This window comes from Corynebacterium sp. ACRPH (assembly GCF_022347285.1).
GTDB lineage: Bacteria > Actinomycetota > Actinomycetes > Mycobacteriales > Mycobacteriaceae > Corynebacterium.
Genome location: NZ_JAKRND010000002.1, coordinates 172,723 through 214,845, shown reverse-complemented (window position 1 = coordinate 214,845; position 42,123 = coordinate 172,723). Strand labels below are relative to the sequence as shown.

General features: G+C 62.9%; 40 protein-coding genes and 1 tRNA gene (1 of these 41 only partly in view). 28 read left to right on the top strand and 13 right to left on the bottom strand.

The features are described from left to right. On the bottom strand, window positions 1–418 hold a 418-nt coding region (locus MHX66_RS01980; RefSeq protein ID WP_239199080.1), incomplete at its 3' end, for an IS110 family transposase. Between the two features lie 279 nt (window positions 419–697). Continuing rightward, the gene (locus MHX66_RS01975) at window positions 698–2,953 is read right to left on the bottom strand and encodes a transglycosylase domain-containing protein (protein WP_255717078.1); all 2,256 of its coding nucleotides are present in this window, start codon (window positions 2,951–2,953) and stop codon (window positions 698–700) included. A gap of 448 nt (window positions 2,954–3,401) precedes the next feature. Here MHX66_RS01975 and MHX66_RS01970 point away from each other — a divergent pair, with 448 nt between their 5' ends. From MHX66_RS01970 to MHX66_RS01955, 4 genes are read left to right on the top strand one after another with little or no spacing between them, the layout of a single operon-like run. Beyond that, complete coding sequence (locus MHX66_RS01970; protein WP_239199074.1) at window positions 3,402–3,776, top strand: WhiB family transcriptional regulator; 375 nt, start codon at window positions 3,402–3,404, stop codon at window positions 3,774–3,776. A 17-nt stretch (window positions 3,777–3,793) separates the two neighbouring features. Further along, window positions 3,794–3,952, top strand: coding sequence for a DUF4177 domain-containing protein (locus tag MHX66_RS01965; RefSeq protein WP_011274258.1), 159 nt, complete (start codon window positions 3,794–3,796; stop codon window positions 3,950–3,952). Window positions 3,953–3,981: 29 nt separating this feature from the next. After that, window positions 3,982–4,449, top strand: a complete 468-nt coding sequence (locus MHX66_RS01960) for a RidA family protein (RefSeq protein ID WP_034984519.1) — start codon at window positions 3,982–3,984, stop codon at window positions 4,447–4,449. Window positions 4,450–4,477: 28 nt separating this feature from the next. Further along, on the top strand, window positions 4,478–5,308 hold the full coding sequence (locus MHX66_RS01955) for an MBL fold metallo-hydrolase (protein ID WP_239199071.1): 831 nt from the start codon (window positions 4,478–4,480) through the stop codon (window positions 5,306–5,308). Window positions 5,309–5,378: 70 nt separating this feature from the next. On the opposite strand, the gene glxR is transcribed toward MHX66_RS01955, so the two are convergent. Further along, entirely contained in the window at window positions 5,379–6,062 is a 684-nt protein-coding gene (glxR, locus tag MHX66_RS01950; protein WP_239199068.1) for a CRP-like cAMP-activated global transcriptional regulator GlxR, read from the bottom strand. Window positions 6,063–6,275: 213 nt separating this feature from the next. On the opposite strand from glxR, the gene nth reads away from it, so the two are divergent. The 4 genes from nth to MHX66_RS01930 are packed head-to-tail and all read left to right on the top strand — an operon-like array spanning window position 6,276 to window position 9,936. Then, on the top strand, window positions 6,276–7,109 hold the full coding sequence (gene nth / locus MHX66_RS01945; RefSeq protein WP_239199065.1) for an endonuclease III: 834 nt from the start codon (window positions 6,276–6,278) through the stop codon (window positions 7,107–7,109). A 9-nt stretch (window positions 7,110–7,118) separates the two neighbouring features. Next, entirely contained in the window at window positions 7,119–7,835 is a 717-nt protein-coding gene (locus MHX66_RS01940) for a TlpA disulfide reductase family protein (RefSeq protein WP_239199062.1), read from the top strand. Further along, window positions 7,832–8,722, top strand: a complete 891-nt coding sequence (locus MHX66_RS01935; protein WP_239199059.1) for a CoA pyrophosphatase — start codon at window positions 7,832–7,834, stop codon at window positions 8,720–8,722. The genes MHX66_RS01940 and MHX66_RS01935 overlap by 4 nt, the downstream gene beginning before the upstream one ends. Further along, window positions 8,719–9,936, top strand: coding sequence for a MarP family serine protease (locus tag MHX66_RS01930; protein ID WP_239199056.1), 1,218 nt, complete (start codon window positions 8,719–8,721; stop codon window positions 9,934–9,936). The genes MHX66_RS01935 and MHX66_RS01930 overlap by 4 nt, the downstream gene beginning before the upstream one ends. Window positions 9,937–9,948: 12 nt before the next feature. On the opposite strand, the gene MHX66_RS01925 is transcribed toward MHX66_RS01930, so the two are convergent. Further along, window positions 9,949–10,869: an alpha/beta fold hydrolase gene (locus MHX66_RS01925; protein WP_239199053.1), complete on the bottom strand. Its 921-nt coding sequence runs from the start codon at window positions 10,867–10,869 to the stop codon at window positions 9,949–9,951. Between the two features lie 18 nt (window positions 10,870–10,887). Then, on the bottom strand, window positions 10,888–11,373 hold the full coding sequence (locus tag MHX66_RS01920) for a phage holin family protein (RefSeq protein ID WP_239199097.1): 486 nt from the start codon (window positions 11,371–11,373) through the stop codon (window positions 10,888–10,890). A gap of 120 nt (window positions 11,374–11,493) precedes the next feature. Here MHX66_RS01920 and MHX66_RS01915 point away from each other — a divergent pair, with 120 nt between their 5' ends. Beyond that, window positions 11,494–12,279, top strand: coding sequence for a hypothetical protein (locus tag MHX66_RS01915; protein ID WP_034984533.1), 786 nt, complete (start codon window positions 11,494–11,496; stop codon window positions 12,277–12,279). Between the two features lie 9 nt (window positions 12,280–12,288). Here MHX66_RS01915 and MHX66_RS01910 read toward each other — a convergent pair whose 3' ends face one another. Further along, window positions 12,289–13,125 carry an HAD family phosphatase gene (locus MHX66_RS01910; RefSeq protein WP_239199050.1) on the bottom strand — a complete coding sequence of 279 codons (837 nt, stop codon included), beginning with the start codon at window positions 13,123–13,125 and terminating at the stop codon, window positions 12,289–12,291. A 154-nt stretch (window positions 13,126–13,279) separates the two neighbouring features. Between MHX66_RS01910 and MHX66_RS01905 the strand changes: the two genes are divergently transcribed. The 6 genes from MHX66_RS01905 (at window position 13,280) to MHX66_RS01880 (ending at window position 18,174) form a co-directional block, all read left to right on the top strand. Beyond that, window positions 13,280–14,485, top strand: coding sequence for a hypothetical protein (locus MHX66_RS01905; RefSeq protein WP_239199047.1), 1,206 nt, complete (start codon window positions 13,280–13,282; stop codon window positions 14,483–14,485). A gap of 27 nt (window positions 14,486–14,512) precedes the next feature. Next, on the top strand, window positions 14,513–15,688 hold the full coding sequence (locus MHX66_RS01900) for a TadA family conjugal transfer-associated ATPase (protein ID WP_239199044.1): 1,176 nt from the start codon (window positions 14,513–14,515) through the stop codon (window positions 15,686–15,688). 15 nt (window positions 15,689–15,703) lie between these two features. After that, on the top strand, window positions 15,704–16,855 hold the full coding sequence (locus MHX66_RS01895; protein ID WP_239199041.1) for a type II secretion system F family protein: 1,152 nt from the start codon (window positions 15,704–15,706) through the stop codon (window positions 16,853–16,855). A 142-nt stretch (window positions 16,856–16,997) separates the two neighbouring features. Beyond that, window positions 16,998–17,357, top strand: a complete 360-nt coding sequence (locus MHX66_RS10530) for a DUF4244 domain-containing protein (RefSeq protein ID WP_255717077.1) — start codon at window positions 16,998–17,000, stop codon at window positions 17,355–17,357. Window positions 17,358–17,509: 152 nt separating this feature from the next. Next, window positions 17,510–17,818 carry a hypothetical protein gene (locus MHX66_RS01885; protein WP_239199038.1) on the top strand — a complete coding sequence of 103 codons (309 nt, stop codon included), beginning with the start codon at window positions 17,510–17,512 and terminating at the stop codon, window positions 17,816–17,818. A 32-nt stretch (window positions 17,819–17,850) separates the two neighbouring features. After that, complete coding sequence (locus MHX66_RS01880; protein ID WP_239199035.1) at window positions 17,851–18,174, top strand: Rv3654c family TadE-like protein; 324 nt, start codon at window positions 17,851–17,853, stop codon at window positions 18,172–18,174. 56 nt (window positions 18,175–18,230) lie between these two features. Here the strand turns inward: MHX66_RS01880 and MHX66_RS01875 are convergent, their stop codons facing one another. After that, window positions 18,231–19,394 carry a lipase family protein gene (locus MHX66_RS01875; protein WP_239199032.1) on the bottom strand — a complete coding sequence of 388 codons (1,164 nt, stop codon included), beginning with the start codon at window positions 19,392–19,394 and terminating at the stop codon, window positions 18,231–18,233. Here MHX66_RS01875 and MHX66_RS01870 point away from each other — a divergent pair. Beyond that, the gene (locus tag MHX66_RS01870) at window positions 19,387–19,608 is read left to right on the top strand and encodes a hypothetical protein (protein WP_239199029.1); all 222 of its coding nucleotides are present in this window, start codon (window positions 19,387–19,389) and stop codon (window positions 19,606–19,608) included. The two genes, MHX66_RS01875 and MHX66_RS01870, sit on opposite strands and share 8 nt — an antisense overlap. A gap of 82 nt (window positions 19,609–19,690) precedes the next feature. On the opposite strand, the gene MHX66_RS01865 is transcribed toward MHX66_RS01870, so the two are convergent. Continuing rightward, on the bottom strand, window positions 19,691–22,081 hold the full coding sequence (locus tag MHX66_RS01865; RefSeq protein ID WP_239199026.1) for a DEAD/DEAH box helicase: 2,391 nt from the start codon (window positions 22,079–22,081) through the stop codon (window positions 19,691–19,693). A gap of 264 nt (window positions 22,082–22,345) precedes the next feature. Between MHX66_RS01865 and MHX66_RS01860 the strand changes: the two genes are divergently transcribed. From MHX66_RS01860 to MHX66_RS01850, 3 genes are all read left to right on the top strand, one after another. Continuing rightward, window positions 22,346–22,549: a cold-shock protein gene (locus MHX66_RS01860; RefSeq protein WP_005292238.1), complete on the top strand. Its 204-nt coding sequence runs from the start codon at window positions 22,346–22,348 to the stop codon at window positions 22,547–22,549. 224 nt (window positions 22,550–22,773) lie between these two features. Next, window positions 22,774–25,776 carry a type I DNA topoisomerase gene (gene topA / locus MHX66_RS01855; protein WP_239199024.1) on the top strand — a complete coding sequence of 1,001 codons (3,003 nt, stop codon included), beginning with the start codon at window positions 22,774–22,776 and terminating at the stop codon, window positions 25,774–25,776. A 41-nt stretch (window positions 25,777–25,817) separates the two neighbouring features. Then, window positions 25,818–26,720 (top strand): CoA transferase, encoded by a 903-nt coding sequence (locus MHX66_RS01850; RefSeq protein ID WP_239199021.1) that lies wholly within the window; start codon window positions 25,818–25,820, stop codon window positions 26,718–26,720. On the opposite strand, the gene MHX66_RS01845 is transcribed toward MHX66_RS01850, so the two are convergent. Then, window positions 26,717–28,249, bottom strand: a complete 1,533-nt coding sequence (locus MHX66_RS01845; protein ID WP_005292231.1) for an adenylate/guanylate cyclase domain-containing protein — start codon at window positions 28,247–28,249, stop codon at window positions 26,717–26,719. The two genes, MHX66_RS01850 and MHX66_RS01845, sit on opposite strands and share 4 nt — an antisense overlap. Before the next feature lie 76 nt (window positions 28,250–28,325). Between MHX66_RS01845 and MHX66_RS01840 the strand changes: the two genes are divergently transcribed. From MHX66_RS01840 to MHX66_RS01830, 3 genes are all read left to right on the top strand, one after another. Next, window positions 28,326–29,576, top strand: coding sequence for a DNA polymerase III subunit delta' (locus MHX66_RS01840; RefSeq protein WP_239199018.1), 1,251 nt, complete (start codon window positions 28,326–28,328; stop codon window positions 29,574–29,576). A gap of 83 nt (window positions 29,577–29,659) precedes the next feature. After that, window positions 29,660–29,735: transfer RNA gene (locus MHX66_RS01835), tRNA-Thr, on the top strand. Window positions 29,736–29,944: 209 nt separating this feature from the next. Continuing rightward, window positions 29,945–30,232 (top strand): hypothetical protein, encoded by a 288-nt coding sequence (locus MHX66_RS01830; protein ID WP_239199015.1) that lies wholly within the window; start codon window positions 29,945–29,947, stop codon window positions 30,230–30,232. 58 nt (window positions 30,233–30,290) lie between these two features. Here the strand turns inward: MHX66_RS01830 and MHX66_RS01825 are convergent, their stop codons facing one another. From MHX66_RS01825 to MHX66_RS01810, 4 genes are all read right to left on the bottom strand, one after another. After that, entirely contained in the window at window positions 30,291–31,271 is a 981-nt protein-coding gene (locus MHX66_RS01825) for a diaminopimelate dehydrogenase (protein ID WP_239199012.1), read from the bottom strand. 164 nt (window positions 31,272–31,435) lie between these two features. Continuing rightward, window positions 31,436–32,785 (bottom strand): amino acid permease, encoded by a 1,350-nt coding sequence (locus tag MHX66_RS01820; RefSeq protein ID WP_239199094.1) that lies wholly within the window; start codon window positions 32,783–32,785, stop codon window positions 31,436–31,438. Between the two features lie 249 nt (window positions 32,786–33,034). After that, complete coding sequence (locus MHX66_RS01815; protein ID WP_239199009.1) at window positions 33,035–33,745, bottom strand: response regulator transcription factor; 711 nt, start codon at window positions 33,743–33,745, stop codon at window positions 33,035–33,037. A 347-nt stretch (window positions 33,746–34,092) separates the two neighbouring features. After that, the gene (locus MHX66_RS01810; RefSeq protein WP_239199006.1) at window positions 34,093–35,187 is read right to left on the bottom strand and encodes a histidine kinase dimerization/phosphoacceptor domain-containing protein; all 1,095 of its coding nucleotides are present in this window, start codon (window positions 35,185–35,187) and stop codon (window positions 34,093–34,095) included. 569 nt (window positions 35,188–35,756) lie between these two features. Here MHX66_RS01810 and MHX66_RS01805 point away from each other — a divergent pair. The 6 genes from MHX66_RS01805 to MHX66_RS01780 all read left to right on the top strand — a co-directional run. Then, window positions 35,757–35,942: a lichenicidin alpha family lanthipeptide gene (locus MHX66_RS01805; RefSeq protein WP_239199003.1), complete on the top strand. Its 186-nt coding sequence runs from the start codon at window positions 35,757–35,759 to the stop codon at window positions 35,940–35,942. 116 nt (window positions 35,943–36,058) lie between these two features. Then, window positions 36,059–36,217, top strand: a complete 159-nt coding sequence (locus MHX66_RS01800) for a class II lanthipeptide, LchA2/BrtA2 family (protein WP_239199000.1) — start codon at window positions 36,059–36,061, stop codon at window positions 36,215–36,217. A gap of 82 nt (window positions 36,218–36,299) precedes the next feature. Then, entirely contained in the window at window positions 36,300–36,461 is a 162-nt protein-coding gene (locus tag MHX66_RS01795) for a hypothetical protein (RefSeq protein WP_153245959.1), read from the top strand. 168 nt (window positions 36,462–36,629) lie between these two features. Continuing rightward, on the top strand, window positions 36,630–39,557 hold the full coding sequence (locus tag MHX66_RS01790) for a DUF4135 domain-containing protein (protein ID WP_239198997.1): 2,928 nt from the start codon (window positions 36,630–36,632) through the stop codon (window positions 39,555–39,557). After that, complete coding sequence (locus tag MHX66_RS01785; RefSeq protein WP_255717075.1) at window positions 39,554–41,692, top strand: peptidase domain-containing ABC transporter; 2,139 nt, start codon at window positions 39,554–39,556, stop codon at window positions 41,690–41,692. Before MHX66_RS01790 ends, MHX66_RS01785 begins: the two co-directional genes overlap by 4 nt. Continuing rightward, on the top strand, window positions 41,689–42,123 hold the 5' portion of the coding sequence (locus tag MHX66_RS01780) for an ATP-binding cassette domain-containing protein (RefSeq protein ID WP_239198991.1). The gene runs 561 nt beyond the window's last position; only the first 435 of its 996 coding nucleotides appear in the window; the start codon lies at window positions 41,689–41,691; the stop codon falls past the right edge of the window. Before MHX66_RS01785 ends, MHX66_RS01780 begins: the two co-directional genes overlap by 4 nt.

Genomic DNA, 42,123 nt, shown 5'->3' with positions numbered 1-42,123 from the left:
CAGACAGCATCTTTAGAGCGGAAAGTACCTCATCATTGCGGTCGACGGCACGTAGCGTGTGGGGCATTGTGCGGGCGGTGTCGGCGATGATGAATGCGTCGCGTTTGTCTGTTTTTGCACGCCCCGGATAGAGATCTGCAGCTTTGCGCATCGCAAGACCTGGCAGGTATCCGACTTCGCAACCGCAGTCCCGGGCTACAGCAATCGGTAGTGCGCCGATGGTGTTGGGTTGGTCGACGATCACGAGCACGGTGCCAAGCTCCTGAAGCTGGTGAAAAACGCCTGCTAGTTCGGATTCGAGTTGGGGCAACGGTTTGTCGAAGACCTTGTTGCCATCACGGTCTAGGGCGCAGGCGTGGTGTTCAGATTTGCCGACGTCTAGGCCAAGGAATATGTCGATGGAATGCTCCGGAGACATGATGAGCTCCTAGAAAACGAGATGGGTATGGCGTTGATCCAGTCGCTGGCGTCATGACCTTCGTTGCAAGCACCCACGTTACAAAGAGACCTAGTTTGAAACTGGCCGTGTCCCTATCAGCTGTCATCGAAAGTCCTGGCACCCGGCGGCAACACCCCCCGGATTATGGAAACTACAGGGCAAGTAAGCCATACCGGGACCAGCGACTATCCCCATTATCAGGGACACTCACAAGGTAACGGGCACGCAACGCGGTCAGCGCGCGGTAGAGCCCGCGGGTTAGCGGAGCTGGCTTAGGAAGTCATCGAGGTCGGCGAGGCCGCGGCGGATCTCCGGCGGGAGATCGAGCTCCCCCTGGGCCTGCGGCTCCTGCGGGGCGGGCACGGAGTTGCCGCCACTCGGGGCACCACCTCCCGATCCGCCGGTGGACGCGGGTGCGCCCCACTTGCCGGGGTTCGTGCCAGCGTCGTACTTCTTGTCGTAGGAGGGCAGCTTGCCGCCACCGTACTTCTTAATCATTGGCTTCGAGGCCTCGAAGAAGATCTGCGCGGGCTCGTTACCGCCGTAGAGGTTGCCGTTGCCGCATTGGCGCACGGGCGCGGTGCACAGGTTCTTGGCGGTGCCACCGTCGTTAAAGATGTAGGAGGATCCGGCCCAGCCCGAGGTGAAGCCCAGGAACGCGGCGGAGAAGCTGGTTTCCGTCGTACCGGTCTTGGCGGACAGCGGGCCACTCCAGCCGGTCGCGCGGGCGGCGGCGGAGGCGGTGCCCTGTTGCACGTCGCTGCCCAGGCCGTTAGCCAGTGCATCGGCAATCTTCTTGTCGATGGCCTGCTCGCAGTCCACCTTCTCCATCTCCACGTCCTCGCCGTTGCGGTCCTTCACGGACAGCACAGGCGTGGGCTCGCACCAGCGGCCGTGGTCGGCCAGGCTGGCGGCCACGTTGGAAAGCTCTAGCGGGTCGACGGCCGTGGGGCCCAGCACGAAGGAGCCAAGGTTGTTGTCCTTGATGTATTCCTCCACGGAGTGCTCACCGTCGAAGCTGCCCTCGTTCTTGTAGGAACGCAGGCCCAGCTTGATGGCAATGTCTGTGATGCGTTCCATGCCCAGCTTCTTCGCCATCTCGATGAAGGGAGTATTCGGGCTGGTCGCCAGCGCTTCCTTCAACGTCATGTTGGGCTTGTAGGAGCCGGCGTTTTCCACGCAGTACTTGTTTGGCGGGCAGCCGGGTGCGCCGCCTGCACCCATGCCTTCCACCTCGGCGCGGGTGGGCACGGCGAGGTTGGTGTTGAGCCCCATGCCGTCCTCCAGCGCCGCCGCAGCTGCAAAGATCTTGAACACGGAGCCGGCGCCGTGCCCCTGCAGCGAGTGGGGCAGCGGCAGCACGGATTCCCGCTCGTCCTGGCTCAGGCCGTACTTGCGCGAGGAGGCCATGGCCAACACCTGGTGCTTGCCACCCTTGGGCGTGATGTAGTTCGTCGCGGCGGATACGCCCTCCTGGTCCGGGGAGACCTTGCTGCGGGCGGCCGTCTCCGCATGCTTCTGCGCCTGCGCATCCAGCGTGGTGCGGATGGTGTAGCCGCCCTTGGCTACCTTGTCCTTGGAGATCCCCTTGTCGTCCAGGTACTCCAGCACGTAATCGCAGAAGAATCCGGAGCCACCGGCGCCGATACAACCGTTGGTGGGCACCTTCGGCTCCTCCAGCACGCCCAGCGGCTTGCTCGCCAGCTCATCCGCCTTGGCCTGCGAAAGACTATCCGCGTTCACGCGCGCCTGCAGCACGGCATCGCGCCGCTGCTTCGCACCCTCCGGGTTGGTGTACGGGTTCAGCGCACTGGTGGATTGCACGATTCCGGCCAGGAAGGCCGCCTGATTGTCGTTCAGATCCGCCGCGTTCACACCGAAGTAGGTCTGCGCCGCGGCTTGCACGCCGAAGGCGCTGTTGCCGAAGGAGACCAGGTTCAGGTAGCGCGTCAGGATCTCGTCCTTAGTCAGCTTATCGTCCAGGTCGCCGGCCATCTTCATCTCGCGCAGCTTGCGGGGCAGTGAAGTTTCGATGGCCTGGGCGGCCTCGTCCTCGTTCTCCGCTTCGATCAGCCATAGGTAGTTCTTCACGTACTGCTGGTTGATCGTCGACGCGCCCTCCGAGACCCCACCGCTAGAGACGTTCGCCGCCGCCGCGCGCAGGGTGCCGCGGATATCCACGCCTTTGTGCTGGTAGAAGCGCCGGTCCTCGATGGCAACGATGCTGTCCTTCATTGCCTGGGAGATCTTGTCCGAGGGCACTTCAGTGCGGTTCTGGTTGTACACCCAGGCGATTGTCTTGCCGTCCCGGTCGGTGATCCGCGAGCGCAGTGGCACCGAGTTGTTCTCGGAAATGTCCTGCACATTGGAGTTCATCGCGTCCGTGCTGGCGTTTACCACCCAGCCGCCCGCGCCCGCGAAAGGCAGGATGGCGGCGGCCAGCAGCACGCCACCGGCCAGGATGGCGAGGAACAGTTTCAGAAATGGCTTCGGTGCGTCCACGGCTATCACCATAACCCACGCCCCGGACAACCCTTTAGCCTTTTTGCCCTTTCTTTCTGACGCCCACGCGCCAGCCACCGGGGGTGATCACCCCCTTTGCAGATCTGTGCACCTTTAGTGGAAAAAATTTGCCGCGGCGCTGGTTTGGGAAAAGTCTCGAATGTGATGCGCGACACGATTTACTGATGGGCTGACCAGCGCGATCGTGAGGGCGTCAAAAAGAAAAGGTCGTGGGGTGGGTAGCAGATCTACAGTTTTCGCTGGTCAGTTGAATCTATACTTAATAAATGTCGCGTGGCTATCAGTTACCCCCAAAATGTGACCTATTCGACACTTCTAAAAACGTGTGAATAAAATTACTACTACAGCAAGCCTCTACGGCAGTTGGCGGTACCAAACGACAACCGACGCACAACGCGCGAGGGCCGCCCCTGCTGGAGGCACGTTTCGGAGGAAGACAATGACTGCATCGCTTGCCCGCACGAAGGTGACCAGCGGCTCCAAGCCGACCTGCCAGCCTGCTGAACAGATCACGACCCGCGAGTCCTTTAACAATCGCGGCGAGTGGATCACTCAGGCACACTGCCGCAACGTGGATCCGGACGAGCTCTTTGTAAAGGGTGCCGCCCAGCGCAAGGCCGTGGCCATCTGCCGCCACTGCCCCGTCGTGCTGCAGTGCCGCGCCGACGCGTTGGATAACAAGGTGGAGTTCGGCGTGTGGGGTGGCATGACCGAGCGCCAGCGCCGCGCGCTGCTGCGCAAGCACCCCGAGATCACCAGCTGGGCGGACTTCTTCGCTGGCCAGCTCGAGGCTGCCAGCGCGGCAAAGAAGTAACCATTACAGTAGTTCCCATGACTAACTGGGAATACGTAACCGTACCGCTGCTCACCCACGCCACTAAGCAGATCCTGGATAACTGGGGTCAGGATGGCTGGGAGCTCGTCTCCGTCCTGCCTGGCCCGACCGGTGAGCAGCACGTTGCCTACATGAAGCGCCCGCTGGAGCAGTAGGGCGAACAGAGGCAATAGGGGCAATAAAAATGGCACAGCAGAACTTTCGCCAGAAACTAGAAGAACTCGGCCTGCAGCTACCGCCGGTAGCAGCACCCGTCGCCGCCTACGTGCCGGCCGTGCGCAGTGGCAACATCGTCTACACCTCCGGTCAGCTGCCCTTCGTGGACGGCAAGCTGCCCGTCACGGGGCTGGTCGGCGCTGAGGTGACTGAAGAGCAGGCTTATGACGCCGCCCGTACCGCCGCGCTGAACGCCATTGCCGCGATCGACGACCTGGTGGGGATCGATAACATCGAGCGGATCGTGAAGGTCAATGGATTCGTTGCCTCCACCGCAGACTTCGGCGGGCAGCCAGGCGTGATCAACGGCGCCTCCGAACTATTGGGAGAAATCTTCGGCGAAGCCGGAGTGCATGCCCGCGCCGCAGTCGGTGTGGCCGCGCTGCCGTTGAATGCCCCCGTAGAGGTAGAGATCGTCGCGCAGATCAGCGCATAAATTCGCGGTTCGATCTACACTGGGAGGCATGAAGCACCCCGCTTATAGTCAACTACGTCCAGTAACCCCGAACATCGGTGTCGTTCTCGCGCCGAACCCCAGCTACGCTGCCCTGGAGGGCACGAACTCCTGGGTGATTAGGGGAGAGAACGACACAGTATCCGTTGTGGTGGATCCGGGTCCGCAGGACGAGGGCCACCTGAATGTGCTGAACACCAAGGCCACCGAGGGTGGTGCGGAGATCGGCGTTGTGCTGCTGACCCACCGCCACGCTGACCACGCGAACGGTGCTCAGCGTTTCCGCCAGATCTCTGGTGCGCCGGTTCGCGCTTTCGACAAGCAGTACTGCATCGCAGCCGACGAGCTGGAGGACGGGGAGATCATCTCCTTCGAGGGGCTCACCCCCACCATCGAGGTCGTCCACTGCCCGGGCCACACCTCCGACTGTGTGTCCTTCTTTATCCACTCCAACGGCGGCACCGACGATTCCGACGTGGAGGGCATCATCACCGGCGATACTCTCGCCGGCCGCCACACCACCATGATCTCCGAGACCGATGGTGATCTGGGGGCTTACCTGGAGACCCTCACCAAGCTGCGCGAGCGCGGGCAGGACAAGCCGCTGCTGCCCGGCCACGGCCCGGACCAGCCGAACCTGGCGGAGGTTGCACAGAAGTACATCGATCGCCGCGAGCAGCGCCTGGAGCAGGTTAAGGAAGCCCTGAAGAAGCTGGGCGATGACGCTTCGGTGAACGAGATCGTCGATGAGATCTACACGGATGTGGATCCGGTGCTGCGTAACGCCGCGGCACAGTCCACCCGCGTGACGCTGCGCTTCCTGCGCGGCGACGAGGACTAGTGCAGACTAGCGGAGGCTAGCGACCAGCTGTGAAAGCCCGCACCCGGGATCCGGGGTGCGGGCTTCCTGTCTAGCGGGCGCGCTTGGCCAGGCGCTCAGTATCGGAGATAAGCACGGACTTACCCTCCAGGCGGATCCAGCCGCGGTGGGCAAACTCTGCCAACGCCTTGTTCACGGTCTCGCGGGAGGCGCCAACCAGCTGGGCGATCTCCTCCTGAGTCAGGTCGTGGTGCACGCGCAAAGCGGTGCCTTCCTGGGTGCCGAAACGGTTTGCCAGCTGCAGCAGGGCCTTGGCAACGCGGCCGGGAACGTCCGTGAAAATCAGGTCTGCCAGGGAGTTATTCGTGCGGCGCAGGCGGCGCGCCAGCACGCGCAGCAGCTGCTCGGCGATCTCCGGGTGCTCGCTGATCCAGTTGTGCAGCATCGTGGAGTCCATCGTCGCCGCGTGCAGCTCCGTCACGCAGATGGCGGATGAGGTGCGCGGACCCGGGTCGAAAATGGACAGCTCGCCGAACATGTCGGAGGGGCCCATGACGGTCAGCAGGTTCTCGCGCCCATCCACCGAGTGGCGGGCGAGCTTTACCTTGCCGCTGATGATGATGTACAGCCGGTCGCCCGGCTCGCCCTCGTCGAAGATAGTGGTGCCGCGAGGAAATTTGACGGTATCCAGTTGCTCGATGAGGGTGCGGACTGCGGTGGGATCAACACCCTGGAAGATGCCTGCCCTCGATAGTATTTCGGATACTTCTGCCATCCTTAGTTTCACTTCCGTTTCTGGCATCGCGGTGGCGCGGGTGACCACCTCACCTGTGTAGCGTGCATCACGCCAAATATGTATGGTTCGTCTCTTTTGTTAGATCATACCCAACTATGTCACAGCGCAATTCGGGGTGAAGGTACATTTGAGAATATTATTAGCTGCCGCTTTTGCTCGCAGAACTTCTTTTTCGTCGAAGTGGAAGGTTCTATGACTCGCCACACCGCCCCGTCCGGCCAGCCAGCCCAGCCCGGCCAACCCACCCTGCCCCGCATCGGCGCGCACATCGCCGCGAAGGGCAAGGAAACCCCGCTGGGCCGCAAGCGCCGCGCCCGCAAGATCAACCGCATGCTCGCCGAGGCCTACCCAGACGCACACTGCGAGCTGGATTTTAACAATCCCCTCGAGCTGCTGGTGGCTACCGTCCTGTCCGCACAGTGCACCGATAAGCGCGTCAACGCCGTAACCCCGGCACTGTTTCGCCGCTATCCCACCGCCGCCGACTACGCGGAGGCGAACCTCGAGGACGTCGAACAGCTCATCAAGTCCACCGGCTTCTACCGCTCGAAAGCCAAGAGCATCGTGGGCCTCGGCCAGGCCATCGTGGAGAAGCACGGTGGCGAGGTCCCCGGCACGCTCGAGGAGCTGGTGAAGCTCCCCGGCGCGGGGCGCAAGACCGCAAACGTGGTGCTGGGAAACGCTTTCGGCGTGCCGGGCATCACCGTGGATACGCACTTGGGCCGCTTGGCCCGCCGTTGGAAGCTCACGGAGCACGAAGACCCAGTACAGGTCGAGCGCGACCTCATGGAGCTAATCGAGCGCAAGGAATGGACCCTCTATTCCCACCGGGCGATCTTCCACGGCCGCCGAATCTGCCACTCGCGCCGGGCGGCCTGCGGAGCCTGCTTTCTGGCGCGGCAGTGCCCTAGCTTCGGGATGGCGGGGCCGGCTGACCCTGAGGTGGCGTCAACAATGATTAAGTCCGACGACCGCGACAACCTGCTAGAAATGGCGGGGTTTGGGGTAGGCGGCCAGGTAGACTGATTCTTCGTTATGTCTGCACCTGTCGAACACTCTGCCCGCACGCGCGCGATCATCATCGCGGTCACGCTGGTTGTTGGCATTGCGATTCTTTGCGTGCCGCTGATTGCCGCGCTGCGCGATGATTCTGCGGACGACGTAGGTGCGCCTACTTCTTCTGTGGAGGATGACGCCGCCTCGACCCCAGCGGACGACGGTCCTGTCGAGGTGGCGCACGAGGTCCGCTGCCCGGAAGGTGCAGGCTCGGGCGCGGGCGAGGGGGAAGGCGCAGCCGGAGCCACCGTGAGCCCCGAGGCAGAACTGAAGGACGTGCACCTTCCGTGCCTGACAGAAGGCGGCTCTGACAGCGCAGGTGAGTCCCAGACCTCCCTGGCCGAACGCCTGGCGGGCAAGCCTGCGGTTGTAAACGTCTGGGCGTGGTGGTGCGCCCCATGCCGCGAGGAGCTACCTGTGATGCAAGAGCTCGCCGAACAACACCCCGAGTGGAATGTCGTGGGAGTCCACCTGGATGCCAAGGGTCAGGCCGGGGCGGACATGCTGCGCGACCTGGATGTGGATAAGCTACCCAGCTTTCAGGATTCCAACCACACCTTCGACTCCGCGGCGAACCTGCCGAAGGTGGTGCCGCTGACCGTGGTCTACAACCCGGACGGAACCCGCGCGCATCTGTACGCGCAGACGTTCCGCAGTGCCGAGGAAATGGAAAAGGCGGTGCAGGAGGTTCTATGACCAACTCGAGTTCGCAGCGGAACACCCACCTAGACCGGTGGCTCGCACGCATGCAAAAGCAGCCCAAACTGCCTTCCAACCTGCCCGAATGGCTACGCGACTTCGCCCGCGACTGCCGCGAGGTGGACATCCACCAGTACCTCAACGACTCCGCCCGGATCGTGCCGGAGGTCGACGAGCATGGCCGCCCGCCCCGCTACTCGGCGGTGCTGATTCTTCTTTCTGGTGACGCCACCTTCTCCCGCCCCGCCGGAACCACAGGCAGGCAAGCCATCCCCGCCGACGCAACAATGCTTTTGACTCACCGCGCGCCGACCATGCGCAACCACAGCGGACAGGTGGCCTTTCCCGGCGGGCGTTTGGAGGAGGCCGACGCCGGGCCGGTGGAGACCGCCCTGCGGGAGGCCGAGGAGGAAACGGGGCTGAACCCGGACACGGTGGAGCCGTTTGCAGTGCTGCAGCCGATCTACATTGATCGTTCAAATTTCGCAGTGGTGCCGGTGGTGGCGTGGTGGCGTCAACCTCATGCGGTAAGCTGCCCTACAACCGAAAACGACTGGGTTGAGCCCTACCCCCTGGGCGAGCTAGTGAACCCGGGGCGCCGCTTCGAGGTGGGCTTCGCCGGCTGGCGTGGGCCGGCCTGGAACCTGCACATCGGTGAGGAAAACCCGCTGGTTCTGTGGGGTTTCACCGGTGGGGTGATCAGCGCTCTGCTGCGCCGTGCGGGCTGGGAGGAACCGTGGTCCAGCGGCGGCGATAGCGGTGCCGAGGGGCCGTGGAGCCTCTTCGAGACGCTGGCCGGTTCCGCCAATGGCGAGGCGCTCGGCGAGATGCGGGAAGGGTTCGACAGGGCCAACGAGATGGGCAGAAACGGAGGCGCACCATGAGCGGAGCGACGGGGTCGATGATCCTCGACATTGTGCTGGTGTTCGTTTGCCTCGGTGCGGCGATCTCCGGGTACCGGCAGGGCGGGTTTAGCGCCACGCTGAGCTTCGTCGGGGTGGCCCTGGGCGGCTACTTGGGTCTGAAGCTGATTCCGCTCGCCGTGCACTTTGCTGAGGACAAGGTGCCCGATAGCGCCAGTGCACGCTTCTTCGCGGCACTGCTCACCGTGACTGTCGTGGTGGTGGTCTGCTACGCCATCGGCTCTGGCATGGGCGCGAAACTGCGGGATAATATCCGCACGCGGGAGGCCTTAAGGGCGGATTCCGCCGTCGGTTCCATCGTGCAGGTTTTTACAACACTGCTGATCGTGTGGTTGATCCTCGTGCTGATCGCCACCGGGAACGTCGGCGGCTTCGGGAAGACGATCAAGGGAAGCAAGATCCTCGGCGCGGTGGGCAACGCCGCCCCGGTGTGGTTCAAGCAGCTGCCCGCGCAGACCTCGCAGCTGATTAACGACTCGGGTTTCCCAATGATCGCCGACCCGATGGAGAACCTGCCCACCGCGGAGGTCGACCCGCCGGACAACGCGCTGATGCGATCCCCGGCGGTGCAGAACACCCGCGACAGCGTGCTGCGCGTGGTTGGCCAGGCGGAACAGTGCAGCCGGATGCTGCAGGGCACTGGCTGGGTGGTTGCCGAGGATACGGTGATGACCAACGCGCACGTGGTGGCCGGAACTAACGAGGTCACGCTGATGACGAAGGACGGCCCGCGTGAGGCACGGGTGGTGTACTACAACCCGCAGGTGGATATCGCCCTGCTCCGCAGCGAGAACCTTCCCTTTGTGCCGATGAAGTGGGCAGAAGGCGAGGGGCAGCAGGGCCAGGACGCGATCGTCATGGGATACCCCAACGGCGGGCCGTTTAAGGCCACCCCTGCGCGCATCCGCGAGAAGTTCGTGGTCAGCGGACCGAACATCTATGCAGATGAGCGGGTGGAGCGCGAGGCGTATTCGCTGCGCGGCTCCGTGGTGCAGGGCAACTCCGGCGGTCCGCTGATCGACAAGGACGGCCACGTGCTGGGAGTCGTGTTCGGGGCCGATATTAACGAGAAGGACACAGGCTACGCCCTGACGCGGGAAGAGGTAATGAAGCACGTTGGGGACGTGACCTCGCACCAGGGCAGCCCGGCGACGGGTGCTTGCGTGGCGGAGTAGCGACTAGCGCCCCTAGGCGCGCAGGTGCTCGCGGAGTAGCTCCGCGACGCACGGCGGATCCTCCACGTGCGGGTAGTGGCCCACGCCGTAAAGCACCTTGTGCTCGGCGGTATCGGCCTTCCGAGCGGATTTTTGCGCCAGGGATTCGTCGTAGATCGGATCCATGCTGCCATCCACCGCCAGCAGCGGCACAGGTGTGGTCGCCGGGAAGGTCCGCTCGAAGCGTATCGCCTCGGGGCGGAAGCGGCTGCGGAAAGGCCAGCGCAGGTACTCGCAGGAAAGGTGGGCCACCTTATCCACCTGCATTGCTTCGCGGCGGAGTGCGGCGCTGCGGAAGTAGGCGTCCGTATCCCTAAAACCCGGGGCCACACCCGCCCTAAAGATCTTCTCGGTGGCCGCGGCGTTATCGGCCAACAGCTTGCGCTCCGGAAGTCGCGGCAGTTGGGCGGACAGCAGACGGCGAGCGAAGTGCGGCTGCGAGAACGGCTGGGCCAGGATCCTGCGAAAACGCAGCAGCGGATTGATGGCGGAAAGGGTGACGAAGCTGCGGACGCGCTCCGGGTTGTGAGCCACCAAAGTCCAGGCGACCATGCCGCCGTAGCCGTGGCCGACGACGGTGGCGGTGGTGTGGCCCAGGCCGCGGATCACCCCGGCCATGTCGCTGGCGGCGGTGGTGAGGTCGTAGCCGTGCGGGGTCTTATCCGAGCGGCCATAGCCGCGCAGATCCACTGCGGCTAGGCGCAGATCCTCGCCCGCGAGTTGCCGCATCAGCGGGTGCCAGTCGAAAGCGCCACCGCCGAAACCGTGAATCAGCAGCACCAATGGTGCGTTACGGGGGCCTTGGATGTCGACGCGAAGACGCACACCCCGCGAATGCACGAAGGTGGCATGCGGGGTGTGCGGATCTACAGCGTGAGAATCTTCGGAAGTCATCTCAGGCGCGCGGGGGATTTAGGTGTACATTCCCGGGCGGCGCGCGGAGGAAGAGCCCTTGCCCTTCTGCGGGATCACGGTCTTCAGCTCGCCGACGGACTCGATGGTCTTCTCCGGCTTCTTCACGCCCTTGACCTGCTTCAGGCCAACCAGAGCCAGGATGGCGACCAGTACCAGCATGAACAGGAAGACGACCAGGAAGGCCGCCCAACGCCACATGAAGGTATCCAGTGCCTCGGCGATGGTGAAGAAGAGGAAGAAGGAGCTGTAGGCCAGGATGATGGCGGCAGCGCCGAACAGGCCCACGCCGATGCCGGCCTTCTTGGCGGAAGTAGCGATCTCGGTCTTTGCCAGCTCGACCTCGGAACGAACCAGGGAGGAAACCTGCGCGGAGGCATCCTTCACCAGGTCACTGATGCTGGCTTGACCCTTGGCATGGGTATCCACATCCGACAGCGGAATAGCGTTAACCTTCGGGTTAAAGCTATCGCGGTCGGTGAACATGCCATCGTGATCGTTGTTGCTCACTGTTAAAACTCCTGGGGGGTTACACCTAATTGACTCCCCCCTAGTTTGCCAGACCACGGGGAAGATTGCGCGCGCGGGTGCATTATTGTCTTAAATATGTCTGACAATTCTGCGCAAGACCCACTCGCTGGACTGGCTGAACTGCCCGGAGTGCCGGAGGCTGTGGCCCAGGCCAACGACCACCTGGCGCGCCTGCACCGCCACCCCGCCAACCTGCGTGGCTGGGATGTCACGGGCGCGGAATCGGTGCTGCGCGGCGCGCGTGCCTCGGCGCAGCTGGACGGTGGCTCCCCGCGCTTGCCGGAGGACGGCCAGGTGGAGGATCCGATCCTGGCCGGCGCCCTGCGCGCCGCGGAGCTGCTGGCTCCGGACGGTGTGACGGAGACGGTGACTACCTGGCGGCGCGCCCCGCTGCAGATCATCGCGCGCATCAACGCGGTTGCTAGCCCGCAGATGTCCGACCCGGCATTTCGCCAGAAGGCCGCGGGGGATGCGGAGTTCCTGGTGCCGGGCCGCCCGCGCCGCTCCACGGATGCGCGCCTGCAACTGCTGGGCAAGTTCATCACCGGCGGCACCAAGGTGAACGCGACGGTGCTGTCCGCGGTGATCCACGGCGAGCTGCTGACGTTGCAGCCTTTTGCGGACGCCACCGGCGTGACCGCCCGCGCTTGCTCCCGCCTGGCGACTATCGCCACTGGCCTGGATCCGCGCGGCCTGGGCGTGCCGGAGGTCTGGTGGAACCGTCGGCGCGACGAGTACCAGGCGAAAGCCGAGGGGTTTGCCAGCGGCACCCCGGAGGGTGTGGCCGAGTGGATTGTTTTCCACGCCACGGGCCTGTCCGAGGGCTCGCTGGAGGGCAAGTCGATCGCGGACGCGAAGTAGAAGTAGCCGCTAGGCCTCGTCTGAACCTTCCTCGCGCCCGCGCCACCACATCGCCAGGCCGGTTGCGGCAATGCCGAGCAGAGCCAGGGTGGCGCCCGCCCCGGCGATCACCGCTGCCTGCGGAAATAGCGGTTCCGGGCGGACGAACTGGCGGATCGGCCATTCGGCCTCCGTCGCCTGCTTCTTCAGGGGGCGGTCCGGGTTCACGGCAACCGGGTTGCCCACCAGCTTCAGCATGGGGATGTCTGTGGCGGCGTCAGAATAAGCGTAGCTTTTCCCCAGGTCGTAGCCGTGTTTGCGGGCGAGCTCTAGGATGCGCTCGACCTTGGCGTGCCCCTTGTTGAAGTGCGTGACGGCGCCGGTGAAGCGCCCATCCTTTTCCTCCAGTTCGGTGGCGAACAGGTGATCCACGCCGAGTTCCTTGGCGATGGGCTGCACCATGACGGAGGCCGAGGCGGTCACGATGGCGATGCGGTGCCCCATCTTCCGGTGCCATTCGATCAGTTCGCGCGCCTCGGCGTAGATAAACGGGGTGATGACTTCCTGCAGGGCATCCTGGGCGACCTGGCGCAGGGGCTCGGATTCGCGATCCTTGATGATCCTGGTCAGGGCTTCTTTTGTGGATTCCAGCCCCTCCTCGGAGTGGGTGGAGAGCATGTAGTTGCCCAGCATCGCCATCATCTTCAGCACCTCGCCGGTATTGAGCAGGCCGCGTTCGGCCATCGGGCGGCGGTAGGCCAGGGATGCCGACGTGTCGATGATGGTCTTATCGAGGTCGAAAATGGCCAAAACTCGCTCTGCGCCCTTTGCGCGCGGTGGGTCTTGGTGCTGATTCACATGCGTCATTCTAGTAACATTGCACCACTTATGCCACTTTAATCTTTTTGCGTTTCGGGTTATTCACAGGGTCTAGGCCCGTTTTTATGACGCCACCCCGATTTTTCCACAGCCAAAAAATCAGGGGTACTTTTGCAAGCCCGCAACTGGGAGCCTTTGGTTCATGGGCACAGGGAAGTCAGCAAAGCAGAGCAAGGCAGCAGCCAAGAAGGCAAAAACAGCAGCAAGGAAGAAGGGGTGGGAGCAAACCGCACAGCTCCGGCCGGTGATCGTGGACATCGCGGACCCGCTGTGGAACAACGAGGCGCGCATGGTCGTAGCGGTGACCCGCCGGCCGATGATTATCCACGATGGTACGGAGGAGTTTGAGGCGAACCTGCTGCGCGAGCTAGATCGGAAAGAGGGGTTTACCTGCCAAAACTCGGCGATCGTGTTGAGCGATAGGGAAAGCGAGTTGACCCGCCACCGACTGGTGCGAGCGATTCGCGTGGATCAGCTGGAGCCCTCCCTGGACGCCGGTGGGGCGATGGTGTTGGCGGAGATGATTGGATCGAACGACGCGGTGCGCATCGCGGTGAGTTCGGCGGTAGGCGGTGCGGGGTCCAGCCTGTTTGCGGCCCAACTGGCCTACTACATGTCCTGCGAGGGAAGGCCTGCGGTGTTGCTGGACGCTGACCCGCACTCCTGTGGCCTGGATCTAGTGTTGGGCAAGGAACGGCGGCCGGGGCTGACCCGCAACCAAATCCCTGCCGACTGCGACTTCGACCAGCTGCGCAGCCACTTGCTGATGCTCGGCTTCGATAGCGCGGGCGGAAAGAAGATCAGCGCCGAAGGCGGGGCCGTTCCCGTAATCTACGCCGACCGTTACCCGACTTTCGGCGCACACAGTGGCGGCAGGGGACTGGACGTGGGCCAGCTGGCCGGGTTGATGCATGCAGATGATCTGGTGGTGGACTGCGGGCGCAGTCTGCCAGTGGCCGATAGCGCGAGCGCCGGATGGCAGGAGCAGTGGGGCGAAGGGGAACCCGACGTGCACATACTGGTGGCACCCCTGACCATCCAGGGAGTGACCGCCGCCAGCGCACTGCGAAACCGAATGCTGGAAAACGACCGAACCAAGCCGCTGATCGTGCTGCGGGAAGTCCCCGGCGCCTCCACCTCCGTGGCCGTTGCCGCGATGATGATGGACGAGGTTCCCGTAGCGGTGATTCGCCACGATGACCAGTGCACTCCCGCTCTGGATCGAGGCGAGGCCGAGTATTGGATTGAAAGCTCGCTGAAGCACGACCGCGCCCGCGGGCCGGTGCGCGAGGTGTGGGAGAAAATCCAGCACATCGTCGGCAACTGCGCGCTGCCAATCGCGGGCTAGGGGATAACAGGGACGGGGGAGACGCAGGTGGCGTCACTAAGGAAGAAGAACAAGAACAACCAGCCGGAAGCGGAGCGCGGGCTGCTGGCGATCGTGCGCGACGACCTGGCTGAACAGGGGATTAGTAGGCCGGACGAGCACGACCTTTCGCGCAGCCTGCACCTGATCGGGAAGGCGAGCGTGGAGAACGTGCGCACCCTGCAGAGGGAGTTCAGTGGGCTGGGGCCGCTGGCGGGACCGCTACAGGATGCGCAGGTGACGGACGTGGTGCTCAACGGCGATGGCAGCGTATGGGCGGATCGGGGCGAGGGCATGCAGCCGATAGACGGGGTGCAGATCGGCGTGGAGGCGGCGCGCGACCTGGCGGTGCGGATGGCGACGCTGTGCGGGGAGCGGCTGGACGAGGCCCGGCCCTTTGCCGACGGGGTGCTGCGCGAGCTGCCTCCGGACGTACCGGCGCAGGCGATCCGCGTGCATACGCTGCTGGCTCCACCGGCGGCGGGCGGCAGTTGCATTAGCTTGCGCGCGATTAAGGGGCAAAAGAACTCCTTGGATGCGCTGGTGCAAGGCGGTCTGGCCAGCGAGGAGATGGCGGGCGTGCTGCGGCGGATCGTGCGGGCGCGGCGGAACATCCTGATTAGTGGCGGGACGGGCGCGGGGAAGACCACCCTGCTGGCCGCGCTGTTGGCGGAGGTGGCCTACGACCAGCGGCTGCTCGTGGTGGAGGACACCCCGGAGCTGCTGATAGACCATCCGCACGTCGTGGCGCTGGCCACCCGCGAAGGCAATGCGGAGGGGGCGGGTGCGATCTCCATGACGGCGCTGGTGAAGCAGAGCCTGCGCATGCGCCCGGACCGCATCGTGGTGGGCGAGATCCGCGGCCCCGAAGTGGCGGACCTGTTGGTTGCCCTGAACACCGGGCATGCGGGCAGTGCGGGGACTATCCACGCGAACGACCCGGCCAGCGTGCCGGGGCGGCTCGAGGCGCTGGGTGCGATGGCCGGGCTGGATCGGATAGCACTGACCCGCCAGGTAATCGACGGAATAGACGTGGTGCTGCACGTTTCCCGCACGGAGCAGGGGCGACGGCTGACGCACATCGGGCGGCTGGTCGGCGACGAGCGGGCGCGCATTGAGGTGCTGTGGCACTGGCGCGACGGCGCCCGTGCGGGATTCGAGGAGTTCAGCGATGAGCTGGGCTGATGGGAGGGCAGAGATATGATTCCGGTACTTGCGGTGGTGGCGGGCGCATTGATGGTGGCTTTCACCCTGAAGGTCGTGGCGGGGCGGATGCTGCGGACCCGCAGGCAGATGAAAACCCTGGCCGGGGTGCGCGATGTGGTGGATGCCATCGCCCGCGAAGTGGCCGCGGGTGCCCGACCATTGGAGGCCGTCGAGCACGCGGCTGAGGGGTTGAAATCCGAGGCGCTGCGCCACGAGGTGGACGTTGCCTGCGTGAAGGTGCGCCTGGGCGCCGCGCCGGGTGCCGGATCTGGTGGCGCCGCACCGGGTGAGGGGACTGGTGGAACCGCGCCGGGCAGTGACGCCCCGAGCTCCCTTGCCCACCTATTCCACATCTGGGGCATCTCCCACCGCCACGGCGTGGGGTTGGCAGCGCTGGCCCGGGCGCACGTGACGGACATTGATGCGCAGCTGGCGCACATCTCGAAGTCCACCTCCGCGACGGCGGGCGCGCGGCTGACAGTCACGGTGCTGCTGGCGCTGCCGATCGGCGCAGTGGCGCTGGGGCAGAGCAGCGGGCTCGGCACGCTGACCTTTCTGCTGACGAATGTGCTGGGAGTACTGCTTTTCTTGACCGGGGTGGGACTGGTGTGCGCCGGCACCCTGTGGACGGAGCATCTGAGCGAATCGCTGACCGCATCCCCACTGGGCGGGGTGGGTGTGCGGGCCGGACCTGCCGGCTCCACACTCGTGGGTCCGCTGGACGCGGCCCGTGCCCTCGACGTTTCCGCGGCTGCGCTGCGTGCCGGAAAGGCATTGTTGCCAGCCTGGGACGTGGGGGTGGGGCAGTTAGTCCACGATGGTGAACACGATGGGGAAGGGGATCTCGGCCGCGCCATAGCGCTGCTGAACCTCGGTGGGGGGAAGGATGCCTGGCTAACGCTGGCCGAGCATTCCCTCTTTGGTCCCATCGCCCGCCAAGCGGCGCAGCAAACCCGCGCCGGAACATCGCTTGCCGATGGAATGCATCAACAGGCCGAACACCTCCGCCGCGTTGCCGCCGACAAGGCAACCGCCGGAGCCGAGAAGGTCTTGATCGCCTTGGCTGCACCACTGACCCTCTGCTTCCTCCCGGCCTTCGTCTTCGTCGGCTTGATACCGCTGGCCATCGGAATGGCCTCGCTCTAGGAGCTATGGGCACCGACGCGAGGTGAGGGCCACTCCTGGAGAAGCAACTCACAGTGGTTCACACGGACATCTGACATCTATCGAACTCAACTCACTCAACACGGCGGCGCGCCTTTCGTGCCGCCGGGGAAGGACACTGACCATGACCACTCCAACCATCACCGCTCCAACCACTCTCACTCCAACTACACCCACGTCGACCGCTTGCACACCGATTGCGGTTCCGGAGCAGTTCAAGGCCGCGCCGGTCAAGACGGACCCGAGCACTGGAATTGCGGAAGAAACATATTCTGACCTGCACCCAATCACTCGTTGGTGGAACCACATTATCGGCGCTATCTATAGTCGATACGCCGATGAAAGGGGTATGTCCACGGTGGAATACGCCTTGGGCTGCGTGGCGGCAGCTGCCCTCGGAGCGCTGCTGTACACCGTCGTGACCTCGGACACCGTGGAGCAGGCACTCAGCGGAATTTTCGATAGGGCACTGAACACAAAGTAGCCCGGAAAGCTCCTGGTTAGCCGCCGGGGCCACACCACGCCCCGCGCTCCTGAGCTCTTCAAGGCTCGGGCGCGTGGGGGGCGTCACTAAAAACACACACCACGAACCACACACCACGAACTACGCACAAGAATCTTTAACCAGGAACGAACATGAACACAGTCGAAGGCGCCATCGTCCTGTCCGCCATAACGCTCGTCGCCGGTGGATCCGCCGCGGGATTGGTCACTATGTCGCAGGCAGCCTCGGCGCAATCGCTGGCGCGGACCGTCGCCCGGGCCGAAGCGCGTGGCGGCGATGGGGTTGCGCTCGCCAGGCAGATTGACGCCACCGCGGCCGTCTCCACAACCCGCGAAGGTAGTGCGGAATCGCCGCTTGTGCGGGTGAAGGTTACCAAGGACGGGGCTTTGTTCGACGTCCACGGCGAGGCCGTCACGTTGGTGGAGCCGGACGGCGAATAGAGGGGATCGAGTTAGATGACGGGGAGTGAAAGATGAGCACTGTCTATGGGGCGATGGTCACGCTCGGCGTCCTGTCGGTGGTTTCCCTGTTGGCTATCGGCAGCGCCATGCTGGGTCACAAGGAGCAGGCCAGCACGGCCGCGGACCTGGCCGCGCTATCGGCGGCGATGGTGGTGCAGACGGGCGAGGGCGAGCCGTGCGATACTGCGCGCAGCATCGCCGGTGCGAATGGTGCCGACGTGGAAAACTGCGAGGTCAAAGGCGAGTTCGTGACGGTGGACGTCACCACCCGCATTGGCTCGAACTCGCGTATCCTCCCGCAGAAGGCGCAGGCCATCGCCGGGCCAGCGGAGTAGCCGGGCGCACTGCTAAGGGGGTGCGAAGCGTGGGCGCGAAGGCGTGCTTGCGCGGGCTAAGCGTTGCGGAACAGGTTCGCCAGGAACGGGGTGGAGTGTACCTGCGAAGCGGGTACGGTTCCGCCGTGGTCGGTGGGATACCAGTGAACCTCCACCCGCTGGTTACGGCTGCGCATATCCCCGATGAACTGATTGATCCACATGTCCGTATTTAAGATGATGCCGATAGGAGTGGGCACATCCATATCCTTCAGGCCGTGGCCCAGGAAAACCGGCTTATCGTAGCCAGTCGCAGGAGTTTGCATGAACTCGCGCAGTGCGGGCTCCAGACCCGGCACCTCGCGGAGCGGCTTGGAGAACGCCCGTGCGACATTGGTGCCCTTTAGGGCTTCGGAAAGCTCCGGATAACAAGAATCCTCGGAGGCCTTCACCATGCGCTTGCCCTCGTCAGTCAGGGCGGAATCGACATCCACGTTTGGGTTGGCCTCTCGGAACGCCGCGACAATATACATCGCGTAAGTGTTCAACCCGGCTGGTAGGGGAACCGGCGGGAAGGTCGGGCTGCCCGCCAGCACGATCTCCTCAACATAAGCCGGGGCGCCCGTGGCCACCGTGCCCAGGAAGTTGAGGTTCGCTTGCTTGCTCCGCTCCGTTGCCCGCAGCGCGACGTGCAGGGCCGCGCCGCCGCCCTGGGACTGGCCAATGACCGCCCAGTTGCGGGAAAGCTTCTGGCCACCCTGCTTCACCGCAGGTAGATCCTGCGCGGCGATCACGGAATCCACCACGTTAGCGGCGGTGGACTTGCCGTTGAGGTAGCTCATCAGCCCCTCGGTGCCCATGCCCGCATAGTCACTGGCGACGATCGCATAGCCCTGGTTGAGCCAATGGTTCAGGTAGTCGTGATCCCGCTGGGAGCGCGGGTTCATCGACGGAGTGCACTGATCCGCTAAGCCCACCGTTCCGTGCGCCCACGCCAACACCGGCCAGCCACCAGCCGGAGCCTTGCCCTTCGGGAAGAACACCGCACCGGTGGAAGGCGAGACCGTCCCGTGCTGGTTGGTCGTCGAGTAGCTGAAGCGGAACTGCTGGCCAGCCGCAGACAAACCGACCGCCGGATCAAGCGGAACAGTGTTCATCAGCGCCCCCGCCTTAGCTGGAACCGCGCCGATCTTCAGCCCACTATCCACCGGGCTGCCCGCGAAAGGAGCCGGGGTGCGCATCGGCTCGCCCTTGTTGACCAGTGCGGAAGCGCTCGACTGCGGTCCGGACGGCGTCGGTGCCGAGGAGGCCACCCCTGCCGGCGCTGACCCTGCTGGCGCCGACCCAGAGGGCGCTACGGACTGCGCGGTGGCCACCCCGCCCATCCCGGACAACGCAACTAAGGACATCGTGGCGGCGATGCTCGCCTTAAAACCCCGCCGGAACTCAGTATGATTTTTCCCAAAAAAAGGCTTCATGGGGGAAAGTATATTCTCAGGCGAGCTGGGATGTGGGCGTCCCAAAGAAAAACAGTGAACTAACCCGCCGCCCCGGCTAGCGCCCGCAACAACAACACCGCACCCGCCTTGAACAGCGGATCATTGCCGTTGCCACACTTCGGCGACTGCACACAAGATGGGCAGCCGGACTCGCACTCGCAGGTCTCCACGGTCTCGGCGGTGGCGGCCATCCACTCGGCAAAGCGCGCAAAGCCCTGTTCGGCGAAGCCTGCGCCGCCCGCATAACCGTCGTACACAAACACCGTCGGCAGGCCCGTATCCGCATGCAAAGCGGTAGAAACGCCACCAATATCCCAGCGGTCGCACGTTGCGATCAGCGGCAACAGGCCTATCGCCGCATGCTCCGCGGCATGCAACGTCCCTGGCCACGTCGGCTCCGGCAGCCCCAGATCCAGCAGCACGTCCGGATCCACGGTGTAAGCCACCGCGCGGGTGCGCAGCGATTCCGGCGGCACGTCCAACGGAACGGTCTCCAGGATCTCGCCGCCCGGCAGGCGCTTCCGATAACCGCTGACGGTATGGGAAACCTCCACGTCCACATCCGCCAGCCACACCCCGTCGCAGACCTTGCGTGTCCCCCGCGTGCGCCGCACCGCAATGTCGGTCTCGCGGATCACCTGGGTGGTGTACTCCGGGAACTCGGGCCGCACCCACGCCACGGATTCCTCCAGGTCCAGCAGCTGCACTACAAACGTCTCGCCCTGGTGCATGTACACCGCCCCGGTGTGCACGTCCGACGTTGCGCGCGACTGGTCCACCGTGCCCAGCAGTCGGCCGGAATCGGCCTCCACGATCGCCACCTGGGCTGCCGCCCCGCCGCGGATCGAGACCCGCGAATGCACCTGCTCCGCCACCTTCAGATCCGCGAAAATGCCCCGCGGCCTGCGCTTTAGCGCGCCCTGGCGCAGCAGGTGCTCCACCACCCGCTCCGCACCCCAGTGCGCCACCTCCGCCTCGGACAGGGGTTTTTCCGCCGCCGCGCACACCACATGGTCGGCCAGCACGTAGGGGTTCGTCGGGTCGAACACCGTGTTCTCCACCGGCCGGTCCAGCAAAGCCTCCGGGTGGTGCAGCAGATACGTATCCATCGGGTCGTCCGCGCCGACCAGCACCACCAGTGCGCCCTGCCCGCGCCTGCCCGCGCGCCCGGCTTGCTGCCGGAAGCTGGCGATCGTGCCGGGGAAGCCGCTGGTCACCACTACATCTAGCCCGCCGACGTCGATGCCCAGCTCCAGCGCGTTCGTCGAGGCGATGCCCAGCAGCTCGCCGTTGTCGAAGCGACGCTCCAGCTCGCGGCGATCCTCCGGGGTGTAGCCCGCGCGATAGGCCGCCACCCGCACCGCATCCGCGCTGCGCCCCAGCGCCGACAGTTTCTCCGCGGCGGCGACGGACACCACCTCCGCGCCGCGCCGGGAGCGCACGAAAGTCAGCGTCCGCGCGCCTTGGGCGATCGCCAGCCCCATCACGTCCGCGGCCTCGGAGTTCGCCGCCCGCCGTACTGGCGCGCCATTCTCGCCCTCCACGTCCGGCAGGAACCCGGGCTCCCACAGCGCGACGGTCCGCTCGCCCGCGGGCGCCCCGTCGTGGGTCACCGCTACCACCTCCGGCCGCCCCGTCAGCCGGCGTGCGTGCGCGGCCGGATCCACGCTGGTCGCGGACGCCAACACGACCGTCGGAGCCGTCTCGCACAGCCGTAGCAGCCGCCGCAGCACCATCGCCACGTGTGCGCCGAACACCCCGCGGTACACGTGGCACTCGTCGATCACCACATAGCGCAGCGTGCACAGCAGCCGGCTCCAGGACCGCGGGTTCCCCAGTATCGAGGCGTGCAGCATGTCCGGATTCGTCACAATCACCCGCGCCTGGTCGCGGATCACCCGTCGCGTCTCGGGCGGGGTGTCGCCGTCGTAAGTGGCCACCATGATGTCGTTCAGGTTCGCTGCGCCCGCGCACATCCGCGCCAGTGCCGCCCGCTGGTCCTGCGCCAGTGCCTTCGTCGGTGCAATATAAAGAGCCGTCGCGGTGCTCGCCGTAGCCAGGTCGCTCAAGGCCGCGAGTTGGTAGCCGAGGCTCTTTCCGGACGCCGTGCCGGTGGCAACCACCACATCCCGGCCCGCATGTGCGTGGCTCGCAGTCTCCACCTGATGCGACCAGGGCACAGAAATTCCCTGCTCATGCAGGTATTCCACCAGGGTCTCGTCGGCCCATTCCGGCCACTGCGCCGTTTGTGATTGGCGGGCGGGGATGGTGCGCGTATGGGTGACGGTGGAGCGCGGAAACTCGGGCGTCAGATCGGCCAGAAGTTCCTCGCCGAACGACGGGGCTGTGCCGCTCGCTGGGCTGCCTGCCGTGCTGCCCGCAGGACCGTCGGGCGCGGAGTCTGGGGTAAGGGGCGTGGGGTCAGACATTAAAGTCAGTTCTAGACCCATTAGGGGGTGGATACAAGTTATTGTCCTGCGGAATCCAAACTCGCCCGAATGTTTAACCCGCAACGTGGCAGACTGTCGTGTGGTTATTAAAATCCTCGGAACTTTTCCGCTCGCCTCGGCGTGAGGTGGGGTCTCGTTGGGTTTTGGGCCGATTGGGTTGGAAACGAAGTATCTTCCGACCTCGGCGTTTGGTGGTCGCAGAAGACTTGCGCCGGACAGATTCAACAAGATAGGTAGAAATTCATGGCACAGGGAACCGTCAAGTGGTTCAACGCGGAGAAGGGCTTTGGCTTCATCGCCCCGGACGACGGATCTTCCGACGTCTTCGTCCACTACTCTGAGATCCAGGGCAGCGGCTTCCGCACCCTCGAGGAGAACCAGAAGGTCGAGTTCGAGATCGGCGAGGGCGCCAAGGGCCCGCAGGCCCAGAACGTCACGGCTCTTTAAACCCACAGGGTTTCAGCAAGCCCCCGCCCGCGGTGCATATCGCGCCCAGGCGGGGGCTTCGCCGGTTAAGGCCGCGCCTACCCCGGTTGCAAATAAATTGCGTAAACCGCGTAGTGTCGCTTAGAAATGCGTAAGTGGCCCCCGGAAAGAACCATTGCAATAAACCTGTATAAACAATGGCACCCGGCAAACTTAAGATTTTGAAGGATGTGTGAAATCAACCGATGGCAAACGATGACGTCAAACGTCTAGTGATCGTTGAGTCGGCGACGAAGGCCAAGAAGATCGCCCCGATCCTGGGGCCGAACTACATCGTTGAGGCTTCCGTCGGGCACATCCGTGACCTCCCCCGGGGCGCGGCAGACGTACCGGCCAAGTATAAGAAGGAGCCGTGGGCGCGTCTGGGCGTCAACGTCGATAAAGATTTCGAGGCGCTCTACGTCATCAGCCCGGACAAGAAAAAGAAGGTCTCCGACCTGAAGGCAAAGCTCAAGCAGGTCGATGAGCTGTACCTGGCGACGGACCCCGACCGTGAGGGTGAGGCCATCGCGTGGCACCTGCTCGAGGTGCTGAAGCCGAAGGTGCCGGTGCGCCGCATGGTGTTCCATGAGATCACGAAGAACGCCATCCTCGAGGCCGCGCAGAACACTCGCGAGCTCGATTACGACCTGGTCGATGCGCAGGAATCCCGCCGCGTGCTGGATCGCCTGTACGGCTACGAGGTCTCCCCGGTGCTGTGGAAGAAGGTCATGCCGCGCCTGTCCGCCGGCCGCGTGCAGTCCGTCGCCACCCGCGTGATCGTCGAGCGCGAGCGCGAGCGCATGAAGTTCGTCGCCGCGGAGTACTGGGACTTGAGCGCCACGTTCGGCGTGGTAGATGCTGTTTCTTCTCTTGATGACGCCGCCCCGGACTCCTTTGAGGCACGGCTGGCAACGGTCGCTGGCAAGCGCGTGGCCCAGGGCCGTGATTTTGGCGATGACGGCAAGCTGAAGGCCAGTGCAAAGGAGACCTTTGTGCTGGACGGGGCGAAGGCGAAGTCCCTGGCCGACGGGCTGCAGGGCCAGGAGTTCGCCGTGACGGCGGTGGAGGAAAAGCCCTACACCCGCCGCCCGTACCCGCCGTTTATGACCTCCACCCTGCAGCAGGAGGCTGGCCGCAAGCTCCGCTTCACCTCGGAGCGCACGATGCGCATTGCGCAGCGCCTGTACGAAAATGGCCACATTACTTATATGCGTACCGACTCGACCACCCTGTCGACCGCCGGTATTGAGGCCGCCCGCAAGCAGGCCAAGGAGCTCTACGGTGCGAAGTTCGTGGCCGATGGTCCGCGCCAGTACTCCCGCAAGGTGAAGAACTCGCAGGAGGCTCACGAGGCGATCCGCCCGGCGGGCGAGACCTTCCAGACTCCCGGCCAGCTGAGCAACCAGCTGGATGCCGAGGAGTTCAAGCTCTACGAGCTGATCTGGCAGCGCACCGTGGCCTCCCAGATGGCCGACGCGAAGGGCCAGTCGATGAAGGTCACCGTCGCCGGCGACGCGAAGTCGGGCGAGACCTGCGAGTTCACCGCAACCGGCCGCACCCTGACCTTCCCGGGCTTCCTGAAGGCCTACGTGGAGGTCAGCCGCACCGCCGATGGCCGCGACGTGGCCGATAACGCGGAGAAGCGACTGCCGCAGCTGACCAAGGGCGACGAGCTGAACGCGCGCGACGTGGCCGCCGACGGCCACTCGACGAACCCACCTGCCCGCTACACCGAGGCCTCGCTGGTGAAGAAGATGGAGGAGATGGGCATTGGCCGCCCGTCGACCTACGCATCCATCATCCGCACCATCCAGGACCGCGGCTACGTGCTGCCGCGCGGCAACGCGCTGGTGCCCTCGTGGGTGGCCTTCGCCGTCGTCGGCCTGCTGGAGCAGAACTTCGGCGCGCTGGTGGACTACGACTTCACCTCCGCGATGGAGGACGAGCTGGATGCCATCGCTGCGGGCGATCAGGACCGCGTGAACTGGCTGAAGGGCTTCTACTTTGGTGATAGCTCCCGCCCGGAAGCCCCGGGCGCGGTCGTTCCCCGCCTCGGTGGACTGAAGCACATCGTGGGCGACAACCTGGAGCAGATCGACGCCCGCCGGGTGAACTCCTTGCACATCTTCGATGATGAAAACGGCGTGCCGATCGTCGTCCGCGTGGGCCGCTACGGCCCCTACCTGGAGCGCATCAAGCCGGTACCGGAAGGGGCACCGGAGGGCGCCGAGCCGGAGGTACAGCGCGCCAACCTGCCGGAATCCATGACCCCGGACGGGCTGACCCTGGAGGTGGCCGAGAAGCTCTTCGCCACCCCGCAGGGCGGCCGAGAGCTGGGCACCAACCCGGCCAACGGGCGCACCATCGTCGCCCGCGAGGGACGCTACGGCCCCTACGTCACCGAGGTACTCGGCGAGGACGAGGAATCCCGCGTGGCCGAGGAGGCCGTGAAGGTCTGGGAGGCCGAGCGCGACGAGCAGGATCGCGAGCGCGAGGCCGAGGGCAAGAAGCCGCTGAGCCGCGAGACCAAGACCGCGCAGGCGCAGAAGGAAAAGCGCGTCAAGCAGATCGTCGAGGAGACGCTGAAGCCCAAGACCGCCAGCTTGTTCAGCGACATGGAGCCAGCCAGTGTGACGCTGGAGGAGGCCCTGAAGCTCATGAGCCTGCCGCGCGAGGTGGGCGTCGACCCGAGCGACAACGAGGTGATCACCGCCCAGAACGGCCGCTACGGCCCCTATCTCAAGAAGGGCAAGGACTCCCGTTCGCTGGCCAACGAGGAGCAGATCTTCACGATCACCCTCGACGAAGCCCGGCGCATCTACGCCGAGCCGAAGCGCCGCGGTCGTGCCGCCGCGCAGCCACCGCTGAAGCAGCTGGGTGATAACGACGTCTCCGGCAAGCCGATGTCCGTCAAGGACGGCCGCTTCGGTGCGTATGTCACGGATGGCACCACTAACGCCTCCCTGCGCAAGGGGGATACCCCGGAGACGATGACGGACGCCCGCGCGAATGAGCTGCTGTCGGAGCGGCGCGCCAAGCAGGCAGCCGAGGGCTCGGCACCTGCGAAGTCGAGCCGCAAGGCCGCAAAGAAGTCGGCCAAGAAAACGACGAAGAAGACGACCAAGAAGGCCGCGAAGAAGACGACGAAGAAGACCGCCAAGAAGCCGCCGACGCTGACCAAGCGCACGGTGAAGAAGTCTCGCTAATTCGCCCTTACTTTTGGGTGGGAACTGATACGTTTATAAGCATGAATCAGCTCCCGAACTTCACCGTCGTCACCCTGGCCCCGAACCTGCCCGGTCCCGTCGCCGCCAAGCGCCTGCATGAGCTCGGAGGCACCGTCATCAAGGTCGAAGGCCCCGGCAAGGCCGCCGACCCCATGCGCCTGTACTGCGAGCCCTACTACCAGCACCTGGTGGAGGGTCAGGAGGTGCGCAGCATCGACCTGAAGCAGGAATCTGGCCTGCAGGAACTACACGAACTGCTGGCAGAGGCGGACCTGCTGCTCACCAGCTCCCGCCCGGCTTCGCTGCAGCGCCTGGGGCTCGGCTGGGAAGACCTCCACGCACGCTACCCGTCCTTGGCACAGGTGGCGATCGTCGGCCACTCCGGCGAGCACGTCGACGTCGCCGGCCACGACCTGACCTATGAGGCACACGCGGGCACCCTTTCCTTCAACGGCGATGAGCCCGTCATGCCCGTAGTTCCCATCGCCGACCTGGCGGGCGCGGAACGTGCCGTCTCGCAGGCGCTGGCAGCCCTGTGGCAGGCAAGCGCCACCGGCCAGGGCAGCTACCACGAGGTCGCCCTGGCGGACATGGCCACGGAATTCGCCACGCCAGCCCGCTTCCGCCTGACCGGCCCGGACACTCTGCTGGGTGGCCTGCTGCCGGGTTACGGCCTCTACCAGGCCGAGTGTGGGGGCTGGGTGGCTATCGCCGCGCTGGAACCGCACTTCTTCGTCGGCCTCATCGAGGCGCTGCACGCCGAAGGTCTGCTGCCGGAAGGCACCACGGCCGAGCAGCTGCAATCCAAGGGGATCACCACCGAGCAGCTGGCCGCGGCAGTGGGGCAGAAGACGGCGGCGTGGTGGGACGAGGTGGCGTCGAAAAGAAACCTCCCCATCGCCGCAGTACGGCGCGGAGCCTAAGCCTCCGAGCGATCGGCTAAGGTCGCGCGGATGGGGCGGGCGATCTGCGTCATCTCGCGGCGGCCGCGCAGCTCCACGGACTTCATCATGGTCCAGCGGGCCTGCTCGGCCTCGTTGGCCGCACGCAGAGTTGCAGCGCTGGTCAGCACCTGACCGGGGGTCTTCTTCGCCAGATCCGTCAGGCGGGCGGCCTGGTTTACAGCGTCGCCGATCACGGTGTATTCGAAGCGATCCTTCGCGCCGATGTGGCCCGCGACGACGGACCCGGCGGCCACGCCGACTCCCGCGGCGAACTCCAGCCCCTGCAGCTTTGCCTTCAGCTCGCGGGCGGCGGCCAGGGCGTGGCCGGCCACATCATCCAGCGGCAAAGGTGCACCGAACACGGCCAGCGCAGCATCGCCCTCGAACTTGTTGATGATGCCCTTGTTGGCGTGCACGACCTCCACCACGCGGTCGAAGAACTCGTTGAGGGCCTTCACCACGTGCTGCGGTTCCTTCTCCGTGGCAAACCCGGTGGAGCCGATCACGTCCACGAAGAGCACGGCTACGTGCCGGGTTTCGCCGCCCAGCTCCGGCTTTTCCTCCAGCGCGCGGCGGGCAACCTCGGTGCCGACGTAGCGGCCGAAGAGGTCCGAGACCCGCTGGCGCTCCTGCAACCCGCGCATCATCTCGTTGAAGCCGGCCTGCAGCACGCCGATCTCCGAGGAGTCGTAGATCCGCACGTCCGTGTTCACTTTGCCGCGGCGCACGCGGTTGATGGCGTACTGCAGCTCGCGGATCGGATCGGCCACGGCCATGGAGAACAACATGGTGCCCATAAAGCCGGTCAGCAGAGTGGTCAGTGCCAGCGCAAGCATCGCCGGGATGATGCCGCCGGAGTCTTCTGGGTAGAACTCGGTGGCCGCAGCGAAGAGCAGTAGCACCATGCCCAGCACCGGCACGGCGGAGGTCAGCGCCCACGTCGTCATCAGGCGGTGCGAAAGAGGGGACAGCCGCGAGTGGTCCGGCGCGCCCTTGGCCAGCGCCTTCGCGGCGACTGGGCGCACCAGGCGCTCGGCCTCCATGTACGTCATCAGGCTCACCATCATGCCGCCGAGCGTGGCCGTCACGCCGACAGTTATGCCCCACTCGGTGCTATGCCTCCAGGCCACGACGGTGAACAGCACCACCCCGATGCCCCACAGCACAATGCCCGTGACGGTCTGCAGCAACGGAATGCGCAGCACCAGGTCGCGCACCATGTTCGGGTCGTAGGCCTGCGGTGTGCGCTGCCAGCGCAGCACGGGAGCGAAGAAGTACAAAGTCATCGCGATGCCGGCGACCACGGCCACTCCGAAATAGATCAAGTACAGCGAGGCGATGGTGGTATCCGGGCTCGTCAGCTCACGCGCGGCGGGCAGCGGAATGAAGAAGCGCAGGAACGTCGCCACAGCGGTAGCGCCGATAACGTTCGTGGCCAGAACGGTTGCTGCGTACAAGGGCCAGGAGGTTCCCCAGGCCCACGAGAGGTAGCGCAGCAGTTGTTTCATGCCCTTCAGATTAACGCACGTCGTCCCGCGCCGGGTGCGTCTGCCCTGTCCTTGTCGGTAGCTACACTAAGTAACCATGACGGAAACCACGCCGGCCACTACTGCGGCCACTACCCGGGCCACCGCCGCCGAAGACGCGCCGGGGGTTTTCGGGCGCATCACCGCGGAGTCCGTCCGCCGCCCGCTGCAAAGGGCTGTGGAGGATCCGCAGGCGATGACCCACTCGTGGCTGTTTACAGGCCCGCCCGGCTCGGGGCGGTCCATCGCGGCGAAGGTCTTCGCCACCGCGTTGGTGTGCCCGCACGGTGGCTGCGGCGAGTGCGACCAGTGCCGGAGCGCGGCCGCGGGCACGCACCCGGACATCCTGTGGGTCTCCACCACGGGCGTGGTGCTGACGGTCGACGAGATCCGCGGCGCCATCCACGAGGCCGCAAACATGCCTACCGTCGCCCGCTGGCGCGTGGTGGTTGTGGAAGATGCCGACCGTCTGAACGATGCCGCCGCCAACGCTTTGCTGAAGTCCGTTGAGGAGCCGCCCGCCCGCACCGTCTTCCTGCTCTGCGCGCCCTCGACCGACCCTTCGGATATTGCGATCACCCTACGGTCGCGCTGCCGCCACGTTTATGTGCCCACTCCCTCGCCGGCGGCGGTTAAGGGTGTTTTGCTTAGTGACGCCACCTTGGGGCTCAATGAGACGCAAGCCCAATGGGCCGCCGACGTGTCGGCCGGACACATTGGAAGGGCTCGCCACCTAGCCAGCGACGAGGCCGCCCGCACCAAACGTGCCACCGCGCTGAAGCTGCCGCAGCTGGTGTACGAGCCCAATGCGCTGTACCGCTTCACCTCCGAGCTGGTGAAGAAGGCCGAGGAAGAGGCCGCCAGTGAGCTGGAGAAGCTGGATCAGCGGGAGCGTGAGGAACTGGAGAGCAGCCTCGGCGTGGGCGCGAAAGGCAAGGGTACTGCAAAGTCTCAGCGGGGGGCGTCCGGAAGAATGAAAGAGCTAGAAAAAGAGCAGAAGAACCGGCGCACCAGAAGAACCCGCGACTCGCTTGACCTGGCGCTGATCGACATTGCCGGGCTGTACCGCGATGCGATGCTGCAGGCCGCGGGCGCGGTGGATGGCGATGGCGTGCCGGTGGGCGGCCACCAGCACCCGGACATGGCGGCGACGTCGAAGGAACTGGCGCGGCGTAATAGTGCGTCGGCGCTGGTGAGCTGCATCGATGCGGTGATGGAGTGCCGCGAGGTGCTGGGGTACAACGTGCGGCCGGAGGTGGCGCTGGATGCGATGGCCGGGCGCCTGCAGCAGTGCTGCGGGGTGGCCTAGCGGGTATCCGGGCTAACCCCAGATGGCGTTTTGGTGCTCAGGGTTTGCGTCGGCTAGGATAACGCTTCGTACTTAATGTACGCGCCGCTTTAGCTCAGTCGGCAGAGCGTTTCACTCGTAATGAAAAGGTCGCGAGTTCGATTCTCGCAAGCGGCTCCATGTGATGTCCCACAGCATTCTTGACAGTTTGCTGTGGGACATTCTGATTTCTAGCGACTGCTAACGTTTCGCCACTTATAAGCGTTTGGCTAAGCAAAGCACTTCCGAGCTCACGAGTCTGCGTCCAATAGTTCATGGAACCGCACCTGGGGGCAAAGAAGGTTTTTGCACATCTCTACCCGAACTCCTTCAGAAAGGATTCTTCCCCAATGAAGATTCACAAGTCGCTCATCGCCGGCGTTACCGCCGTAACTGTCACCGCAGGTCTCGCCGCACCTGCCCAGGCTGAAAACCACACCCCCACCACCCAAGTACAGGCTGCAGAAACTCCGAACACCAAGTCCCCGCTTGGCTCACTGGACACAATCTTCGAAAACACCCCGGCTTGGCTGAGCGTCCCCCTCTTTGCACCGCTGGGAATCATCTGGGCCGTTATTTACAACCTAGTTGGCGCTCAGAACTCCAAAGCGCCATATTGGGCCGGCAGTCTTTCTTAACCTGGTGACCGGCCAACCTGCGGGAATGCCGGCAGGTTGGCCGGGTTTTGCGTGGGTGCTACAGCTTCTTGGCTACAAGGTAGTCGAGGGGCTCCGCAGACAGCAGGTACGGAGCTACTTCGAAGACCGTGCGGGCGCCCGTCTCGCCAGCCTGTCGCACGCGCCACGCGGCGCGGCCGTAGGCCACCTGCACCGCGGCGGTGAAGTCGGGGTTGCGCTCCAGCTCTAGGCCGAACTCAATCACGTGACCGGAAGTGCCCGCCTGGCCGCGGGTAATCACCTGCCCGCCGTGTGGCATGCCCTGGTGGTCGCGCTCGAACTCAGCTTCGGAGATGAACTCCACGATCGTCTCGTAGGGCGCGAAGTAGTCCGGCATCGTCACGATTGCCTCGCGGATTTGATCCTTCAACTTCTCATCCGCCGCCGCATCGCCGGTTTCCTCAGCCACCACAAAGCAGTGGCGGAGGTGGCACTCCCTGGCCTTCAGGTCCGCGCCCTCACCTCGCTTCACAGCCTCGATAGCTTCCGGATTAGGCTTGGTGTACTGCACGCCCTTGGCTACGCCAGGCACGCGACGCACTGCATCGGAATGCCCCTGCGAGAGTCCCGGGCCCCAGAACGTCATCTGGTCGGCTCCCGGCAGTACCGCGCCGCCGAGCACACGGTTAAAAGAGAAGATGCCCGGATCCCAACCGGTGGAAATCATCGCAATGTTGCCGCCCTCGTGCGCGGACTTATCCATGGTGGCCCGGTAGTTCGGGATTTCGCCGTGGTTGTCGTAGGTATCGACGGTGGTGAAGTGCTTGGCCAATTCAGGAGCCTGCGCTGGCACATCGGTGGCACTGCCGAGGCAAACGAAGAGCACGTCCACTTCGTCCTTGTGCTTTTCAACGTCCGCAGCGGGCAGCACACGAGCCTGCGTGTCTAGGGAGTCGCGGCGCGAGAACACGCCAACGAGTTCCATGTCGGGCTGGTCGGCAATAACCTTCTCAACGCTGCGACCCAGGTTGCCGTAGCCAATGATGGCGGTGCGAATCATGCGGGGGAAGTCCTTTCTAGATGTCCTCATGCGGGTGCGACACCCGCCCGACAGGAAGACGAGGAACCGTAATTGGATACCGTGTTTAGATTGTTTAGATACAGACTATCCTCCTTTCGCTACCTGCCCCTTTAGCCGTGCTGTTGGTGCATCCGCGGTGAGCTCTATTGGAGGGAGGAGGGCAGGGGCAGCTTCTCGAAGGGGCTCAACCCACGGATGGCGGAGTTGGCGAAGCTGGCCACGACCAAGATCACGAACATCGTCGCTGCAGAGAACAGCTGCACCCGGGAACCCGGATCCGTCAGCATCAGCAACGCCAGCCCCGCCAGCACAACCAGCGTGGCGATGGTCAGCCAGGGGTAGCCCCACATGCGAATCGGCAACGCGCCGCCCGCCTGCTGCTCCAGGTGGGGGCGCAGGCGCAGCTGGGAGACCACGATGAACGTCCAAACGATCAGCAGCGATGCACCCGCGGAGTTCAGCATGAACGTCAGCAGCCAGCCGGTATCCAGGTAGTTCAGCACCACCATCACCACCGCCAGAGTGACGGAGAACAAGATCGCCGCCACCGGTACGCCCCGGCTGTCCACGCGGGCGAAAATCTTCGGCGCCTCGTGGCGCTTGGCCAGGGAAAACACCATGCGGCTGGAGGCGTAGATCTGCGCGTTGAAAGCGGAGAGCAGCGCCAGCACAATGATGGCCTCCATGAAGCCGACCACACCCGGAATGCCCGCCAGGTTCAGCACCTGGGTGAAGGGGCTATCGGCCGCGTTCTCTGCCTGCCCCAGCGAAGAATGCGGCAGCAGGAAGGTAATCACCAGCACGGATCCCAGGTAGAACACGGAAATGCGGGTGATGGTGGTGCGCACCGCGTTGACCAGGGAACGCTCCGGGTTTTCGGATTCCGCCGCCGCGATGGCCACGATCTCGATGCCGCCGAAGGCGAAGGCCACGGCCAGAATCGCCGTGGCCACGCCGCCCACGCCGTTGGGCATGAAGCCATCGGCCGTGAACACCTCCGTGCCAATGAACGTGTGCCCCGGCAGCAAGCCGAATATCAGCAGGAAGCCGATGACCAGGAAGGCCACCAGCACGGCCACCTTGATGAAGGCGAACCAGAACTCGAACTCGCCGAAAGCGCTGATCTGCAGCAGGTTCACCACTCCGAAGAAGAGCACGCATACGGCGGCGGGGATCCAGGCGTCAATACCGAACCAAGCCCCCATAAAACTCGCCGCACCAGTAATTTCGGCGCCGAGCACCGCGACGGTGGCGAGCCAGTACATCCAACCCTGCGTGAAACCGGCCCAGCGCCCGATGCCGTGCTCGGCGTATTCGGAGAAAGAGCCGGAGGCGGGGATGACAGTGCCCATCTCGCCCAGCATCTCCATCACCAGGATGGCGATGAGGCCCGCCACGATATAGGCCAGCAGAACGGCCGGGCCGGCGGCCTCGATGCCCACGCCGGTGCCCAGGAACAGCCCGGCGCCGATGGTGGAGCCCAAGCCCATCATCGTGAGATGGCGGACCTTCAGCCCATTGCTTAGCTTGTCATCGCCTAGCTTGTCACTGCCGGTGCGCGAGTTCGCGTGTGAACTGGCGCTATCTGGGGAGGTGGAGGGGGTAGAGCTCATTCCCTAAGAATACGACCTGGCCAAATGCGGCTCTGCCTTGGACTAGCCTTGGACCGGCCTTGAACCAGTCTCGGATCAGACTCGGCGCCACAGAACGCCGGTGTTCGTCCCCCGCGTAAGAGTTTTCGGCTAGTACCCCGCGCGGATTGCGCTGATGGCGAGCCGCAGGCGGGAGTCCACCCCAAAGCGCTTCATTAGCGAGGACACGTGCTTCTTCACGGTCGATTCCGCGTAGAGCGCCTCCTTCGCGATCTCCGCGTTTGAGTGCCCCTGGACCAGCAGTTGGAGGGTGGTACGCTCGCCTTCCGGAATGCTTTTCGGGTCTGGCGCCGCGCCGGGTTGCTCTTGTTTATTTGGTGACGCCGACTTCCGTGCCTGCACAGCTGCCCCACCAACAGAGCGTTCGGGGATAAAGTCCACGAGACGTGAAAGGCATTCGGGGGAGACTGCGGTGCCGCCGTTCATCGCGTCCCGGACGGCTTGAATGAACTGCACTGGGCGGGCACTCTTGACGATGTACCCCGCGCCGCCGCTGGTGAGGATCTCCAGCATCGTTTCGTCGGTGTCCATGGAAGTCATGGCGACGAACACAGGAGGATTGTCCTGGGATTGCAGGGTGCGGAGTAGTTCGATTCCGCCGACCTCGGGCATGTGGATGTCCGCCAACACGAGGTCGAGGTCTCCCCCTAGTCGCTCGATCTGTTCGAGGGCGACGGCGCCGTTCTCGGCTTCGGCTACGATCTCGATGTCTTTGGCGACAGAGAAGTAGTGTTTCAATGCCGTGAGTACGCATGCGTCGTCATCGACTACGAGGATTTGTGTGGGGGAGCTACTTTCCATAATGGGTTACTTGCACCAAACCATTTCTGGGTTTTTGTCGCAGTTGAGGATGTCATACAGCGCGTAAGGGGTAGTCACAGGGGTTTCGATCCTTGGTGCGGGGATGCTCGCAGTGGCATTTGCAGAGGGGGCAAGGGCTGCGACACTTCCACTTACGGCAGTAACGAGAGCGAGTTTAAGGGCCTTCTTCTTACGCATATCTCTTCCAGTTGTGTTTTGTGGTTGATTGTGGTGGTCAGTGCGTCGCGCGTGTTGCGTGACTGCTTTCGACTCTAGGAAAAAAACTCACCGGGTGCGTTGAGGACGGCCGGGTGGTCAGAGAAAGTAGACTTTCGTACCTCCTTTGCTTAGCGAAAACTAGCGCTTAGGCACCATACGCTATGGGGACCGCACTTCTTGTGCCTTATTTCGATCGTGCCCCGAGCTCTAGACGCCCAACGGCGAAGACTGACAAGGCCGAGTTTTGAGGACATCAGGGATGATTGATTTTCGGATTCTCCGGCTCCTTCCTTGGCGAGGTTCCAAATTCCAACAGTGTGCGGTTTTGTCTCCTTATCGATGGAGACAATGATTGGGGAACCTGGCTCAGCGTATTTGATGATGTTGGTTGCCCCCTCCAGGAGTAGCCGGTGGATGAGCGTGCGCTGGCGCATTCCCTGGGGGAGGTTTCTTGCATATTCCTTCTGGCTGATGCCGTTGGGAAAGGCATCAGTGTCTGCTGGTGAAAGTGTCGACGGAGGTGAGGTAGAGGGGGTATGCAGGTGGGGCAGCATTGCATCCGGGGGGACGCCCAGAGTAAAGAACACCCGAAAGCCGTGCTGACTGATTCTTTCGCGGAACTCCTCCAAGGAATCGGCAACAGCGGGTGCCTCACCGCTGGAGAGGGCCCAGTCTGTCGATTGGAGCAGATCGAGTAGCTTTCGGCTTTGCACCATGGCTTCTCGGCTGCTGTCCGCAATCGTTTCGAGGTTATTGCGCAGGGATTCTTTGTCCAGGAGTTCGTTGCTTGTACCCTCGTCCGCTTCTGTATCGAGCTGGAGACGCATGGTTTCGGAGCGCAGTACAACGGAAGTTAGGGGGCCGGTCACAGAATCGTGGAGAGTGGTAGCGAGCTCCTGGCGGCGTTGCTTTAGCTCTCTCTGCCAGTCTGCGGCCAATTGGTGCCGCCTGCGTTCCTGGAATCCGAATGCCCAACCAGAAAAGGAGCCAATGAGTAGGAGGATGGACCACATCAGAAGCGCAGAGGGGTCGATACTGGTGACCAAACCCTCAGGTGATTCGACGTCTGGATCGAGTAGCCCCAGAGCCAATGTGCCAAGAGTCACTGCAATGGTGGGCAGGAGTTCACCAGCAAAGGCGATGACGCCACAGAATACGGGTGCCAAAAAGATAAAGGCGGGAAATTCCTCCACTCCAGAGAAGATCGCCAGAGTAAAGGTCACTAGGAAGAGCAGGGTTGCTAGACGTGGAAATCGCAGCCCGAGGGCAACGAATACACAGAGGCTAAGCGAAATCAGAATTAACTCGGTGGAGTAAGCATCAGGGGCGAGAGCAAGGTTCAGCCCGATAGCTACTGCGCATAAGAGAAACACCAGCAAGGGAGCTCTGACGTCGCGGTTGCGGGGCCCGAGTCGAGTAGAAGAAGTCACGGGACCAGTAGCCACGCGGCTAAGAAAAGGGGTTCTTCCAGGTGTTTTTCCGTTTTTAAGCACAGGTACCTTCGGCTGCCAAGAACTGAACTTTGCAATCTACTTTGGACTACATCAAGTCTACTTTCGTACCGGAACACTTGTTTGGTCTTTCCTGGAATTGCCTGTGATGCAACCATGGGAATCGAGGAACAACGGCATGAAAAACATGACGTTAGCGAGAATTCGAAGCTTGTTAAGTACGTCGAAAACCGCGGATACTTCGGCTTTCTTGAGGAGACAGAAAACTCGCATCCTCAGCATCACCGAAGCGTGACCAGCCGGTCATGTAAGAACACAACACTCTCGAAGGAGAAACACCAATGGCTCTTGGAACGCATGAGCGCACCACTGCAATTGTCGAAGACCGAGCCCTGCTGGAGCTGGATCTGGAGCTCGATGCGCAGATCTTGACTGATCGCTCCCTGCAGATGGGCATCAGCGATGCTCTGGGCAATGACGGCAAGTACTGCACCCTGTCTGTCGAGTGCATGCCTACTTGCAGCTAGGGCTGCCTTCCTAACCTCACCCTACATCCACGGTTCAGTGCTACAGCGTCAACACAACTATTGAAAGAACACCACCTTGCTGTAGCTACACCAATCTCAGTAAAGGAGAAAACACCATGTCCAACTTTGTCAACCACTACAACAACGACGAGATCCGCAACATGATCAACGACGAGCAGGATGTCGACGGCGGCGTTGCCCCGGCGATCGTTACGGCGACGATCGGCGCTTCCGTTGCACTGTGCCCCACCACTAAGTGCTCCAGTGCTTGCTAAAGCTCACTAAACCGACGAGAAACGCTAGCTGGCCTTGGATCGGATAAGCACCCTTCTTGAGGCTAGTGGAAAGGATTAAAGAATGTCTAAATACACTACTGAAGAATGGGCTTACCCGTTTGTCGGGATGGTGTTCGGCATCGCTGCCGGAGTCACTATGGACAACATGCTCGTTGGAGCTGCGCTTGCCATAATCTTCTCCTTCGTTGGCTATGCGATCGCCCACCGTTCTAAGGACGATTAGCAAAAATCTCTGGACATCGTGGTTGTTAGCGAATCATAGCTTCAGCCATGGTGTCTTTTTTAATACTCATTAGTTTTATTTATTCGCCTTCTGCTGACGCCATAATTCACCACTTTTACTGAACTTTCATATTCATCACATTTACTGCACCGCAAAGGTAGGGGACTAATGTCTGAATCTCCATGTTCGCAATCTGACTTTTCTACTTATCTGACCCCCTTTATAGAAAACTTCCGTACCCAGCTCTTAGAAGACACCGTCGGAGGTGATGCACCCCTTTTTAAGAGCTATGCGGACGCAGCCTCGGTCGTTGATTCCGCCTGCGAGTGGTTGGACAAACGAGTGCGCTGGGCAAGCCAGCGCTGTCTTATCGCGGCGTTTCATATGTGGCGCGAGGGCACTGATTATGTTGCGACCCCAGACTCTTCCGAAGCGCTGGAGAAGTTCTGCAGCCTTCTGCGCGCCCCCCGGCATCGTAAGGCACTAGTGGATGCTCAGTTTCCACTGCTCGCAAAGCGGCTGGAGCATATTGTCCGTTCCGCACTGCGCTCGATCCTAGAATGCCTGCGCCGCTTTGAGCAAGATCGCAACCACATTCCAGAGTATTTGAATCTGGAAGTGGATACGCCGGTAGTGGGCATAGAACTGCACGATGAAGAGACCCATAACGAAGGGCGTTCGGTTACTTTCCTCACTCTGGCGGGAAGAAACTCGTCCGAAGGCGCAGGTACCAGAAAGCTCGTATACAAGCCTCGCAGTGGACAGGGTGAACTAGTCATCGACCGTGTGTGCCAGATGCTTGGTGCAGGCCGATTCGAACATGTCCCGGCCACCTGGGACCGAGGTGATTACTGCTGGCAGGATTTTGTAGATGAGTGCGAAGCCGACCAGTTCGACTCGCAGCACTTCTTTAAGAGCGCTGGGAGGTTGGTGGTTGCCACTCACGTCCTGGGAACGACGGATTTACACAATGACAACGTGCGGTGCAGCGCCAGCAGCACGCCAGTGATCATCGACGGGGAAACCGCAGTGCAGTTGCGTGCCCCGGAGGGCGTGGAGGTTGATGCAACCGACATCCTTTCTTCCGGACTGATCCCGAGCGCACAACAAGCACTAACGGGGTGGAGGAACTTCGCCGGGCTGGGTTTGACCACAGATGAGAAGCCGACCCATATCGTTTTCGAGACTGTCAATGCTGGAACAGATGCAATTGCCTTCGAACGTAGTGAAGAGCTCTTGCCGGAGTCGACGGTTCTGCCACGCAAGATCGTCACCGCTGACGAAAAGGCGCAAGCATTCCAGCTCCTCATTGCCGAAGTGGAAAGCACACGAGATCGGTTGCTGCGCCTAGAGGGGCGCGAAGCCGAGGAGCTGTGTCAGGCACTAGAGGAGATTCAGACATCCTTGAGGTGGCGTCAGGTCATTCGTGCGACCAGTGGGTACCAGGCGATACTAGACGCCACGCTGATGCCCGAGGCGACTACCGGCAAGGATGATCCGGCGGCGATGCTCAGCTCGGGTCCTAGCCGGTTTAACAGCCCGCGCTTGATTGGAGGCGTGGAGGTTCAGCAGATTGCTGATCTAGACATTCCATATTTCCAAGCAGACATCGAAGGGCGACTTTGGGCGCGCAGATCCAGTGTCAACTCCGCTGACAATGCCGACGACACGGTGGCAACGGAGGACCCATGGGTTCACATTGCCGACCAAGGTTTTTCGGAGAGGCTTTCCCGCCCGACCGAGAGGCTCGCCGACTTCCTGTCGGCGGACGGAGAAAGACAGATTGGCGTGCTTCGCACCAACGCGGAGATGATCGTCGGAAAGGCGTGGAGCGGGCACGAAACTCTCGCCATCAGTCGGTCTGCCACGTTGTCTACGGCAAACTCTACGACAAACGCCTGGGGAGCCCCGAAAGAAAGAACATGCCGACCCGAGCAAAAACTCTTCGCGTACCTGCAGAGTCAGGAAACCGGGATGCTGGAAACACGGCGCTGGCTATGCCACACCATTGCCGATAACGGTGTGCGGTACATGCTGGAAAGCCCTTCCATGTTCTACTCTGACGGAACCGCATGGGCGCTTGGCCTTGAACGACGCTGCGGACAGCCTCTAGAGCACACCCTGCTGGAGATGCTTACGAAGCATGAGGCTAACCCTCACGTGTGGGCCGCCTTCGGGCAAGGAACCACCCTCTTGGCTACTGGGCTCATCGAGAACCTCAACCACGATGAGAAACGCCAGGTTTTTGACTCCCTAGGGGCGTCACTAGAAAAGGCGCTGGAGGATAGCAACGAAGACCAACTGGGGGACTTCTTCGGCGGCTGGCTCGCTCCATTGGTGTTCCTCTCGAAGCAGTCCTCGAGTACCCGAAATATTGCGTTGTGCGACCTTCGGCTCGTACGCACTCTGGACGAGGCAGAGTCGCGCTTGCTGCATCGAATGGAGGCGGAAAGCGATTCGGCGGAACTAGGACTCGCTCACGGCTTGGCCGGCACGCTCCTCGCAGTTAGTAACATGCGACGCCTCACGGGATCCGCAGCGGACAGTGCTGCAACTGTGCGCGTGCAAACAGAACACGAGCTCGCCCGGTGTATCGCTTCCCAAGCTGCTTTGATCTTGGGTGATGGTGGCGTCGATAAACCTTTGGCGTTGTGTAACGGAGCCAGCGGCATGATGCTGAGCCTCTTGCACAGCGGATTCAGAGACATCGGGGAAGAGCTCTGGTTCGAATACCGGAACAGCATGGAAGATCGGATCGCTCAGCTCGGAACCGACGAAACCAACGCACACGATATTTCCTTGTGCCACGGGCTGGCCGGTGAGCTACTCACCCTGCGCCACGCCGAACGTCACTTAGGCGATGAGGCAAACAGGGTTGCCGCGCGCGAATTGCTCGAAGATCTGGCACGCCTCACTGAGAACGTTGTTTTCGCAGGTCGAGGATACTGCGGTTATTCCAATAACAGGCGGGACATGGGCTTCCTCAACGGCTACGGAGGCCTATTCCACGCTCTGTACCCCGGGTACACGCCTGAACGTTCACATCACACAGAAACATCACCGGTTCCGGCATTCGTCGGGGGGAGGACCTCATGAGGTACAGGATCTATCAGCAATCTCGAAGCGCAGAATGCGGGTTGGCTTGCTGTGCCATGCTGCTTCGCCGTTGTGGGGTTGACGCGACACTCAACGAGTTGCGCGAAAAGTATGTTGTTTCCCGCGATGGCCTTAGCAGCAAGGAAGTCCGCCTCATCCTGATGGATTTCGAGGTGCCCAGTATCCAGTGCACCGGCGGCATCGAGGAGATGCGGGAGAACCTAAACTCCGGAGCGCAAATACTAACCCACCTCGACGGGGATCACTTTTGCCTCGTCGAGAAGATCACCCAGGGCACAGTTCGGTTGGCCGACCCGGGCGCAGGGCGCCATGACATTCCGCTTAGCGAGTTCTTGGAAAGGCAGGGTGCGTTCTACTGGACTATCCCAGATGCGACTGGGGTCAAGGCTTCACTGACACGTGCTGGCCTTGGTGTCAGCGAACTGAGGCGTTCCCCTTCGCTCAGCGTGATTGGGAAGGCCGTGAGTGCCAATAAGGCACTCCTCGGTGCAGCTTTGCTGCTTAGCGCCTTCCTCATGGGGATGGCTTCGAGCGCGCCTATGCTCACCAGCAAGATCATCGATTCGTTGAGCGGTAACGATGGCGGGATCTCACCGGGAACAGAGGCCTTTCTGCTCATCGGGGTAGTTGCTACGGCCTACCTCGCAGTCTCCATTGCTCGCACCTGGATGGAGTCCCGCCTGGTCAAGGCAATCGATTCCAGGTTGTCAACCGAGTCGTATCAGAAGCTTCTTACGGCTCGGCTTGAGTACCTCAGTTCGCACTCACCCGGAGAAATGCTCTATAGCCTGAACTCGGCGCCGATCATCACCATGACTCTGGCCTCGCATGGCACCACGGTGATCTTTAATGGCCTGCTTGTCGTGACGATGCTGGTGATTGTGACCTACATGTGGACGGTCATCGGCTTGATGTTCATGGCGGTTGCAGCTGTCTTGCTGGCCATCTTCGCAGTGACGTTCTCGCGAACTTCGCAGTACAGCCGAGACGCTGTGCTGACGGGGGCGAAGGGTTCGGCCAAGCAGCTGGAATCTATCGTTTCTATGACGCCCATCCGTATCAGCGCCGCTGAGGGGCACTTTTATGACGAGTGGAGCACGACTAACGGGCAGCGCCTTGAAGCGAGCTATCGCCGCAGCCTTTGGTCGGGATATACCACAGCGCTCACTGGCGCTTTGACCGTGTTCGGCCCGCTGCTGCCGATTGTTATCGCGCTATCAGTGGGATCGGAGGCGACGACCATCGGTACCGTGGTTGCCTCCAGCGGACTGTTCTCCATTCTCATCAGTAACCTCACGCAGGCGTTTACTGCGTTATCCGGGCTATCGGAACTGCGGGCGTCTATCACTCGAGTCGACGATGTGCTTTCCGCACCTCAGGAGACCTTTGGCGATCAAGAGGCGACGGACGAGAATACGATCGCCGCACGCGACTTGAGCTACCGCTACCCCGGTGCTCGGAAAGATGTATTCACCGGCCTCAACTTTGAGATTCGCTCCGGCGCAAACACGGCTTTGGTTGGCCCTTCCGGTTGCGGCAAGTCCACCCTGGCCAGGATGCTGTGTGGCTTGACTTCACCGTCGACGGGATCACTCACGATCGGCGGAGTGCCGGCGAACGAGATGGAGCCGAAGCAGCGTGCCCGCATCATTGGTTTCGTCCCCCAGGAGACACACATGGTCTCCGGGTCGATTAGGGAAAACGTGGCCTTTGGCCGGGACATTGCTGACGGCACTATCGTCGAAGCACTCCGCGATACGGAGATGCTGGAGACTGTCCGCGCCCTACCCCTGGGGCTGAGCACCCCGGTAGGGGAGATGGGCTCCGCCTTTTCGGGTGGCCAGCGCCAGCGGTTGGCCCTCGCCCGCGCACTCGCTGCAGCACCGCGAATCCTCATTCTCGACGAAGCGACGAGCGCCATCGACGTGCAGACCGAAAAGAAAGTCATGGGCGCCATCCGTCGCAGAGGCATCACCGTCATCAGTATCGCGCACCGACCGACTGCCATGGAGGAATCCGATCAGGTCTTCAGGCTTCATCCGGACCGGCTAGAGGTCGAAAAGATCACCCCTCAAAACACACTCCACACAACGAGGAGCTTGGTTAATTCATGACCACCAACGCAGTAATCCAGAATCCCTTCACCACCAACCACAACGAAGACTCAGTTCGCCCAGCAAATGCGGTTATCGAGGTATCAAAACTCAGCCTCAAATTGGGTACCAAGAAGGTGTTGAATAACCTCACCTTCCACGTGCCGCGGGGCAGAGTTACCCTCCTGGCCGGCCCCAACGGCGCCGGTAAATCCAGCGCCCTGCAGACCATCTGCGGCTTGAACCAACCCACCAGCGGCGAGGCCCTAATTAACGGCCGTGTTTACGCCGAATTACCGGAACCCTCTCAGACTGTAGGGGCGTTGTTGGGCGCAGAGTGGCTAGACCCGGCCTTGAGCGCCCGGGCAAACCTCCGCATCCTCAGCCAGCTTGCGGGGTTGCCGGACTCGAGGGTCGACGAAAGCCTTAGTAAGTGCGGAATCTTCAGTGTC

What these genes read in the sequence shown, in the direction of transcription:
- MHX66_RS01815 (WP_239199009.1), bottom strand. Translation starts at nt 33,745, where the DNA reads ATGGAAAGTAGCTCCCCCACACAAATCCTCGTAGTCGATGACGACGCA.
- MHX66_RS01940 (WP_239199062.1), top strand. Translation starts at nt 7,119, where the DNA reads ATGTCTGCACCTGTCGAACACTCTGCCCGCACGCGCGCGATCATCATC.
- MHX66_RS10530 (WP_255717077.1), top strand. Translation starts at nt 16,998, where the DNA reads ATGACCACTCCAACCATCACCGCTCCAACCACTCTCACTCCAACTACA.
- MHX66_RS01935 (WP_239199059.1), top strand. Translation starts at nt 7,832, where the DNA reads ATGACCAACTCGAGTTCGCAGCGGAACACCCACCTAGACCGGTGGCTC.
- MHX66_RS01955 (WP_239199071.1), top strand. Translation starts at nt 4,478, where the DNA reads ATGAAGCACCCCGCTTATAGTCAACTACGTCCAGTAACCCCGAACATC.
- MHX66_RS01785 (WP_255717075.1), top strand. Translation starts at nt 39,554, where the DNA reads ATGAGGTACAGGATCTATCAGCAATCTCGAAGCGCAGAATGCGGGTTG.
- MHX66_RS01960 (WP_034984519.1), top strand. Translation starts at nt 3,982, where the DNA reads ATGGCACAGCAGAACTTTCGCCAGAAACTAGAAGAACTCGGCCTGCAG.
- MHX66_RS01975 (WP_255717078.1), bottom strand. Translation starts at nt 2,953, where the DNA reads ATGGTGATAGCCGTGGACGCACCGAAGCCATTTCTGAAACTGTTCCTC.
- MHX66_RS01795 (WP_153245959.1), top strand. Translation starts at nt 36,300, where the DNA reads ATGTCTAAATACACTACTGAAGAATGGGCTTACCCGTTTGTCGGGATG.
- MHX66_RS01865 (WP_239199026.1), bottom strand. Translation starts at nt 22,081, where the DNA reads ATGTCTGACCCCACGCCCCTTACCCCAGACTCCGCGCCCGACGGTCCT.
- MHX66_RS01920 (WP_239199097.1), bottom strand. Translation starts at nt 11,373, where the DNA reads ATGTTCACCGACCGCGATAGCTTTAACCCGAAGGTTAACGCTATTCCG.
- MHX66_RS01805 (WP_239199003.1), top strand. Translation starts at nt 35,757, where the DNA reads ATGGCTCTTGGAACGCATGAGCGCACCACTGCAATTGTCGAAGACCGA.
- MHX66_RS01845 (WP_005292231.1), bottom strand. Translation starts at nt 28,249, where the DNA reads ATGAAACAACTGCTGCGCTACCTCTCGTGGGCCTGGGGAACCTCCTGG.
- MHX66_RS01850 (WP_239199021.1), top strand. Translation starts at nt 25,818, where the DNA reads ATGAATCAGCTCCCGAACTTCACCGTCGTCACCCTGGCCCCGAACCTG.
- MHX66_RS01875 (WP_239199032.1), bottom strand. Translation starts at nt 19,394, where the DNA reads ATGCGCACCCCGGCTCCTTTCGCGGGCAGCCCGGTGGATAGTGGGCTG.
- MHX66_RS01825 (WP_239199012.1), bottom strand. Translation starts at nt 31,271, where the DNA reads ATGATTCGCACCGCCATCATTGGCTACGGCAACCTGGGTCGCAGCGTT.
- MHX66_RS01930 (WP_239199056.1), top strand. Translation starts at nt 8,719, where the DNA reads ATGAGCGGAGCGACGGGGTCGATGATCCTCGACATTGTGCTGGTGTTC.
- MHX66_RS01915 (WP_034984533.1), top strand. Translation starts at nt 11,494, where the DNA reads ATGTCTGACAATTCTGCGCAAGACCCACTCGCTGGACTGGCTGAACTG.
- MHX66_RS01830 (WP_239199015.1), top strand. Translation starts at nt 29,945, where the DNA reads ATGAAGATTCACAAGTCGCTCATCGCCGGCGTTACCGCCGTAACTGTC.
- MHX66_RS01860 (WP_005292238.1), top strand. Translation starts at nt 22,346, where the DNA reads ATGGCACAGGGAACCGTCAAGTGGTTCAACGCGGAGAAGGGCTTTGGC.
- nth (WP_239199065.1), top strand. Translation starts at nt 6,276, where the DNA reads ATGACTCGCCACACCGCCCCGTCCGGCCAGCCAGCCCAGCCCGGCCAA.
- MHX66_RS01970 (WP_239199074.1), top strand. Translation starts at nt 3,402, where the DNA reads ATGACTGCATCGCTTGCCCGCACGAAGGTGACCAGCGGCTCCAAGCCG.
- glxR (WP_239199068.1), bottom strand. Translation starts at nt 6,062, where the DNA reads ATGGCAGAAGTATCCGAAATACTATCGAGGGCAGGCATCTTCCAGGGT.
- MHX66_RS01910 (WP_239199050.1), bottom strand. Translation starts at nt 13,125, where the DNA reads ATGACGCATGTGAATCAGCACCAAGACCCACCGCGCGCAAAGGGCGCA.
- MHX66_RS01885 (WP_239199038.1), top strand. Translation starts at nt 17,510, where the DNA reads ATGAACACAGTCGAAGGCGCCATCGTCCTGTCCGCCATAACGCTCGTC.
- MHX66_RS01840 (WP_239199018.1), top strand. Translation starts at nt 28,326, where the DNA reads ATGACGGAAACCACGCCGGCCACTACTGCGGCCACTACCCGGGCCACC.
- MHX66_RS01925 (WP_239199053.1), bottom strand. Translation starts at nt 10,869, where the DNA reads ATGACTTCCGAAGATTCTCACGCTGTAGATCCGCACACCCCGCATGCC.
- MHX66_RS01895 (WP_239199041.1), top strand. Translation starts at nt 15,704, where the DNA reads ATGATTCCGGTACTTGCGGTGGTGGCGGGCGCATTGATGGTGGCTTTC.
- MHX66_RS01965 (WP_011274258.1), top strand. Translation starts at nt 3,794, where the DNA reads ATGACTAACTGGGAATACGTAACCGTACCGCTGCTCACCCACGCCACT.
- MHX66_RS01820 (WP_239199094.1), bottom strand. Translation starts at nt 32,785, where the DNA reads ATGATGGGCTTGGGCTCCACCATCGGCGCCGGGCTGTTCCTGGGCACC.
- topA (WP_239199024.1), top strand. Translation starts at nt 22,774, where the DNA reads ATGGCAAACGATGACGTCAAACGTCTAGTGATCGTTGAGTCGGCGACG.
- MHX66_RS01790 (WP_239198997.1), top strand. Translation starts at nt 36,630, where the DNA reads ATGTCTGAATCTCCATGTTCGCAATCTGACTTTTCTACTTATCTGACC.
- MHX66_RS01905 (WP_239199047.1), top strand. Translation starts at nt 13,280, where the DNA reads ATGGGCACAGGGAAGTCAGCAAAGCAGAGCAAGGCAGCAGCCAAGAAG.
- MHX66_RS01880 (WP_239199035.1), top strand. Translation starts at nt 17,851, where the DNA reads ATGAGCACTGTCTATGGGGCGATGGTCACGCTCGGCGTCCTGTCGGTG.
- MHX66_RS01800 (WP_239199000.1), top strand. Translation starts at nt 36,059, where the DNA reads ATGTCCAACTTTGTCAACCACTACAACAACGACGAGATCCGCAACATG.